The following is a 56,019-nucleotide window of genomic DNA, read 5'->3' as shown; positions in this document are numbered from 1 at the left end:
AGGCTTGCCCGGCTCGAGGAGAGCTTCAGGAAGCTGAAAGAAGAGCTTGGCGAGGATGAGCTGTTCTACGAGCTTGTGGAGAAGTTTGAAATAGGGAAGGGCTGGAGGCTCCCCTAACGCATCTCGTTCCACCCCGGGTTCCCGTACTTTTCTTCTACCAGCTTCTCCGCCAGCTCAAGCTCGTAGTCCGTAAGTTCGCCCTCCTCCATCGGGAACGCGTTGAAGAAGCCCTTTTTGAGAAGCTCGTAGGTCTCCCAGCGGTTGAGCTTTATTCCCTCGCGCTCCAGCGTTGTAACGCGCTCCCATATCGAGGAAACACCCTTGTCCTGGAGCTTGAGCCTGGAAACGCGAAGGACTTTTCCGAGAACCTCAACTCTCGTCGCGTACATGAAGGTGCCGTGCTGTAAAATCACGCCCTTCCTCCTCGTCTGGGCTGAGCCGCTGATCTTCTTTCCGTTCACTGTGATGTCGTTCAAGCCGGAAAATCCCGCATCAAGACCCAGCTCCTTCAGCGCATCGACCAGGGGGCCCGCTAAATAGCGGTAGCTGCTCTCGACGTTCTTGAGCATCGGGTGTAGGTTCTCACCCGCTATAACCGAATAAGTTATCTCGCCGAACTCGTCGTGGAAAACTGAACCTCCACCGGTTATCCTCCTGACAACGGGGATGCCGAGCTTCCTCGCCTCGTCGAGGTTTACGTCGTGGACGACGCTCTGGAAGCGGCCTATGGTTACCGAGCTTGGACTGAAGGCGTATAAGCGAACGGTGTCAGGAACCTTGCCCTCGATCCTCGCGCGCATTATGGCCTCGTCTATCGCCATCTGAACCTCCGGTCGAGCGACTATGAGCGGGATGAAGCGCATCATTCGAACCACCAGGGTTAAAAAGTTCTGCGAGTTTTTAAGCCCAGCGATGATGACGCCCAAGCCCTCCTGAGGGGTGATGAGAGCGGTCACCACTGAGCCCTCAGACTTCCCTCAACATCTCGCTCGAATACACGACGTACCTCGTTCCGTTGAGCTCGGACTCGTAGACCCTCGGGAGCCTCTTGAGCTCCCTATTCGAATAGACCGCGATGTAGTCCGCTATCGGGGGAGTTCGGAGCTCTATCACTACCTCCCTCTTCACGGGTACGCCCCTGCTTTCCAGACTCAGCACCCCGGGTCCCTCGGTCGCCCTGTAATCGCTCCCCAGTACCAGGCGGGCTTTCACAAAACCTACCGCCCTCTCGACATTCCTCCTTCCCGTGAGGCCGGCAAGAACGAGGCCCATCAGGCCAGTTAGAACGGGGAGGATCCATCTGGGCATCAGCGCTGGGGAGAGGATTAGTGCGGCAGAAGCCACTAGGATCACGGTTAGGAAGCCCCCGAACCAGAGCGCCCATTCCAGGGTTGGTCTTACCTTTCTGGTCAGCCTCTCCAGCTGGCCCCCGACCACCGGCAGGAGCACGAAATAAACGCCCACTGGAAGGGGTTCTTGGATCCCGGTGGCCTCGGTCGCTATGTACACGAGGAAAATGCCCCATGATGCCGTCTCGATCCCTGGTAGGAGAGCGATGGGGAGGACGATTAGGAACCACTGAAGGGGCAGGGCGAAGGAAAGAACGACTAGGCCTGGGGTGAGGAGTAGCAGGCGGAGGGCAAGGGAGATCAGGCTCTCATCTGGGCCACCAGCCTGGAGAGAGCCTTTCCTGTGGGTTCTCTCTCCGGATCCCAAGCCAGGACACCTCCTCCGAGCCTTTGACGGAGGGCGAGCCTTCTGAGGCTCAGGAGCCCTCTCAGCCCTTCGTCCACCCCGGAGTACTGGAAGACGTCGAGGATGAGGGGGCTTCTTCCCCCCAGGTATTTCCTGAGCGCCTTCTTCCCTTCCTTTATCTCCCCGAGGTTTCTTTCTGAGACGCTAGTGAAGTAGAGCACGAACGGCGTGTACTGAACGAGTATTCTCCTGCTCCTCCTAACGGCGGTTTCAAAGTCCTCCCTTCTCTCGAAGGTTCTCTCAAAGGAGAGGAGCCTTATGTGGGCCTTGGTCTCGGTCGTGGGAGTTGTGAACCTGCCCGTGCCGACCAGGTAGATGCCGACGCTGAAGTTCTTCCACGTCAGGTACTCGACGAGAGAAGCCGCCAGGGCTATCGAGCTCTCGAGGGCGAAGTCCTCCATGCCGGTGTCTATGTAGATGAAAACGCTCCTCTTACCCTCGCGTTCGAACTCGTTGACGAGGGGCTTTCCCCTCCTGGCGGTCGCCTTCCAGTTGATGAACTTCAGGGGGTCGCCGGGCAGGTACTCCCTGACCTCCGAGAAGTCCGTGGAGCGGGAGCCTATGAGGGAGTAGGTCGTCGGGGGGACCGGGAACTTTGACCTCTCCATCGGTAGCCTTACCCTCCTGCGCTTGACGACACTAGGGAGGCCTTTGATGACCGTCTCGCCCCCCAGAAACGCCAGTGACGCTTTCTCCAGCCCTAAGAGGTGCTCGCTGTAGACCTCCGCTGGCGGGATCCTGTGGAGGCCCCTCTTGAGAACCCTGGTCGTGTACTCGATCTCCGCCCTGAGCTCGCCCCTCCCCTTGAAGAGAACCGCCGAAGTGCTCCCCCCAGTGGGCCTCAGCTCCGGCGGGAGGTTCTCCCTTAGGACGACGAAGCCGACGCCTTTTCTAACCCGGATCCTCAGTCTGACCTTGACCTCGCCTCCAACCCTGACGTCCCTCCTCTCAACCGCCCTCTCGACCGAAACCCCATCCGGCTTCGGGATCAGGATCCCTAGGGCAAGGTAGAGCAGGGGGACGGCGGAGAGGCGCAGGAAGATGGGGTTTTTAGAGACCCCCAGGGTTACGAGGACGAAAGCAGAGAGCACGAGGGCCGTTGCGGGCCTCACTCCCCTCCCCCCAGCAGGTCTATGATCTCCTCCACCAGTCTGGCTCTCCTTCTAACCTCTGCCCTCTCCAGGCCTTTTAGGGGGCTCTTCCTCGGGCAGTAGGAGGTTATTATCCTCAGGGCCTCCTCCGTCCTCTCCCTTCCAGCGCTCTCGGGCCCGTAGGCAACGAGGTACTCTATGAGCGGAACCGGATCACCTGCCTCCACGAACCTGCTGACGGCCTTCTCGACCTCCTCAAGTTCCCCGGTGTCCTTGAGAAGGGGGCCGGCTTTCCCCCCTTCGAGTACTATAGCTGGTGGGCCCAGGGACTGGGCTACCTTTACGGAGTAGGTCGCCGCCAGGACGATCAGGACTACGCCAAGGAGGGGGGATCTGTAGTCGGCGTACAAGACCAGGAGGGCCATCAGCGCCACGAGCCAGGCCTCGTCCCAGGGCAGAAGGAATGCTAGGACCCTGCCCGCGAAGAGGGAGATGCCGAGGTCGAGGAAAAGGCGCGTGCCTGCTAAGGAGGAGGCGGCAAAGGCAGCCAGCAGGATCCCAGCCGAGCTCGCGATGATCCCAGGCTTTCCGCGGCAATCGCTGAAAACGAGGCCAAGGCCGAGCCCGGCGACGAGGAGAGAGGCCATCGGGGAGTACCTGTAAACCAGAGCCGCCGAGAGGATGACGGGCACTGAGTACCTAAGCCTCCCCTCCACCGCACTCCACCCCCAGCTCCTCCAGAAGGCTTAGGAATGTCCTGAAGTCCTCCCCTGAGAACTCCTTTCTGCCGTATTTGGCCGCTTCAAACATCCGTGTGATCTTTTTGAGGGTCTCCCTTCTTCCAGTCACCCGTTCAAGGCCCCTCAATATCTCCTCGGGCGTTGCGTCTTTGACCCTCACACCCATTCTGAGTGCGAAGGGGAGGAGGCAGAGCTCGTAGGCCTTTATTACGGCCTCCCTCGGTGGAAGGACGTGGATCTTCACCTTGTCCCCCGATTCGGTCGAGAGTTCGTGTTCACCCGGGGATGGTCTCAGGGTGAAGGAATCGGAGGTTCCAATAGGCTCCCCGTCCAGGTAGAGCGCGGTCGGCTCAGTAAACCTGATCTTTACCTCCTCCCCAGTCAGAAAGACCCTTCTCCCTATGGGTATCCCACGCCTCCCCTGGGGCGGAGTCTTCTTCCCCCTCCGGAGGGCCTCCAGGGCGAAGAGGGACGACGCGACGATGGCCAGCGCAAGGGCCAGAACCCAGGTTGTGCTCTCCCCCCGCGGGGCTATTCTAACGGAGCTCTCCCCTATGTAATCCCCGGCCCCATCGTACGACACGATCCTAACGGTGTTGCCCTCTCGCAGGAACACGTTGAAGCCCGCCCCGATTGGGACTACGACCTCAACCCCCTCCGGGAGTTTCCCGAGGTCAAGGGTTCCCTTTGCCAGAACCAGCCTTTTCTCCCCGAGCTCAATTCCGTCTACGGCCAGGCTGATCTTTACCCTCCTCTCCCCTCCTGCAGGGAACTCGACGGGAAGCTGGGCGTTGAAGTACCTTCCCTGAACCTTTACCCTCGTTCCTCCTCCGTCCGAGAGCCTTACCTCTATCTCGTCCCCCTCCTGGAGCCCCTCCACTCTTCCGCTCACCACCAGGATATCACCTCCCCTCGGTCTCACGTCCCACTCGGCCGAGACGACCCTCACCGTGGCGGATCCTGAGAGGGGCCCGCTCTCGACCCTGACGCTGTACCTCCCGGGTTTTTCGAGCGTCAGCACCTCCTCAAAGGTTCCGTTCTTCACGCGGGAGCTCCCTGCGTAGTTTCCGTTGATGTAAAACCGAACCTCGGTCAGGTTCTCGCTTCCGGGCCCCTGGATGCTTCCCTTGACTTTCACCGGGCCTGGAGTTGCAACCCTTGGAACATCAAGGGTCATCTTTGGGCCGGCCTTTACGGTGACCCAGCCTTCCAGTTTCCCGTAGAGGTACGGGGAGGAGTACTCGACCTCCAAGAGGTACCGGCCGGGGGGAAGCCCGGCCCTGCATTTTATGGAGAAGTTCTCGGGGACGCTCTCCCTGCAGACCTCGGTTCCGTTTAGGTAGACCTCCAGCTCTCCCGCTTCCTCCACGCTCCCCCTCAGCGTGAACGGAAGGCCCGAGGTTATGCTGCCGGGAAGCGAGAGGCTCACCCGTCCGCGTTCCCTCACTATGACCGGCACCTCAAGAACCGCGCTCGCGGAGCCGTTTTCAGCCTTAAGCCTCACCCAGTACCTGCCGGGGAGGGGCGGGCCGATCACGGTGAGGACGTTCCCCAGGAGCCTGACCGGCAGGTCTGAAGAGATAACGGAGAGGGTGGAGTTCGGAATGAGGTTCAGCACCGGCACCTCGGCCCTCTCCCCGGGATGGATGACCAGTTCCTGCGGGTTGACCGCGAGGCCCTTGCCCCCACCTCCGGCCACAGCGTAGTCGAACCTCTCCCCTATCCACCGCGGGACGTAGGATACCGCGCTTTCACCACCGCCAACGGTCGGGTCAAAGGTCACCCATCCGATTCCCCGGAAGTACACCTCAGCCCATGCGTGGAGCCTGTTCTGCCTCACCTCCTGCTCCCCGGGCTTTGCATCTATCAGGTACCCCACCACAAGCCGCGAGGGGAGGCCGTTGAGTCTGGCCAGGATCACAAAGGCCGTACTGAAGTCGGTGCAGATGCCCTTCTTCGAGACGAAGAGGAAGTAGTAGAGCGGGTCCGAGTCCTCGGGCACCCACTGGGGGTCGAGGGTGTAGAAGTAGTTGGAGCGCAGGTAGGCCTCTATGAGCCTCGCCCTCTCGTAGTCTGAAGACGCCCCGCGGGTTACGTTCTCCGCGAGCTCTTTTATTCGCTCCGGGAGCTCTGGGAGCTGGAGGTAGGCGGAGAATTCCTTTCCCTTTGGAGCCCTGGCCTTTTTTAGCTCTTCCTCCGGAATATTGCAGTGGATCGCTTTGAACGAGAACCCCTCAACTTTCCTGTCCGTCCGGTAGAGGGAGTTGAGGGGGTCGTAGACGGCCGGGACTGAGAGAGCCTTGGAGCGGAGCCACACCGGGAGGTAGCCGCTCGTTGGCTCTGGAAACGTCACCGTTATGTTGTCCACCGTCGTGGGGTATACCTTGCTGCAGTCGTCGAACTGTATCGGCCCCCCTACTTCCCGCGTCCATGTGCCGTTCTCATGGTAGGTGTCGTAGACTCCGATTCGCAGGTACCTCGTGTGGGATGCCCCCGTAACGGTGAAGACGACCTTCGGGTGGAGCGGTGGGGTGAAGTAGTCCTTCCGGAGGTAAGGGGGCGGCTCCAGCCTAGCCCCCGTTTCCTGGGGGAGGGGCTCCCTCACCCTGGGCCCGCTTTGAGGGGCCGAGAGCGCCACAAGCACGGACAGGAGGATCAGGAGAACGGCCACAGTGGGCCTGCCCTTGTCCATGGGGTTCCCATCTCCTCAACAGAATTCGTTGACGAACCCATAAACGTTTCCCAGAAGAGAAGGCTTTCATGACCGCCCCTTTCTGTCCCGCCTCATCTCCTCCACAAAGCTGACGAACTGCTCCCTCTCGGTGGACGCGTTGTAGTGCTCTATTTCGGCGGAGATAAACCTCCGGCTTTCCTCTATCTCCCGCATCAGGTCTTCCGCTAGATCCCTCAGCGGTCCGCGGAGCTTTCTTGACGTGTGCCCGAGGAACTCGATGACTAGGTTCTCAACTTCAAGGATGCCCTTCATGACGGATATGTAGTCAGATCCCCTCGCGGTGAGCTCAACGCCTTCAAAATTCACGCGCTTTCCTGGGAACAGTTCCTGCAGTGTCCTCCTAAACCTGCAGACCTGGGCGTCCTTCTCCTCCAGAAATCGCTTGAGCTTGATTTTCCTGTAGTCATTCGGGAGCTTTTGGACGGCTCCGCTATACGCGGCTATAGCGGCCTCCATGACCTCCAGCGCGAGCCACACGAGGTTCTCCGGCCTCTCCTCGGCTATGACGTCCAGCCTCTCCCTGAGGCTCCTGAGAAGTGGATCTTCCTCAAAGGGGCCTCTGGTAGGGGCCATTGAACCACCTTAATGAATTGCGTTGAATCCCGTAAAAACCTTTTCAAAATGTGGTGGACCGGGCGGGATTTGAACCCGCGGCCTCCGCCTTGCGAGGGCGGCGCTCATACCAGGCTGAGCTACCGGCCCGCACCCGGTATTAGTGAACCCTGCGGAGGTTTAAAAAGTTTTGGTATCGATCGACACCTGCTGAAAAATTGAGAGGAATGTGAGGTTTCCTCACGGCTCCACCTTGACGGGCTCGACTGAGATGGTTCCGTTGGCGGCCATACCGAGCCTCACGTAGTGATAGAAGCCCCCCTCGTCGGGTTTTGCGTAGAGCGGTGCCCCACCGCCGCCCGTTATGAGCATCTGGACACCGTCCTCCTCGCCGTACCAGTAGATGTGGATGTGGCTGAAGATCCCGAAGGCGTTGTAGGCCTTCATCAGGGCCAAAAGCCTTCTTCCGTCCTCTGGGTTCATCGCGTGGTCTCCGTGGGGCCTCGGATCCACCGGCGGGGCGTGTAGAACCAGGATGGGCCTCTCTTCCCTCTCCTTTGCCAGCTTCATCTGATTCTCCAGCCACTTGAAGGTCTCGTCGCTGAGGCCGTAGTTGTCCTCAACGTCGTTGATGATTATGTAGCGGTAGTTTCCGAAGGAGAAGGCGTAGTTGTCCGGGCCGAAGAGCATGTGGAAGACGTTTATCCCTTCCCCGCGGTACTCGTGGTTGCCTGGAGCAACGAAGATAGGCTTGTCCCACTTCCACTCCTTCATCAGGGCCGCCCACTCGTCCACCCTTCCCGTGTAGACCAGGTCGCCGCCGTCGAGTATGAAAACCCCGTTGTCCTCGTTGATCTCATCGCGTATCTTTAGGAACACCTCGGGCGGCTTCGTTCCCCCGTCGGGCCTGTGGTCGCCGAAGGCGAGGATCCTGTAGTTTTTGACCTCCTTCGGGACTAGGTCTACCTCCTTGGAGGAGCTCACCACTTTCACTTTGGTTCCGCCCATGTCGACGGACTTGGTCTTTCCAGCTATCTCGACGTAGCTGGGGTTGATGTTTTCGATGACGTAGGTGAGCTCTTTATTCTTCGGATTCTTCACCCTTATGCTCACGTTGAACCCGAGGGCGTGGATGTAGACGGTTGAGCCGTTTACGAGCCTTATGAAGCCTCCCTTAACGGTGACGTTCTCCCCTTCAACGATGCGCCAGTAGTAGATGAAGGGCTCCATAACCTTGAACGAGGTGAGGTACCAGCTCTCGCCCTCGTCCTGGATTCCGTCCCAGTCGTTGTCGCCTATGACCTTCAGCAGAACCCCCTCGAACTCACCGCTCCTCACGATGTCGTCCGCGTTGACTTTCGCTCCCTCTTTCAGCCTCATCGCGTACTCAAGGGCCGCTCCGGCACCTGCCTTGCTCGTTCCAGTGAAGACTAGGTGGGCTTTTCCTTTGTCGTTGAAGGCAGCCATAACGCCCTTGTCCGGCCCGACAAACTTTATTCCGAGCTTGTAGACGACGTAGCCGAAGTAGTCGCTGACCGTTATGAGTATGGGCTTCCCCCTCAGGATCTTTCTCGCGTCCTTCGGAGAGAGCACGGCTATGCCGCCGTCGTACTGGCTCGCTGGAAGGATTTTGGCGTTCGGGAAGTAGTGCTTGGCGAGGTCTTCGTAGCCCTCGCTGGCGTAGACCTCTGAGGTATTGAGGAGCTTTGCCCAGTTTTCCAGAACCTGCCCTTTCTCGTAGGATCCGAAGTCTATTCCAACGGGCGTCTTGGAGCTGGACGTTGTCCCCGTCCCTGTGCCTCCCCCTATGCACCCCGATGCCACAATAAGAAGTGCCAACAGCAGCGCAACGCCGGCTTTTCTCATTCGGGTCACCTTGGCCCGAGTATCCCTTAGGATTAAAGTACTTTTTGGCCTTCCTTCGTGAACACGTTCGAGTTTATTTTTCCACCAGAACGGTGGGTTTTTAACTGCTGAACGGCAACATATGGCGGTGGTGGTATGAACCCGATCGACTTTCACAGGGACAACTTTCCGGGCAACGGTAAAATCGAGGTCATCCCGAAGGTTCCGCTCACGTGGGAAACCCTCCCCCTGGCTTACACGCCCGGAGTTGCCGAGGTCTCCAGGGAGATAGCCAAAAACCCGGACAAAGCCTTTGAATACACCAACAGGGGCAACACTGTTGCGGTAATCAGCGACGGAACCCGTGTGCTGGGTCTGGGCAACATCGGTCCCCTTGGGGCTCTCCCGGTGATGGAGGGTAAGGCACTGCTCTTCAAGGCCTTCGGTGGCGTTGATGCATTCCCCCTAGTTCTAGCTGAGAAAGACCCGGGCAGGTTCATTGATGTGGTAAAGGCGGTCTCGCCCTCCTTCGGCGGGGTAAACCTTGAGGACATTGCCTCGCCCAAGTGTTTCTACGTCCTTGAGCGTCTCAGGGAAGAGCTTGACATCCCCGTTTTCCACGACGACCAGCAGGGAACTGCGAGCGTCGTTCTGGCGGGCCTGTTAAACGCGCTAAAGGTTGTTGGCAAAAAGCTAAAGGAGGTGAGCATCGCGCTCTTCGGCGCTGGCGCGGCCGGCTTCGCCACGCTCAGACTTCTCGTTAAGGCTGGGGTAAACCCGGAAAACGTCCGCGTCGTCGAGCTCGTGAACGGAGTGCCTAGGGTCCTAACCCCTGACCTGCCCCTCGAAGAGATGTTCCCCTACCGTGGAGAGCTCCTCTCGAAGACGAACGGCGGAGGAATCGAGGGAGGTCCCGAGGAGGCCCTCCGTGGGGCGGACGTTCTCATATCCTTCACGAGACCCGGGCCGGGAGTTATAAAGCCAGAGTGGATACGGAAAATGGCAGATGACGCGGTGGTGTTCCCCCTTGCCAATCCGGTCCCCGAGATACCCCCAGAGGAGGCCAAAAAGGCTGGAGCCAGAATAGTCGCGACCGGGAGGAGCGATTACCCCAACCAGATAAACAACCTGCTCGGCTTTCCGGCCATCTTCCGCGGAGCCCTCGACGTTAGGGCTAAAACGATAACGGACGGCATGATAATAGCGGCTTCAAGAGCCATTGCCTCGGTAATAGAGCCGAGCGAGGATGAAATAATCCCCTCGCCGTTCCATCCTGACGTTCACCCTGCTGTGGCAAAGGCGGTCGCCGAGGAGGCCATAAGGGAGGGCGTTGCGAGGATGAGAGTGAACCCCGAGGCGGTCGCCGAGAAGCTCATGATGTGGCGGGAATTTTACGAGGGAAACATCGCTCCGCTCAACGAGAGAAGGAAGAACTACCTGTAGAGCGAGTTTCCATGGGCGTCTATGGCAACGATAACCGGGAGGTTTTCGACCTCTAAAACCCACAGCGCCTCTGGAACGCCGAGGTCGAGCCAGTGGACGGCTTTAACCCTCTTTATGCTTTCAGCCGCCAGGGAACCGGCCCCTCCGGTGAAGGCGAGGTAGACGGCCCTACCCTTAAAGGGTTCCGGGTTCATTCCGCCCTTCCCGATTATCCCCCTCACGCCGAGGCTTAGAATACCATCGAGGTAGCGGTTCATCCTCGCGCTCGTCGTCGGCCCTGCTGAAACCACCTCCCAGCCGTCGGTCTTTTTCCTAACAACGGGCCCGCAGTGGTATATCATCGCTCCCTCCGGGTCGAAGGGCAGTCCCTCCCTCGGAAGGCTCAGGATTCTCCTGTGGGCAGAGTCCCTAGCCGTAACTATCTCCCCCGAAAGGTGAACGACGTCTCCAGCCTTAAGCTTGAGGACGTCTCTCTTACCCGGGGGCGTTCTCAGCTTCACTGCCAAATCTTCACCCTCCCGTTGGGTTTTAGCCTTAAAAAGGCCCTCCTGTTGGCCCAGCACTGGACTATTAAACCAACGGGAAAGCTCGCCGGATGCCTGTGGGCGACCTCGATTTTAACGTCTAACGCGGTGGTTTTTCCGCCCATCCCCATCGGCCCGATTCCGAGGGCGTTTATTTCCTCCAAGAGCTCATCCTCGATTTCCGCAATCATTTCATCGGAGTTCCTCTCGCCGACCCTTCTGAGGAGGGCCTTCTTGGCCAGCATTAGCGAGTAATCAGCGCCACCACCAACGCCTATTCCAACCACCACGGGAGGACAGGGCTTTCCACCGCAGGCCTTAATCCGCTCGACGACGAAGCGCTTAAGGCCTTCCCAGCCTTCGCCTGGAGTAAGCATCGCCAGGGCCGAGCAGTTCTCGCTTCCACCGCCCTTTGGCAGAACCGCCACCTCTACCTCGTCACCATCGACGAGCTCCCAGTGGATTATCGGAACGCCCTTTCCAGTGTTATCGCCGGAGTTTCTGCCGCTCAAAACGTCCACCGCGTTCGGCCTGAGAGGGACCTCCCTGGTGGCCCTCCTGACGGCCTTGATTATGGCCCTCTCAATTTCTCCCAAAAACGGGCTGTAGATTCCGGCTTTGACGAAGAATGTCATCGTTCCGGTGTCCTGGCAGACAGGTATTGACCTTTCTCTCCCGATTTCGATGGCCTTAAGGATGTTTTCAAGGTTGAAGCGCGCTATTTCTTTCTCTTCTCTTTCGTAGGCCCTTCTAAGGGCCTCAACGGTATCCTTTGGAATCGTCGTCACGGCGAGCCTTACCGCCTCGACGAGAGCTTCAACGGGCAATGACATTCACCTGTTAAAAGTTGGCTCCAGAGTTAAAAAGATTGACGTGGGGGTTTAAAAGTAGAGTGAGAAGTTTTCCACCATACTGCAAAACTTTCGCTCAAATCTTTACCGCTATACTGGTAAAGTTTCGCAGAAAAGCTTGCCACCATACTGGCAAACTTTTGCGCGGAACTTTGCTGGGGAAAGAAAAGCGAAGGAAAAGGCTCAGCCCTTCAAAATCTCGACTATCTGTTCCGCCACCTGAACGCCGGCGCGCATCTGTGCCTCTTCCGTTGAGGCGCCTATGTGGGGGGTGAGAACAACGTTGTCGAACTTCGTGAGCGGGTGGTCCTTCGGAAGGGGCTCCTCCTCGTAGACATCCAATCCAGCACCGTAAATCCAGCCCTCCTTCAGGGCTTTGACGAGGGCCTCGGTGTCAACGACAGCTCCTCTGGCCGCGTTGATGAGTATGGCCGTCGGCTTCATCAGCCTGAGCCTCTCCTCGTTTATGAGGTGGTAGGTAGCGTCTATGAGCGGCACGTGGAGCGTAACGACGTCGCTCTCCTTCAGGAGGTCTTCGAGGGAAGCAAACGTCCCGCCGACTTCTTTGGCCCTCTCCTCGTTTGGATACGGATCGTAGAGGAGGACTTTCATCCCGAAGGCGTTGGCTATCTTGGCGACCTGGTAGCCTATCCTTCCGAAGCCGACGATCCCGATGGTCTTGCCCTCGAGCTCGATCCCCATGGCCTGCTTCTTGGCCCAGACGCCTTCCCTCATCTTCCTGTCCGCGAATGCTATCTTCCTTGCAACTGCGAAGAGCAGGCCGAAGACGAGCTCGGCGACGCTCCTGCTTGAAGCTCCCGGGCTGTTGACGACCTTAATCCCCCTCTCCTTTGCCGCCTCGAGGTCTATGTTGTCGAGGCCAACTCCGGCCCTTCCGATGACCTTGAGCTTTGGAGCCGCCTCGATGACCTTCCGGGTCACCTTGGGCTTGCTCCTGACGATTATAGCGTCGACGTCCCTAGCTAACTCTATCAGCCTCTCTTCGTTGGGGTACTCCTCGTAGAGAACCTCAAAACCCGCTTCCTTCAAAACCCCTATGGCCTTTTCGTGCAGTGGCGCGGCAACAAGCACCTTCATCCTCATCCCCTCCTCTTGACTGACATGAGCAGCACCTGATCCGAGGCGTCCTCGGCGCGGTCGGCTATGTCGCCGATCTTGGTGAGGATCTGGTTCCATATCAGCTTTGCGTAGGTGGTTATCACCTCGCTCTCAAAAACCTTCCTCTTGAGCTCGTACTCGACCCTGTCGGCCTCCTCCTCGGCGTCTTCAACGGCCTTGGCCAGCTCCATCGCCTTGTCAACGTCCGTGTTCAGGGCCCTGACGGCTTCCATTAAAGTCTCGTATGTCTTGATGCCCGAGTCTATGAGTTTCAGGAACTCGTCCTTCAGCTCTTCCGGAACCTTTGGCTTCGCGAGTACTATCGTGTGGGCCGCGCTCTCGGCGGCATCAGCCACCTGGTCGACTAGCTCGCTCAGCCTGACGTAGTCGCCCCTGTTGGCTGGGAGAAAAGCCCCCTCGTAGAGCATCATCTCTATGCTCCTTCTAAGCCTATCTGCCTTAGTCTCGAGTTCGTTCACCTCGTTCTCGAACTTCTCAGCCTCGCTGACCCTTCCGTCAACGTACGCCTCCACCAGTGCCCGAAAGGCCGTTAGAGTTTCCCTTACAACGTTAAGGTGATCTTCCAGCGCTTTAAACACGTCGTTCTCCTTTCCACCGAATATCCCCATCTTCATCCCCTGTCATGTGTTTCACTTGCGGGTTTATCTACCTTACTCTCCTTGGCCCTAACAAGTGCCCATATGAGCTCGTTCCTTGGGGCCTCCAGGCCGACAGACTTGGCGTACTCGGCTATCTTCCCGTTTATGTAGTCGATCTCGGTTTTTCTTCCGCGCATTATGTCCTGGAGGGTGGAGTTGTAGTTCTCCCGCGTCCTCTCAATTGTGTCCCACAAGAGCTCCAGGGGGTGCACCTCGAACTCCACCCCGAGCTGCTGGGCTGTGAGGCAGCCCTCGCGCGCTATGTCGATGGATATGGCCTCGATGTAGGGGTTGTCCTTCAGGAAGCCGTTCTTGACCTCAAGAACTGTCCCCAGGCCGTTTATAACGGAGTTGACTATCGCCTTGGCCCACTTCCAGCCGAGGGCGTTCTCGGTTACGGTGGTTTCAAGCCCCGCTTCCCTGAAAACCTCCGCGACCTCTTCCACGAACTCATGTTTTCCCGTCGGGTACCTCCCGATGACGGTTATGCCCCTCCCTGTCCACCTAACCTTCCCCCACTCTGTGAGCATGGCACCGTTCGTCGTTATCCCGCCGATTACCTTGTCCGTGACCTTGAGTGCAAGATCTTCGTTCCCCAGGCCGTTCTGGAGGCTGAGGATCCAAGTGTCCTCGCCTATGCAGTGCCTGGCGCACTCGAGGGCAGTTTTTGTCGAGTACGACTTCACGGTAAGGAGGAGCAAATCGGGCGGTTCCTCGGGGGCGTAGAGCTCAGCCTTAGGATGGACGGTGAACTCCTCGACCCCCGTTATCTCCAGCCCCCTCTCCCTAACGGCCTTTACGTGCTCCTCCCTCCCTATGAGCGTCACGTCGTGGCCCGCCCTGGTGAGAAGGGCGCCGAAGAGTGAACCTATTGAGCCGGCACCTAGGACGTAGACCTTCACGCTATCACCTCAGCAGCTTCCTAAGGTGGTGGATGGAGTACACCATGAGAGTGACCGAAGCCCCGAGGAATAAGGTCGGGTCCATATCGCTCAAATAAGCCAGGGGGATTACCGTAAGAACAGCGGAACCCGCCAAAATCCCGGCGCTTGAAACACCCCTGTTGCCGGAGAGCATGGCCAGGACAGCCAGTATCCCAGCCGCCTTAAGTTCGTTGTTGGGGCCAACCAGGGACACGTACGCGACTGTTCCGGCGGCGACCGTGTTAGCTACCCTCTCCCACAGCTTCACGGGCTGTTTTTCAACCTTGATAGGCATCACGAGGATCGCTATGCCGATCCCGACCAGCGCTAGGTAGTTTCTGGTTAGGAACCATTCAATGAGGGAACCGCTGAAGAGGGCCGATGCCCCGTAGGGAAAGGTTTTCCTCCTGAGTGCCGCCAGCGTGAGCAAGCCGTAGGGAATGAGGTAGGACAACTTGTCCTGTGGTACCTCCGCGGTTAGGTAGGCCATAACCAGTACCCCCAGTGTGAAGGGCATCAGCTCGGGCCTCTTTCTCATCCTTCCACCAGAAACCATTTAACCCCGCTTCCTTTAATCCTTTCGTATGGATCTAGCGGTGGTTTTGGTGGAACCAGAAGGCCCTGCAAACATCGGGATGATCGCGAGGACGATGAAGAACTTCGGTTTCTCCCGGTTAGTCCTCGTAAACCCGAACATCACGGGGGAGAGCTACAGCTACGCCGTCCACGCCAGGGACGTTTTGGAGAACGCTCTCGTGCTGGAGAAATTCGAGGATGCACTCGGGCTCTTCGACCTGGCTGTTGGAACCACCGGAAAGCCGGGAAAAAGCTACATCCCCAACAGGGCACCGCTGATGCCCTGGGAGCTGAGGGAAACGCTCGAGGGCTATCAAGGAAGGGTCGGCCTCTTCTTCGGGCGGGAGAGCATCGGCCTGAAGAACGAAGAGCTCGCCAAGATGGACTTCACTGTGACAATACCGACGAGCGACTCCTATCCCGTCATGAACCTCGCTCAAGCGGTTGCGGTCATTCTGTACGAACTGGCCAAGAAACGCCCAGAACCAACGGTGGAATCTCCAAAGCCTGCCACTAGGGAGGAGAAGGAACAGCTCGTGAAGACTTGGGCGGGACTCCTCGAGGTTCTGGGCTACCCGAAGGACGCGGAGAGGAGGGAGGTTTTCACTAAAATCTTCAGGCGCTTCGTTGGCAGGGCCGTCCTCTACGGAAGGGAGGTTCACACGCTGATGGGTCCGCTGAGGAGGGCGAAGTTAAAGCTGGAGGAATGCGGAGATGCTGAGCGCTGAGGTCTTTGAGATAGCCGGTAGAAAAGTGTGGATAGCTGTTTTCTGGTGGGAGAAGATCCAGGGGATAACGTTCGCGCTCGATAGGGAGCAGTTCGGAAGGAACGTTGAAAGGCTCTCGGGATTTCTGGTGAAGAGGGGCGTTGACGTCGATCTAAGCCGAGAGAGCTCGGATTATCCAGCCCTCGTCAGGGACGTTATCATTGGAAGGGTGGACAACGCCGACGTTTTGGACGAGCTGTCCTTCGAGGGCGTTACACCCTTCGAGGGGCGTGTTTACGAATGGCTCACGAAAAACGTTAAAAGAGGTAACATTATAACCTACGGTAGCCTTGCGCGGGCCCTCGGCACCTCTCCAAGGGCCATCGGGGGAGCGATGAAGAGAAACCCCTACCCGATAGTGGTTCCCTGTCACAGGGTGGTAGCTAAAGGCGGGATCGGCTACTACACCCCGAGGCTGGACGAAAAGGTCTTCCTGCTGAAAATAGAGGGGGTGGAAGGATGGACAAGCTCAAAGCGTACCTCATAGGTTTTCTGATAGCGGTAATAGCCATAGCGGCAGGTATAGTCTGGTACGGCGGCTGGAAGCTTTTGCTTCAGGTTATCCTCGTCCTCGGGTTCCTCGGCGTCACGCTGATGCTGGGCTTCTTCACGGCCCTGACGCTCTACGCGGAGAGCTGGAAGTACGGGGTCATACTGGCGGTCTTCACGGCCATAAGCGGCTACGGCCTCTACCTGAGCATAGTCTGGCGCGCCCTTAACGTCGTGGCAGGGATAATAGTCTTCTTCATCGCGGTGGTTGCCTTCGGAATCTGGTACATCAGCGAGCCAGACTTGGGCCTCGTTGACCGCTTCAAGAGCGCCGAGAGCCTCGAGAGGGCCGGTAAGTACAAACAGGCCGCCAGAAAGTACGAAAAGAAGGGGGACTACCTGAAGGCCGCCGAGATGTACGAGAAGCTCGGCTGGATGGAGAGCGCGGCATGGGCCTACGAGAAGGCCGAGAAGTACGAGAAAGCCGCTGAAATCTACGAGCAACTGTACGAGAAGGAGAAGGACACCTACTACCTAAAGGAGGCCCACGAGTACTGGAAGAAGGCCGGGAACATGGAGAGAGCAGCGAAAGCCCTTGAGAAGTACGCCGAGGAGGAGCCCTGGTTCTGGGAGGACGTTGCCAAGCTCTATGAGGAACTCGGAAACGAGGAAAAAGCTAGGGAAGCATGGGAGAAGGCCCTTGAGTACTACAAAAAGGAGGCCGAGGAGGAAGGCGTCTTCTGGGAGGACGTTGGGAACATAGCGAGAAAGCTCGGCATGGAGGAGCTCGCAAGGGAGGCCTACCAGAAGTTCCTCGAGTACTGCCTGAAGGAGGCTGAGGAAGATCCGATGTGGTGGAAGCATGTGGCAGAGGCATACGAGTACCTCGGCGAGAAGGAGAAGGCGGAAGAGGCGAGGAAGAAGTACGAGGAGTACAGGCAGAGGATCATGAAGGCCAACGAAGAAACCTCAAAGTTCCCGGAGGACAAGGGTCAGGGCTGAAACTCCCTGTTTTCGTTTATCTTCCTCACCCTCAACCTCTGTGGGCTTTTCTCTTCGGTTATCCAAAGGTGGTAGACGGCTGACGTGAACCCCTCCTCCGGGGACTTGACTATGTAGACCTTCTCCCTTATGCTCTCCTCCAGCTGGACCGATGCGACGATGACGTAGTCGCTTATCCCGGAAACCCACCCTATGAACTTTTTGGAGACTACGTCCCTGTTTATCGGGAGTATCAGTATGGAGTTCGGCATGTCCTTCGAGCGTTCCGCCACGGTCTGGTTCAGGAGTTTCAGCGTTTCCACCTCCCCAAACATGAGCGCTGCACCGTCCAGGGTGTGTATGAGCCTTACTGTTCTTCTCTCGCTGGCCAGGGGCTTTATCCTGTTCAGGTAGATCATGTTGATCTTGGGGTTTATAGTTTCAGGTGAAACGTTGTCTATGTAGAACACGTTTTTCCCCTCGTACCTCGCGCTGTACTTTGACCCGAAGATGTCTATAACGACGAGGTTGTCTCTCTCGAGTTCCTCCTCGATTTCAAGTCCGACCTGCTTGGCAGCCCTGAAAAGGCTCGGCAAAGGGAGGTTGTAGCTTGACAGAACCCCAAAGCTTCCGTTTGAGATCTCCTTTTTCAGGATGGCGAAGCTCATCATCCACGCTGAGGAGTAGCCATCGTGGATTATGCTGACTATGGATCCCTCGGGGAACGGCTCTTTGAATATCTCATCCCCGGATTTCCCCATGCTCACCCCCCATGGCGTAATATATACCTTCCCCAATTAAACCATTCGGTTAGTTTAAACTCAAGTGGGTCCAAACGTAACCCTTCAAAGCTCACCCATCAGGATCTTTTCGGTTTCTTCTTCCACTATCCGGTCCATCTCCTCGGCGGTTAGGTTCTCGCCCTTGAAGATGCCCCAGTACTTATCTATCTTCTTCCTCACTGGAACGAGAACAATCTCTCCGTTTCTCTCTTCGATGTAGAATTCCCTGGAGCGGAGCTTCCTTCTGATACTGGCGGGAAGGTAGAGCCTGCCATTATCATCGAGTCTTACAACTTCCACTGTCATGGTAGATAAGGATTTTTGAAAATAAATAGTTTTTGGAAAACTCCCTCAGTACGCATCGTCTTGGTTCTTGAGCTCCTCGACCCTTCTTCAGCTCTTTTTCCTTTTTCTCGGCGTAGCTCTCCAGGTAAGTGAAAAGGGCCAGCTGAGCAACATCAGCAATCCCACCCCGAGAGCGCCCAGCGCTATCTGGCGATCGGTCGGAATGGCTTGGGGAAAGCGCATTATGATCACCGTTGGGGGCTCTAACGTTGGGAACAAGTCTTTGTTCTCCCAACCTTTTTAAATCTCCGCTCGAATTCTCCCAAGGTGGTAAGGATGATGGGAATGAACCCGAGGCAGATGAGGAAGCTCATGCGCCAGATGGGCATCAAGATGGAGGAGCTCGAGGGGGTCAAGGAGGTAGTAATCAGGATGGAGAACAAGGAGATAATCCTGAGGGATCCTGCGATCACCGTGATAACCGCCCAGAGCGAGAAGAGCTACCAGATAGTTCCAGGCAGTGAGGAGGTTAGGCCCATAATCACGGTTTCCGATGAGGACGTAAGGCTCGTTATGGAGCAGACTGGAGTGGACTACGAGACCGCGAAAAAGGCCCTCATGGATGCCGAAGGTGATCTTGCTGAAGCAATCCTAAAGCTGACGGAAGAATGAGAAAGTGTCAGGAGCTTTCTCCGGATTTCAGTTTTATGAGGTCGTCTATGAGGTCTATGAGCGACGCTATTATGTTGTCGTACTTCCCGCCCTCGTCCCCGTATATTCCCTTCAGCACCTCCTTCAGGTGGACGAGCGTTTCGTAGTCGAGGTCCATGAGGCTCCGGGCCTCTCTGGCTAGGAACCTCAGCGTTATGCCCCTCGATTCCTTCCTCTCGAGCAGGCCCCTCAGAATCTCCATGATGGCCCTGTTGAAGTCGGGGGTTGGCATTTGCCTTTGGAGTGCTTGTATAAGCTCCAGTGCCCCCTCTATGTCCTCTTTCCTGTTGGATTTCAGGAGGACATCGAGCAGCGAGGTGAAGAACTGGGCCGTTCCTGGATAGATAGAGTATATATCGGCCATCGTCTCGGCCGCCGTCTGCCTCGCCCACGGGTTGCGGCTTTTGAGGAACTCCCCGAGAACGGGAAGTATGCTGTACGCGTCCGAGGGTGTTATGCTGTTTGTGAGCCTCGAGACGACCCAGAGCGCGTCCATCCTCCTGGTCGGGTCCTCCGAGCTGAGCATGTCTATTATCATTGACATGACTATCGGGTCCACCTTGGCTAGCTCTGCAACCAAATCTGTTTTTCCGGCATCTAGAAGTCTTTCGACGTCGTCCGGTCCATACTCGCTTATCTCAAGTTTTTTACGGACTCCAGCTTCCGTGAGCTCCTCCTCTTCCATGCCGGATATCTTTTCGAGCTTCTCAAGTATGAGGCCGGCCTTCGATGCAACCCTAACGTTGTTCTTAACCTCCTTGACTTTCTTGAGGGCCTTCATCCTGTTCCTTTGGGTGAGCATGTCGGCCCTTGCCAGCATCCTGTCTATCGCCAGGAGCGCCCTCTCCTGGATGTAAGGATCCACGTGGTCAACGAGATCCGTCATCTTGTCGAATATCTCGTTGAACACCTTCTTGTCCTCCGTCCGGTAGGCCATCTCGGTCAGGGCCGTTATCGCTGCGCTCTGAACCTGCCTGTCCTCGGAGGAGCGGATGAGTGAGAATAGCCACCCTATGAGCTTTTTAGCTATCCTCAGAACTTTCGCTCCCGTCTTTCCAAGGCCCTCCGACGCGTATTCGCTGAGTATAGGCATACCGCGCTTTATTATCTCCATCAGAGCGTCGGTTACCTTCTCGTACTCCTCCTCGCTTATGCCCCCGACGTCAAGCAGGAGGTTGAGAACCTCGAGGGCCTTCAGGGCCACCCTCTCGCTCTTGTCGTTAGTCAGCTCTATCACGTCGTCGAGGATCATCGAGACCTTCCCAGGATCGAGGGAGTTGGACTTTATGAGCTCCTTGATGACCTGGAGGGCGTTGACCCTGACCATGGGGTTCTTGTCGTGGAGTAGTTCCCTCACAATCTGGAACGCTTTGTCATAAGTCGCCGCCAGGTTTGTGACCTCCTTGATATGCCATCCAAGAAGATCCTCCCGAATGCCGGCTTTGTTGACGATTATCTCCTCTCTGCCCATGGCTATCCCTTATTACAACATACGTCCTTCTCCGATTTAAGTTTTGGGTTGTTAGGTCATACTATGCCCCTCAGGGTCTCCCCCTTAAACACCGGCCCGTCCCTGCACACGAGGTACTTACCGAGGTTGCAGCTCCCGCAGACGCCGATGCCGCACTTCATGTACCTCTCCATGGACACCTGAACGTTCCTGTAGTTCGTGACCTCCAGAACCTTCCTGAGCATCGGCTCTGGGCCGCAGGCGTACACCTGATCCGCCTCGCCCGCGACCTTCCCAAGCCCCTCAGTGGGGTAGCCCTTCCTCCCGGCGGAGCCGTCGTCGGTGAAAACGATCACCTCGTCAACGTAGTCTTCGATGTCCATGAGTGCAAGTTCGTCCGCCGTTTTTGCTCCGTAGAGCAGTATCGTCTCTTTGAACTTCCCTCTCCCCGCCTTTGCCAGGGCGTAGATTGGGGGGATCCCTATGCCTCCGGCAACCAGAACAGCCCTCCCCCGAACTATTTCAAACCCCCGCCCGTAGGGCCCCCTGATCCACAGGGGATCTCCCTCTCCCAGTTCGAACAGCCTTGAGGTAAAGGGGCCCACCCTCTTGACGACTAACAGATCCCTATCCGCAAGGCTGAAGGGCTTCTCCCCGACCCCGGGCAGCCATGCCATGACGAACTGACCCGGTTCGAAGTCAAATTCTCTCTCCAGCCTGAACGCCTTTACGTCCCTGGCGACGTCGAAGGTTTCTCTGATGAAGACCCTCTCAAGTGCCGACATTTATCCTAACCCCCTCCGGCTTTCCAACGATCTCGTCCTCCTCCATGACGACCCTTCCCCTGATGATCGTTGCAACGACCTTTCCCCTGAGCTTTCTGCCCTCCCAGGGGCTCCATTTGGCCTTCGTGTAGAACTCCTCAGGTTTTACCTCCCACTCCCTCTTTGGATCCACCACTGTGAAGTCCGCATCCGCCCCAACCCTGAACCCCTTTCCCCTTATTCCGAATATCCTGATCGGGTTGTCGTGCATCTTCTTCACGATGTCTTTCATGGTTAAGAGCCCCCTGTTCACGGCGTCTAAGAGCAGAGCCACCTCTGTCTCCAGGCCGGGAATTCCAGCTGCTCCCGCTTCTTTTTCCCCCAGCGTGTGGGGCGCGTGGTCGCTGGCTATTATCGGAACCCTGTCCAGGTTCTCCCACAGGGCCTTTCTGTGCTTTTCGTCCCTTAGTGGGGGGTAGACTTTGAGTAGCCTGTTCCCCTCGTAGTCTTTTCTTGTCAGGAACAGGTGGTGAGGGGTGACCTCGAAGCTGACCCAAGAGAGGTTCAGATCGGTAATCTCCTCGACGGCCTCCTTTGTGGAGACGTGGCATATGTTGAGGGGCTTCTTGAGTTCTGACGCCATCTTTAAGGCCTTCCTCACGGCCCTAATTTCGGCTTCCACTGGCCTCTCGGGGTTCTCCCTTATTACCTCCGGATCCTCCGCGTGGACGCTGACGGGCCCGGGCGCGCATGAGTAGTCCCTTTCGAAGTCCTCCGAGTATACACCCCCGGTCGATGCACCCATGAAGATCTTGTAGAAGTCTGCCCTAACTTTTGGGGCCTCACTGCAGTTGCCGGCGATCAGAAAGCCGAGCGCGTAGTCAGCGTACGCCCTCCCGCTGAACAGTTCCATCCTCCTCTCGAAGGTTTTGGAGTCCATCACCGGGGGCTTCGTGTTGGGCATGTCGAATACCGTGGTTATGCCCCCGTGCACAGCCGCTTTGGTTCCGCTCTCCACGGTTTCCTTGGTTCTCTCGTTGAAGTCCCTTAGGTGGACGTGGACGTCTACGAGTCCCGGGAGGATCATTAGTCTCTTGTCCAGCTTTAGGATCTCTTCTCCTTTCAAAATGCTGGTGGATATGGCCCTGATTTTTCCGCTGTCGATTCCGACGCTTCCCTCAAACGTTTTCTCCCCTGTAAAAAATCTCCCGGCTATCACAAGCTCGTGCATATGAGCCCGCATTGCGCTTGGATCCCTTTGTTAAAAAAGCTTTTGGGTTCTCGACTAAGATCTTCCTTCTTTTCGTTGATTGACGCCATCTGAGTTTATCCCGTTGGGTGATAGCCTCCTGAGTATCGTAATACTTAAAAGGGATCAGATGTATAAACTAATGCTGCCATAGCCTATAGAAGGCAGACGTGCCAAAACTGAAAGGAGGCAGTGAAATATGAGCAGGAAAGTTTTCAGTTTGTTTATAATAGGTCTGATGGTGTTTAGTGTTTTCTTTGTCCAGCCAGCGGCTGCAGAGGATGACAATGCGTACATTAATGCGGCGCTTCAGGCCTTTGAGACCAAGTACTACAAGACCGCCGAGGATCTCGACGGGATCCTCGACATGACCCTTGACGACTCAGCGTACCTCACCGCGTACTTCACCGCTGAATTCAACAACAAGACCTTTACCGTTACCAACCCGGACCAGTTCTGGGACCTCGCCAAGATCAACATGGGTCTCGGTATCTTTGAGAGCCCGCGTGTCTTCCTCGTTGAGACCTGGACCTTCTTCCCGGCCAACAAGCAGCGCGTCCAGGACATCCTCGCCGACCCGAACGTCGGTCTGGCCACCCGCTGGAGCCCGATGACTGCCAAGACCCCTGACGGGAAGCTCAAGATTGCCCAGTTCGCCTCGACCGGTGCCATGTTCATGAGCCCCTTCAACCCGGTCGGTGGCCTTACCGACGTTTACAGCGTTAGGGTCTCTACCCTTATAACGGACATGGGTGGAGCCACAAACTTCGACGGTATCTACTCCCCGTACAGGTGCACCTGGGAGATTGACAAGACTCCTGGTACCGTACCTGACGACGCCGTCATCTACAACCAGACCAAGGGCTGGTACGTTGCCCACGCCGGTGAGGAGTACAAGGCCAAGGTCACCTACCACTGCGACATCGGCGAGTGGCACAACGGCGTCAAGGGCGACATCAACGACATAAAGAACTATATTGCCTTCTACTACACCTGGGCTTATGAGGACTATCCAGGCGACCCGTACTACGACTCAGGGCTCTCCTCAACCGCCGCCTACTTCAGGAACATCCTCGGCTTTGAGTGGAATGAGGACGGCTTCACCGTCTACGGTAAGTACGTCCACCCGCTCGCCGACGACCAGATAGCTGCTTACTACATGTTCTACCCGAGCGTCCCGTGGGAGCTCTACTGGGCCATGGGCGAGCTCGTTGCCAGGAGCAAGGACTACGGTATTGACAAGACCTACTCCTTCAGCAGTGCCGGTGAGGGAATACTCTGGCTCGACATGATAACCAAGGAGCACGCCGCCGACATAGTCAAGGTCATCCAGGACATCATGAACGGCAACGCCAAGGGCACCTTCCCGGGAATCGACTGGAACTCCGCCAAGGACAGGTTCCAGGCCGACATAAACTTCTTCAACCAGTACAACCACCTCTTCATAAGCAACGGCCCGTACATGCTCGTTGAGTACAACCCGAACGCCCTCTACCTCAAGCTCAAGAAGTTCACCGGCGAGAGGAACGTCCTCGGCAAGGACAGCGGCCTTCCGATCGACGGTGTTCCCGACGAGATCGAGTACGTCGGTGTCCAGGGTCAGGACACCGCTATACTCTCAGTGGCCAAGGGCGACTACGACATCCTCTCCTACGCCTTCCCGGCCGGAAAGTTCCAGGGCCTCGGTGAGGACGTCCTCAACAACCTCAAGCTCTTCAAGAGCGCAAGCTCCTACAACGAGCTCACCATAAACGACTGGCACGACCCGGACAAGGACGCCCCGATAGTTACCGTTGGCGACAAGGTCTACTTCAACCCGTTCGCCATCAGGGAGGTCAGGTACGCCATGAACTGGCTCATCAGCAGGGACTACATCGTCCAGAACATCTACCAGGGTAGCGGTGCCCCGATGCTCGGCTGCATCAGGCCCAGCCACCCGGCCAACAAGTACTTCGAGCCGGTCTACAATGCCCTTGGACTGACCACCAGCGGAGACGAGGACTACGCCCTCTACCTCATCGAGCAGGGTATGGAGAAGGCCAAGGAGCAGGTCGCCAAGTACGGTCACACCCTCGAGAAGAGGAGCGACGGCTACTGGTACTTCGACGGCAAACCGGTTACCGTCAAGTTCCTCATCCGTATCGAGGACGAGAGGAAGGAGATTGGTCTCTACATAGCCAGGCTCCTCGAGACTAAGGCGGGCTTCAAGGTTGAGAAGTACCTCTGGGACAGGAAGAAAGCTGGTAGCGTTGTCTTCGCCGAGGACCCGGCCAACTACAAGTGGAACCTCTACACCGGTGGATGGGGCACCAGCGGTCTCCCGAGCCAGTGGGTTGACGGCTACATGGCATTCTTCTACACCAACTGGTATGGATACACCCCGAACGGCCAGGGTCCGGAGCACGGCCACAAGAACACCGTGACCGTTAGGGAGTTCCTCAAGTTCGTTGGTGAGCTCGTCGGTCCGGCCACAACCGAGACCACTACCACCACTTCACCGGGCGAGACCACGACCACTTCCCCAGGCGAGACTACCACCACCTCACCTGGCGAGACTACCACTTCACCGGGCAAGACCACCACCAGCCAGCCCACGACCACTTCACCGGGCAAGACCACCACCAGCTCTCCGAGCAAGACCACTACCACCAGCGAGAAGGGCGGCGGAGGAATCTGCGGTCCGGCTGCCCTTGTCGGGCTGGCCATAGTGCCGCTCCTCCTCAGGAGGAGGAAGTGATTTCCTTCCTTTCTTTTCCGTTTCTACCTGCACTTCTGGAGTTCCTGATGAACGTTTCTGATCACGATGTTCACTTGTGTTCAGTAAGGTATTTAAAGCCAGTTTTACAAAGCTGAAAAAGATTGCCCAGAGACTCCAATAAATTGGAGGTGACCCAAATGGGATATGCCAAGTACCTCGTGTTCAGGATCCTCAACGCGATTTTGGTTCTGGTGATCGCGACCCTCATTATGTCCGCCCTCTTCGTTAAGGTCGCTAGGGAGGACAACAAGTCCAAACTGTTCGAGGAGTTGAGAGCGTGGGATCAAACGGAAGGTAAAAAGATCAAGCAGTCCCTCGGTGAGGAGGAGTACCAGAGGCAGAGGGCCATTCAGGAGATGAACCTGAAGAAGAAGTACAACCTGGATAAGTCCTTCTGGGGACAGGTTTTGGAGAAGACTAAACTGTCCCTGATGTGGAACTTCGGACAGAGCACGATGACCATAGGTGGAACTAACGACGTTCGCAAAATCATCTTCATGTACATTCCAAGGAGTATAGTGCTTTTCACGACCGCCACGATAATCACGATGATCATAGGTATCTTCCTTGGAGTCAGGGCCGCCAACATGCCGGGAACCCTCTTCGACAGGACTCTCTCGATATTTGCACTCCTCACGTACAGCCTCCCGACATGGTGGACCGGGATGATGTTCATCCTGATATTCGCCTACAAGCTCGGCTGGTTCCCGCTCCAGTCCCAGTTCCTGCCAACCGACACGATCCTCGACAAGATCCACAAGCTAGCGCTTCCGGTTATGACGTTCGTCTTCGTCGCCTTCGGTGGATGGGCATGGACCACCAGGAACATCATGATAGGAACCCTCCAAGAGGACTTCATCATGGCTGCCAGGGCCAAGGGTCTCCCTGAGAGGAAGGTCATATACGGCCACGCCCTCCGCGCAGCCGCTCCGCCCATAGTTACGATGGTCATATTCTCCCTCCTGGGATCCCTCGGTGGTGCCATCATCAGCGAGCAGGTCTTCAGTTACCCCGGAATGGGAATGCTCTACTGGATGGCCCTCAACCAGGGTGAGACCAACATCGTCATAGGCCTGACGTACTTCTCGGTGGTCCTGTACCTCAGCGGTGTAGTGCTTGCGGACATGATCTACGGATTCCTCGACCCGCGTGTCAAGGTCGGTGCCTCAGCCAACATGTGAGGTGGTAGGGAATGAGATGGGTTGACCTGAAAGAGAGCCTCTCCGAGTTCGCTCACGAGTTCAAACGTGAAAAAACTGGAATGCTGGGCCTGATATTGCTCATACTGCTGATAGTGGTCGCTGCCGCTGCGCCAATCATAACCGAGCCAGACTTCCCCGACAAGTGGAGGGACCCGCAGTACTGGGAGAACTACCCCCAGACAGTTCCTCCGACGTGGTACAACATGTTCACCAGCAAGGATCTCGTTCCCCAGCAGGTGTACACTATAAACTCGTCCAACGTTGACGTAAATAAGGAGGGGAGGACTACAACTATCACCATATCGTACGATCTTCCCGAGGGTTACTACTACGGCCCCAAGGGAATAATCCTGCAGGGATTTGAAGTCGTTGGGCCCAAGAATTACCCGATTAAGCCTAAGATCAGCATTACCCTTGAAAGGCCGGACGGTAAGGTTGTCCCACTCGTTCAGAGGAGGTCCTTAAACTCCGGAACGTCCATAGCCATCGGTAGGGACGGTGAGATAAAGAAGGCCACCTACATCTGGCTTTACAAAGAGGTCACCGGAAAGACCATCACCCCGGATCAGGTTCCGACTGAGGTCGTCCTGATCAGGGATATGGTCAAGCCACTCTTCGCGTCCGTTGATCCAAGTGCATATCCCAACGTCGAAGACAGCACGGCTCTCGTTGACGAGATAATATCCAACCCCAAGACCCTCCACGGAACGTACACCCTCAAGGTGACAATAACCGAGTCTCCACGGTTTAAGGTGAACATTGACAACCTCAGAATAACGTTCTTGGGTCGTGTTTACGGGAACATGGGTACCGACAGCCAGGGCAGGGATCTCTGGGCGGCCATCATCTGGGGTAGCAGGGTCTCCCTCGTCATAGGTATCACGGTCTCCATACTCAGTACCATCGTGGGTATCGTCTACGGCGTTACGAGCGCCTACCTCGGTGGCAACGCCGATGAGGTGCTCATGCGTATCAACGAGCTCTTCAGCTCGATACCCTCACTCCCGATACTCATCCTCATAGGCGCCACCATGGGGCACATACAGCTGAGCATGATAGTCCTATTGCTCGTCATCTTCGGATGGATGGGTGTGGCCAGGATCTCGCGCAGTATGGCCCTCCAGATCAAGGAGCAGACGTACGTAGAGGCTGCCAGAGCACTCGGTGCAGGAACTGGAAGGATCATATTCAAGCACATGCTCCCGCAACTCCTCCCGTACGCCTTCGCGGTCATAGCCCTCGGTGTTCCAGTGGCTGTTATCAGCGAGGCGTCCCTTAGCTTCCTCGGTCTCGGTGATCCTACGGCAGTTACGTGGGGACAGATACTCCACGACGCCCAGCTTCAGTCGGCTGCCATCAAAGGGTACTGGTGGTGGGTTCTCCCGCCCGGGCTTGGAATCGCGGTTGTCGGCCTGACTTTCGTCCTGATAGGTACGGCCCTCGATAGGATACTCAACCCGAGGCTCAGGAGGCTGTGAGGTGGTTTGAATGGCGAGAAACGTCCTTGAAGTTAGGAACCTCAAGATGTACTACTTTACCAGCAAGGGTGTCGTCAGGGCCGTCGACGACATAACCTTCGACCTGAAGAAGGGTGAAGTGCTGGGACTTGCCGGAGAGAGCGGTTGCGGCAAGTCCTCCCTCGGCTTTACCCTTTTGGGCATGCCGACCCCACCAGGAAAGATCGTCGATGGCAGCATCAAGATCGACGGCAGGGAGATAGTCGGCCTTCCAGAGGACGTGCTCAGGAAGGAGATACGCTGGCAGAAGATATCGATGATATTCCAGGGTGCCATGAACGCCCTGAACCCCGTTTACACCGTTGGTTACCAGATGATCGAGCCCCTACTGCTTCACAGGGGCATGAGCAAGGAGGAGGCCATAGACAGGGCCCAGAAGTACCTTGAGCTCGTTGGTCTCGACCCTGAGATAGTCTACCGCTACCCGCATGAGCTTTCCGGTGGTATGAAGCAGCGTGTCGTTATTGCAAGCGCCCTCCTCCTCGAGCCCGATGTTGTCATCGCCGACGAGCCGACTACTGCCCTGGACGTCGTCGTCCAGGCCCAGATCATCAACCTGCTCAAGAAGCTCAAGAAGGATCTCGGCCTCTCGATGATATTCATCACCCACGACCTCAGCATCCTCGCGGAGATAAGCGACCGCGTTGCCATTATGTACGCAGGTAAAATCGTCGAGATCGGGGACAGCGAGAAGATCTACTACGAGCCCGCCCACCCGTACACCCAGAAGCTTCTGGCTTCAATCCCGAGGCTCCACGAGGACGTTGAAAGGCTCGAGTTCATCCCCGGTCAGCCGCCTAACCTCATCCACCCGCCCAGCGGTTGCCGCTTCCACCCGAGGTGCCCGTACGCTATGGACGTCTGCAGGGAGCAGGTACCCGAACTGAAGGAGATTGATAAGGATCACTACGCCGCATGCTGGCTGCTGTGAGGTGTGAGAAATGGCCGAGCCGGTACTCAAAGTTGAGAACCTTAAGAAGTACTTCCCGATTAAGAGGACGTTCATGGACACCATCAAGGGCGCCCCCCAGAGGTACGTTAAGGCCGTAGATGGCATAAGCTTCGAGATAGAGAAGCAGCAGGTCTTCGCCCTCGTCGGTGAGAGTGGCTGTGGTAAGTCCACGACCGGAAAGCTCATCGTCAAGCTCCTCGAGCCAACGGACGGTAAGATCTACCTCGAGGGCAAGGACGTCACCGACATAAGGTCAAAGGAAGAGGTTCTGGCTTACAGAAGGAAGGTTCAGATAATCTTCCAGGATCCCTTCAGTTCAATGAACCCGCGCTTCAGGATATTCGACATCCTCGAGGAGCCGCTCCTCATCCACGGCATAGGTGAGACCAGGGCGGAGCGCGAGGAGCTCATCTACAAGGCCCTCGAGATGGTCAAGATAACCCCGCCAGAGGACTACGTCGGCAGGTTCCCGCACATGCTCTCCGGCGGCCAGAGGCAGCGTGTGGCCATCGCTAGGGCACTCATACTGAACCCGACCTTCATCGTCGCAGACGAGCCGGTCTCGATGCTCGACGTCTCGATCCGCGCTGAGGTCCTCGAGCTCATGAAGGAGCTCAAGGAGAAGATGGGCGTCACCTACCTCTACATCACTCACGACATGTCCACCGCGAGGTACTTCGCCGACTGGATGGCCGTCATGTACCTCGGAAGGATCGTCGAGATGGGTCCGGCGAAGCGCGTCATCGACAACCCGCTCCACCCGTACACCAGGGCGCTCTTGGCTGCGGTTCCTGAGCCCAAGCCAGAGCGCAGGAACGTGATCAAGGAGCTGCCTATCAAGGGTGAGGTCCCCAGTGCCGCCAACATACCGCCGGGATGCCGCTTCCACCCGAGGTGCATATACGCCCAGAAGGGCCTCTGCGACGTCGAACACCCCAAGCTGATAGAGTACGAGCACAACCACTTCGCCGAGTGCCACCTCGTCGGCAAGTTCTGACCCCTTCTCAAAATTTTATTTTGGTGGTGGAGATGGTTCTTGAACCGCTCAGGCTGGCTTTTAGGTATTCTCTGATAAAGGCGGGCTTCCTCCTCCTCGTCCTCGCTCTCGTGCTCTCCCTGGCGAGTATGTACGGCGTTGAGAAGAACTACCGCGAGAGCGGCAATTTGACGGCTGGAATCCACGTTCTGGGTGACGATCGTTTCGAGAACTCCTACTACACATACAACAGGACTCTGCTCCTCAGCTCACCAAACGCGAGCGTCGTCGTTAACAACGTTACCTACTCCGTTGATGGTTCCCTCCGCCTCAATCCCTCCTCCCGTCCCCGCGTTGAAGTGCTCTCCGGAAACGTGAGCTACGAGTACCGCTCCACGGCGACCGATTACCCCCTCGCCTACCTCTCCCTGCTGGCCTTCCTCTTCTTCATAGTGGGCCTTGTCCTGGCACTCCAGGGCTACATAAGAATGATCGGGGACATAAGGGCGTCCAGAAAGAGGTGAGCGCATGAAGAGGGGCTACGTTTTCGTCTTCCTCGCCGCGAGCATGTGGGGCACCCTCGGTATCTTCGCTAGGTACCTAGACGGGTTTGGACTTGATACTTTCACGATGGTCTTCTACCGCGTCCTCTTTGCCCTCCTCCTTCTCGCACCCTACCTGCGGCTTACGGGGATCGGTTTCTCCATAAAACCGAGCAGGCTTAAGTTCTACGCCATCTACGGCTTCTTCAGCATCTTCCTCTTCTACTCGCTGTACTTCTACACCGTGACCATATCTTCGGTCTCTTTTGCCGTTCTGCTCCTCTATACTGCCCCCGTTTACTCGATAGTTCTTGGCCGGCTTGTGTTCGGTGAAAGCCTCACTCCCGAGAAGCTCGTCGCTCTGGCGATGGTCATGGGTGGGGTCTACCTGGTCAACGGTTCCAGCGATGGTTTTTCAATGAAGGCCCTAGTATTCGGCCTCCTTACCGGTCTCACCTACGCCCTCTACGGGATCCTTGCCAAATTCGCCGTTAGGGAGGAGGAGCCTGAGAAAGCCCTCTTTTACACCCTCCTCTTTGGCCTTCTCTTCCTGCTTCCCTTCACGGACTTCAGAGTTCCCCCCGCGGCGTTGCCGTATCTCTTCGCCCTGGCGCTCTTCCCGACCTTTCTGGGCTATATCCTCTACAACCACGCCCTGAGGGGGGTTGAGGTCAGCAGGGCCAGCATAATAGCGACCGTTGAGCCGGTCGTTGCGATAACCCTCGCGTTCCTGCTCTTTGGTGAAAAGCTGACCTGGGAACAGCTGGCTGGGGCCGTGCTGATAATCGGGGGATCCGCCGTGGTTCACGCCAGGGAAGAAGAGAAATCCGGCGTGGAGAAAGCCAACTAGACGTGGAAGTATCTCTCCAGCTCCCATTCAGTCACTTTCTTCGTTCCCTCCGGGAGTTTGCGGGACTCAAGGAATTTCAAGTAGTCCTCCCACTCCTTCTCTTTGTACTTGATGAAGTTGTCGTACGCCCCGCCTAGGGCTCCCCTGATCACTCTGTCCTTCCTCAGCTCCTCAAGGGCCTCCCCGAGGCTTGAGGGGAGTGTGTCTATTCCGAGCTCCGTACGTTTCCTCTCGTCCATCTCGTAGACGTTCGTCTCGACGTAGGCATCGGGCTCTCTCTTCCTTCTTATTCCGTCGAGTCCCGCCATGAGTATTGCTGCAAAGGCTAGGTACGGGTTGGCGCTTGGGTCGGGACAGCGGTACTCTATCCTCGCCCCGTTGCCCCAGAAGGCTGGGACCCTTATGAGGGCGCTTCTGTTTCTGTATCCCCAGCTGATGTAGACGGGCGCCTCGTAGCCGGGGACGAGGCGCTTGTAGCTGTTAACCGTTGGGTTGGTCACCGCGGCAAGTGCTTTGGCGTGCCTCAGTATTCCGCCTATGAAGTGGAGCGCCGTTTCGCTCAGGCCGTCCTCGCCGATGAACGCGTTCTCACCTTCCTTCCACAGGCTTATGTGGAGGTGCATGCCGTTGCCCGGGAAGCCGTAGATGGGCTTGGGCATGAACGTGGCGTGCAGGCCGTTCATCTCCGAGACGGCCTTGACGACGTATTTGAAGCTTACTACGTTGTCCGCCGTCCTCATCGCCTCGTCGTACCGGAAGTCTATCTCGTGCTGGCTCTTCCCAACCTCGTGGTGGAGCACCTCCGGAACCAGTCCAAAGGACGGCATGTACAGCGCTATCTCCCTCCTGACGGCCCTTGCCCTGTCTAGCGTAACCAGGTCGAAGTAGCCCCCTCCGTCGGGTATTTCAAGTTTCCACGTTCCGTTCTTTTTGAAAAGGTAGAACTCCGGCTCTGGCCCTATGTAAGCCTTGAAGCCCTCCTCCTCGAGCTTTTTCAGGGCCTCTCTTAGAACTCCTCTAGGGTCGGCTTTGTAGGGCTTTCCGTCCTTGTATATGTGCCCGTACACCCTCCCTATCCCCTCCCAGGGCACCTCTGCGTAGGTTCCTGGATCCGCTTTGAAAACCAGGTCGCTGTCCTCGATGCCCTGAAAGCCAGGTATGGATGACCCATCGAAGGCTATGCCATCGTTTACGGCCTCCTCGTACCTCTCCATGGGGATCTCCATGCCCTTTGAGACCCCGTTGATGTCGACGAAAACCAGCTGGAGGAACCTCGGCATCCTCCCCTCCCCGGCCACTATCTGGCTGCCCGTTTTAACTTCGTTCATTTTTCCATCACCTTTCTGAATGAATGTACATTTTCAAACGGCATTTTTGAAAGATATCTCCTATTTAATGCTTTTGCTTGGATTTTTGTCAGAGTGTCAACGATGTTTCCCGGGCTTCATCGATTGACTTAAATATGCCAAAAATTCTTGAATAGTCCTCATAAATTGACAAAAATCAGTTAACCAACGTTTTTCTGCCGTACTGAGAGGTAGGAACATGCCGAGTGCGGAGGACATACTCAAGAGGGAGATCTTCAGGGTAAACCTCCACCTACCCAGGGAGAGGCTCAGTCTCGCCGATCTGATGAAGATGGAAGAGCCTAGCGTTGTTCTCCGGGACGGGAGCAGGCACCACTTCAGGAGGTCGGAGCTCCAGTACATTGCGTCCCTCTTGGACGAGGGGGAGGAGGGGGGACTAAAGCTGCCCATAGTGCTTGAGATAAGCACCGTTGACAGGGGTTACTTCAGGGTCCGTGGGAGGCTCGCCGTAAAGGTCATGGACAAGATTTTTGAGCAGTTCGATCCCCTGAACGAGAGGGAGGAAGGACGGTACCCCCGCTACCTCCTCCCCAAGGTCAGGCGGCTCCTGCCAACGACCACAACGTACGCATTTATATCGGAGTGATGGGGGATGGACGAGAAGACCAGAATCCTTCGGGACTACTACATGTTCACGATTCCCCACGTCTCGGTGTTCGTGGGGGCGGTCCTTGGGGTGCTCTTCGTACTTAGGATCAAAACCCTCTTGGCCCTGGGAATTTTCTCCGTGCTGTACGGAGTGATGCTGGTTATAATCCACGCCATCGTTTACCCCCAGTTTCGTTCTAATTGGATCTACCGTCTGGGCCTCCTTGGTTCATTTTTGCTGGCCGTTATTGGCTTGTTCTTGATTTACAGTGCTCTCTGACCCTTTTCCATCCGTAAGGGGCTTCTCGAAATATTTTTAAGTTTTGGGACCCTTAATACCATGATTCAGAACGATCCGGTGGTGTCGCGTATGAAGAAGGCTGTAATTTTGATCTCACTGCTCATCATCTCTCTTTTCCCTGTCTCAAGCGTCTCTTCTGCTCCCCAGACCCACGAGCTCAAGACCGAGGACGTGATCATAGTCCTTCCTGGGGAGAACGTTTCCGGCACAATAAGCGCACTGAACCCAACCAACGTTAGCTTCACCGCCGTGGTTTACACGGGGTACTCGGTTGAAGGCCTTCCCCCGGGTTCGATAAACTTCTCGCCTGGCTACGGCATCTTCAAGGACTGGAAGGCTGGGGAGGTTCAGAAAGTGCCCTTCAACGTTTCCGTCTCCCCTGATGTTGCCCCCGGCGTTTACCCCCTTCTCCTCAAGTTCAGGGGGATGGCCGAGGAGGGCTCCATCCACACCCTCATTCTCGAGGTTCCGCTCAGGGTCACCACGAACCCCGTCGTTCTTAAATCCGTTGACCTTCGCGTGCTTGAGAGGCCCGATTTCAAGGGGGTAAACCCCTTCAACGGTGAAACCCTCCTGATCCTGGTCCACCTAAAAAACGTTGGGGTTCATCCTGTGGGTGCTCGGGTGTCCCTGGAGGTCGGTGGAGTGGGGACAAACGGTACTCTCTACGAGAACTCCAGCAACGTCATCGTTCCACCTGAGGGAGCGGAGGTAGAGTTTAGGGTTCCGATTGGATGGGACTGGGATCCGAGTAAGTACAACCTCAGCCTGAGCGTGAGCACCCTTCAAGGCTCTGAGGGCTTCTGGAGGGTGATAGAGGTCTCGACAGGGATCGGTTATCTGAACGTCTCCCTGAGTCACGAGTCCGTTATGCTTGGGGACGACCTCAAAGGCTACGTGATGGTTCTCTCCGAGAGAAGGATAGCCCTCAACCTCTCTGTCTCCGCCGTAAAAGACGGGAGCGTCGTCTGGGGGTACAGCGCGCCCATCTCCCTAACGCCCGGCACGAAGGTTCTTGAGCTCGACCTTCCGACCAACGTCTCGGGAAGGATCACGCTTACGGTGGGGCTCTCCTATGGTGGGAGGATCATCGCTAATTCCTCCGTCCAGTACAGGGTCCTCGATTACCCGAGTTTCGGGGCTATATCGGTTCATCCCGACGGAGACGAACTGAGGGTAAACCTCTCACTCGTCAACCCAAACCCCGTCCCGCTTGGGGCTAGGCTCTACTACAACCTGAGCGCTGGGGGAACCCTCCTGTATTCGGACTCGGAGTCCCTACTGCTTGAGCCGGGGGAATCCAGGAAGGGCCTTGAGTTCAAAGTTCCAAGGAACGTCAGCGTGGATTACACCTTCGTCCTCCTGGAGGATGGTAGGAAGTTTGACGAGGGTTCCGGCTCGGTCTTCGTGCCCCCGGTCTCTCCTACACGTTCGACCACTCCTCCTTCGAACGTCAGCTCCACGAGCAATCGGGGTGGGGGTGGGAGGAACGACTCCTTGATCCTCGCGGTGGGTCTGGCCCTCCTCGTTATTGTGGTTCTGGCTGGCCTATTCCTCGGCTCTCGCGGTGAGGAGGGATACGTGAGCCCGTGGGAGAGGGCGAGGAAGCCCAGGACAAGGCCGAAGCCCAAACGCCGCTCTCCACTGGGTAGGTTCAAGAGGCCGAAGCTTCCGAAGTTCATAGAAAACCGCGAGCTTCCACGGAGGTTTAAGCATAAGAAGGCCTCAAAGCCCCGTAAGAAGCGCTGAGGATACAAACCTTTTTATCCCTCTTTTTTAACTTCTCATTGGCGAGGGGGTCGGGGGCTCTCGGGGCACTCCCGAGGAAGTTCCGCCCACCGCACCGGGGCCGCGGTGCCGCAAGGCACCTCCCGAGAGGGAGGGCAACGGCGCAGAAACGACACGGCCCCTGGGAGATGTGGATGACGCGCGCGAAGGGCCCGGCGACGGGCACCGAGCTAACCCGCAGACAATCCCGGGGGATGCGGTGAAACGGCCGTCCCGCGGGGTGCAAGGCCGAGGATGGGGCGATGAGTTCCCGGTGCGAGCCCCGTGGTAGGCCGCTCAGTCGAATGCCCCCTTGATACAGAAGGCGGGCTACGGCCCCCTCGCCTCATCTTCTCATCACGTCCAAAGCGGAAGCGAGGAGTATCAAAGAACCCCCGATTGCCGTGGTTACTCCGGGAACCTCGCCGAAGACGAGGAAGGCGTAGACGACAGCGCTCATCGGGTCGAGGTAGCTTAGTAGAGCCGCCTCGTTCACCTCCACAGTTTTGAGGCCGTCCATGTAGAGGAAGAGCGCGAGAACGGTGTGAACCACCACGAGAACCAGAACCGCCCACCAAACCGGCTCCCCGGTTCCCTGGACTGTCACGAGGGGAAGGAGAACAAGGGAAGCTATCGCCAGCTGGAGGAGCGTCAGAACCTTTCCGTCTACGTCCCTGAGGAACCGGCCGAAGTTAGGGATGAGCGCGTAGAAGAGGGCCGCTATGAGAGCCAGGAGTATCCCAACGAAGTCCTTGTCCCCGAGGCTGAGCTTCTGGCCGCTTATTATCAGCGCCAGCCCGAGGAAGGCCAGTCCTATCAGACCCCACCTCCACCCGGAAATCCTCTCTCCAAGGAAGCGCCACGAGATCAGCGTTGCCAGTATAGGCGCCGTGTAGTAGACGAGAACCGCGTTGGCTATGGTGGTGTAGTTGAAGGCGGTGAACAGGAACGCCCAGTTGAGGGCTAGAGCGATGCCGAGGCCGAGGAGCGGCTTCCATTTCTCCCTGAGCAGGCCGGGAAGCGCCTCGAGCTTTTCCCTCTCGAGAAGGCCGATCATGGCAACGAGGAGGAGCGCGCCGAGGGAGACCCTGGCGAATGCCACTCCCAGCCCGGAAAGTCCCGAGAACCGCGCGAAGATTCCGACGCTACCCCAGATGAGCATGGCGGTGGCTATCTTGACCCTTCCGTTCATATCTCATCCCCGTGTTCCTCGAGCCACCGCTCGTACTCCTCCCTGACTTCCTCCCGCCTGAAGTTGGGAACCGCGTCCTCGAAGGGGTTGAAGCGCTCCAGCTTTCCTTCGCTGTCGCCGATGTAGGTGGTTATCAAACCGACCTTTGAGTGCAGGCTCGACGGGACGCGGAGGATCCTTTTTACGTCTATGGTCACTTTTCCGTCGAAGTAGGCCTTTGAGAACGTGCTCGACAGGGCAAAGAGCTTTATCAGGGTCTTGTACCCTATCCCTTCGGGGAAGGCCGTGAGCATGGCTTTCCTGACGAAGCCCTCGTATATCTCCTCCCTTCTCTCCATCAGCTTTTCCGCCTGTCCCTTCCTCAGCCCCACGTTCAGGAGGTGGTTCGCGCTTATCCGCTTGATGAAGTACCCAAAGCGGAGACGGAAGACCCTGAAGTAGCCGGACGAGAGCATCACCTTCCTGTTCTGTACGTCCTCGAAGGTTACCTCCTCCGCCGCGCTGATATAAGCCAATATCTTCTCCCTCGCCTTTGAGTCGAGGTCGAGCGCCCAGTCGTCGAGAACCCTTATGTGATAACCCCTTCCCGAATAGACGACGTGGACGTCCTCGAAGCCGAAGTCCTCCTTTAAAACCACCAGGGTGTCCAGGGCGAGCTCTTTGGCGTCTTCAAGGCAGATCGGGCACACCTGCCCGCTCGGATGCTCGTTCTGACATCGTCTGAGGGGCAGATCCTTGGCGTCTATGTCGAAGACTAGTTCTGCCCCCAGCCACCCGCTCATCTCCCCGGGTCTCTCGTAGAGGGCCACGCTTGAGAACATCGCGTAGGGGGCGGTCGCTTTCACGTAGTCCTCCAGATCCCTGACGTCGCTGAACTCGTTCTTCCTGTCGCTGGGTCCCTCCCCGGTGTGGTCAAAGCCGAACTCCCTGTTCTCAAGGGTCTCCACTATGAACTCCGGCAGTTTCCTCGCGCCCCATTCCCCTGTGTAGTACTCCCTCCTCTCCTCCGGCGTCGCCTCCCTGAAGAGCATCAGTCCCCCTCCTCGCTCCGCTTTCCTTTGCGTTCGAGGTAGAGCCTCTTCAAATAGTAGGTTAGCGGGTTCTTTATCCCCCTGCAGAACCTGTCCGGCCTGCAAAGCTCGGGGGCGTTGGCCCTTATCTTGTCGCAGTTCGGCGGGAAGTACCACGTTGAGTTCCCACTGTCCTCCAGGGTTGGCTTGTCAGTGAACCCGAAGCCCAGGTGGTACCAGATGTTCTTTATTTCGTTCGGCTGATCCTCGAAGAGCGGCGGGCTGCAGCGGTTGCCGGCCTCGATTATGACGGGAAGGATCTCCCGCTCAACTACAGCCAGGTCGCTTACGCAGTCCTTCACCCTGACGTTTTTCTTTGGCGGGTTCGGGCATATCCTGGCGTAGCTCAGAAAGCTCGTGAGAAGGACGGTTATGGCGTAATTCCTCATCCCGCTGCCGACCCCGGAGAGGGCCGTTTTGACGCATGGTGGAAAGAGGTCAAAGCGGAGCGGCTGTGCTCCCACAGAGCCCAGGGCCTCTATCCTCTCCTTGAACTGCTCCCTGGCCACCTTGCTCAGTCTTTCGTGAAGTTTGGTGTAGAACTCCGGCAGTTCGTCCCTGATCTCGTAGAGGACGTTAACGGCCCTCTCAATGTTCCTCTCGAAGGCCTTCTTCCAGAGTCTCAGCACGTCGTCCCTCCTGAGGTACGCCCAGCTGTTTCGTATGTACACGTCCTTTAGGCTTCCCTCCCAGAGGGGTAGGAAGTGCCTGAGCCACATCTTGTAGGCGACCCTGAGCTTTTCCCTCTCTTCCTCGCCCAGCTCCCTGTGCCCCAGCTTCTCCAGGATGAGCCTGTCTCTCTTGGGGATCTCGTCCTCCCTTAGGGTTCTCACACGCAGGGAGAGTCCCTCAAGGTCTGAACTTTTCTGAATCCTCCTCAGGTATACCTCGGCGTTCCTGTCCCTGACGAGCTCCATCTCAAACCCGTAGGGTGAGAGCGCGAGGGCCCCGAGGAGGGCGTAGAACGTCATCAGATCCCTCCAGTCCTCCATAGAGAAGAGCTCCTCCGGGGGTTCCCCCTTCCAGCTCACCCTCCTGATGGGCTCGTCTAGATCAATGTATTCCGGGATCTTGAGAAGGAACTCCTCGATTCCACCGAACTCGCTTATTATCTCCCGGGCTCTCCTGCCGAAGGGATCGAGCATTATGGGTTACACCTGGGTTGTGTTGGGAGAACCGGATAAAACCCTTTCGGGGAAAAGCTTAAATATCCATTTCTACCCATCTTTGAGTAAGGGGTGAACAAAAATGATGCTAATCCTCGAGGAGTACTTCAAAAACTACCCCGCCAGGAGGAAGGTCGCCGAATTCCTCTTCGAGAACGGCCTCTCCGTGAAAACCGGGAAGATATACATCCGGGAGGTCGAGGTGCCGATAAGCGAGCTGGCTAGGGTCATAGGCGTCAACCGGAAGATAATCTACCACACCATCGAATACATCGAGAAAACCTACCCGCTCAAGCTCATCTTTGAGAGCCTCAACCCCTTGCCCAGTCTAATCGATGTGGCGCCGCTGATGGGGTGGGAGGTCCTTGAGATCGAGCTCGACAAGGACAAGTACCTCAAGGGCTTCCACAGGGTTCTCCAGCTCCTCCATGAGCACGGCGTTCCCGTTATGGAGGTCTTCAGCAGGAACCTGCGGGAGGAGCCCAGCAAGCTCTACATCGTCATCGACGGCACCTTACCTGTTGAGGCCTTCGTCAGGATAAAGGAGGCCGAGGGCTTTAGGAAGCTGATCATAAGGACGCCCGAAAAGGACAAGAAGAAGTACGTCTGTGAGTACTGCGAGGTGGAATACTGCCCCAAGAGGGTTCTGCTTGAGCGCATCTCCTCTACCCGACGACCCTGAATCCCTCAATTCCCTCCGGTTCTTCCCATTTTATCTCCACCTTCGTCACCCTGGCCATCGGCGGCCCCTGGTGGGCCCAGCCGATTAAAGCCTCAACCCTCTCCTCGTCCCCCTCGATTACGGCCTCGACCGTGCCGTCGGGGAGGTTCCTCACCCAGCCGTTAAGTCCCAGCTTTCTAGCTTCTCTCTGCATGCTCCACCTGAAGCCGACCCCCTGAACGCGCCCGTGTATCCGGAGGTGCGCCCTAACCCTCTCCATGACCCATCCCACCTATAGTTCCCCGCAACCGATTTAAGCTTATCCGTTGATTAACGGTCGGAGGTGAGTCGATGGAGGCGATATTCGTCTACACCACCTTTCCGGACTGGGAGAGCGCCCGGAAGGCTGTTAGGGAGATCCTTGAGCGGAAACTCGCGGTATGCGCCAACATGCGCGAACACGAGGCCATGTACTGGTGGGAGGGGGAGATAAGGGACGAGAAAGAAATCGGCGTCATCCTCAAGACCGAGGTGAGCAAGTGGAAGGAGCTGAGGGAGGCCATAAAGGAGCTCCACCCCTATGAGATCCCCGTTATAGCCAGAATTGACCTGGACAAGCTCAACCGCGAGTACTCCGAATGGATGGCGAGGGTGCTCTTCGGATGATACGGAAGGTCAAGCCTCAGATCCGCGTTCTCGGCTTCGACGACGGCACCTTCTCCTTTTCCTCCAAGCTTGGAAGGGAGAAAACCATCCTCATCGGCGTTGTCATGAAGGGTTCTCGGGGGGTAGTCGGCGTCCTCTCGCGCTGGATAACCATCGACGGAACCGATGCAACCGACGTGATGATAGATGCCGTTCTAAGCTCCCGCTTCAAGGATCTGCGCGTTATCCTCCTGAAAGGGATAACCTACGGGGGCTTCAACGTCGTGGACGTTGAGAGGCTTCACCGTGAGACGGGCCTTCCGGTGATCGTGGTCGTTAGAAAAAAGCCCGACATAGAGGCGATGGAGAACGCCCTTCGGAAGCACTTTCCGGATGCGGAAGATAGGATTAGACTCCTCAGGAAGGCCCCGCCGCTCGTCGAGCTTGTCTCTGGAAAACTCTACCTCCAGGCAGTAGGCGTTGACGAAAGAACTGCCGGGGAGATAGTCAGGGTAACCACCAAAACGGGTCTCATCCCCGAACCTCTTCGCCTTGCCCACATGATAGCCTCCGCCGTGATGACGGGGGAGAGCACGAGGGAGTAGGTTTATAAGCCCGCGGAAAAAGAAAGAAACGACCGATGATGGCAACAGGGTAGCTACCGAATCCTGATGTGGAAGCCGTTCCAGTCTGAGGTCTCATTCGCACGGTACGAGCAGTACCGGCATTTTTGCGTCCCTCATAACCCTCTCCGCGGTTGAGCCTAGGATGAGATCCTTGAGGAAGCTCCGCCCCTTCTTTCCGATCACGATTATGCTGGCCTTCTTTGCCAGTGCCATCCCTATTATGGCCTGACTAGCCGTCCCGACGGTTACCTCCTTCTCCATCGGTTTTGAGAAAGCCCTCGCGGTCTTCTCAAGGTTCGCCTTGGCGACCTCTATGTTGTGCTCCAGCTCCTCTATCTTCCCGTAGTCTACCGAGTGGACCAGTACACCGCTTTCCATTAGCTCCTCGAACTTCTTGGTCACTTGGACGATCTTCAGGGAGCACTTTGAGAAGTCGAGGGCCAGCAGGGGCCTTTTGAAGATGTTTGCGCAGGGCCCAAAGGTGGGCTCGAACGCATCGTCTTTCTCCTCGTACTTGAGGATCAGGACGGGCTTTTTCGACGTCCTAGTGAGGTTCGAGGCGGTGCTGCCCATGAACATCCTCCTCCAGATGTTCTCCCCAGCGCTCGGAATGATTATCAGGTCAATGTTCTCCCTGTTGGCGTACTCGGCGATCTCAACCGATGGTATCCCTATCGGGACGTCGGTGATTATTTTGGTTCCCCCGCTCGTCGCTTTTCTGAGCTCCTCGGCCAGCTCTGAGATCTTCTCCCTGTATATCTCCTGAACCGAGAATGCCTCGAACTCCAGAGTGGTTATGTCTATGACGTGGATGATGTGGAGCTCCTCGATCCCTAGGCGGAGGAAGTCGGGTATGCAGTTCCTCAGGGCGTGGAGCGAGACCTCCGAGAAATCGGTGGGATACAAAACTTTGCCAAACATCCTGTTCACCCCAGTATTTACTTGTGCTTCAATGCTTATTACTGTTGCCCACGCATTGGAAAGGATTATAACGCCCAGATCCAAGTTTGAACGGTGATCGCTGTGGTCAAGAGGGTTCACATCTTCGACTGGCATAAGGAGCACGCGAAGAAGGTTGAGGAGTTCGCGGGCTGGGAGATGCCAATCTGGTACTCCAGCATAAAGGAGGAGCACCTGGCAGTTAGAAACGGCGTGGCCATCTTCGACGTCTCCCACATGGGCGAGTTCATCTTCCGCGGTAAGGACGCCCTGGAGTTCCTCCAGTACGTCACTACCAACGACATAAGCAAGCCGCCCGCGATAAGCGGAACCTATACGCTGGTTCTCAACGAGAGGGGCGCTGTAAAGGACGAGACTTTAGTTTTCAACATGGGTAACGACACCTACATGATGGTCTGCGACAGCGACGCCTTCGAGAAGCTCGAGGCCTGGTTCAACGCGATAAAGCGCGGGATAGAGAAGTTCGGCGAGCTCGACCTTGAGATAGAGAACAAGACCTACGACATGGTCATGTTCTCGATACAGGGGCCGAAGGCGAGGGACCTCGCGAAAGACCTCTTCGGCATCGACATCAACGACCTGTGGTGGTTCCAGGCAAAGGAGGTCGAGCTCGACGGGATAAAGATGCTCCTCTCGAGGAGCGGCTACACCGGCGAGAACGGCTTTGAGGTCTACTTCGAGGACGCCAACCCCTACCACCCGGACGAGGGCAAGCGCGGAAAGCCGGAGAAGGCCCTCCACGTCTGGGAGAAGATACTCGAGGCCGGCGAGGAGTACGGCATAAAGCCGGCCGGACTCGGTGCGAGGGACACCCTTCGCCTTGAGGCAGGCTACACCCTCTACGGCAACGAGACCAAGGAGAAGCAGCTCCTCAGCACCGATATCGATGAAGTTACCCCGCTCCAGGCCAACCTCGACTTCGCCCTCTTCTGGGACAAGGATTTCATAGGCAAAGAGGCCCTCCTCAAGCAGAGGGAGCGCGGACTGCCCAGCAAGATGGTTCACTTCAAGATGGTCGACAAGGGCATTCCGAGGGAGGGCTACAAGGTCTACGCGAACGGCCAACTCATAGGAGAGGTCACCAGCGGAACCCTCTCGCCGCTTCTAGGAATTGGCATTGGAATAGCCTTCGTGAAGCCTGAATACGCGAAGCCAGGCGTCGAGCTGGAGATAGAGATAAGGGGCAAGGCAAAGAAGGCGGTAACCGTTGCTCCGCCCTTCTACGACCCCAAGAAGTATGGAGCCTTCAGGGAGGAGTGATTCCTCCCCTTATTTCCAAATTCTAACCCCTAACCTTTTCCGTACCCCCCAAAGGCTTATAGGTAATGGGGGCGTTACCTGGTAATGGGGGCATTACCTATGCTGTTCGATCCGAGGCCGAAGAGGAGGGTTGATGAGCTTTTTGACAGGAGGGAGGAGTTCAAAGCACTATCGTCAGCTAACGAGCCCCTGACGCTCTTCCTCGGAATCAGACGGGTTGGTAAAAGTTCGCTCCTCAGGGCCACGCTCAATGAAATCGAGAATGGAGTGTACATCGACTCGAGGAAGATGTACTTCGATTCTGGGGGCTGGATAACTGCCGATTCACTGAGGAGAGAGCTTGAGAGGGCACTCAACTCCCTGAGGGGAGATTTCAAGGGCGCACTCCTTGAGGTCATGAAAAGTGTTAGGGGCGTGAGGATCAGCAGACTTGAGCTTCGGTTCGAGAAGTCGGTCCAAATCTCCGATGTCCTCGAGGCCCTGAATGATCTCGGTGCGGTTATCGGGATAGACGAGGCCCAGTACCTCCGCTTCTACGGTTCCCGTGGGGGGAGGGAGTTCCTTGCCCTTCTCGCGTACGCCTACGACAACCTTGAGAACCTGAGGTTTATCCTTACGGGTTCGGAGGTTGACCTCCTCCATGACTTCCTCGGCCTCGACGAGTACGAGAGCCCTCTCTACGGGAGGAGCTATGGGGAAGTACGGTTAATGCCCTTTTCGAGAGGCCTTTCCATCGAGTTCCTCACTCAGGGGTTCGCCGAGGCTGGGGTTGAGGTTCCAAAAGAAGAGCTTGAGAGAGCAGTTGACATCCTCGATGGAATTCCCGGCTGGCTAGTGGACTTCGGGAGGGCCTACCTCCAGAGGAGGGAGCTGGAACCCGCCATTGAGAGTGTTCTGAAGAGGGCGGAGGGCTTTCTCCGCGGGGAGCTTAAGGAACTCGAAAGGAGAAGCCCCCGCTACGTCATGATACTTGAGGGCATCGCAAAGGGCTACAACCGCTGGGAGCTCCTCAGGGAGTATTTAGCCGTAAAGGGGCAGAACGTTCCAAAGGCGAGGCTCGCGGCGCTCTTGGACAGTCTGGAGAAGATGAGCTGGATAGTCAAGGAATCGAAGAATGGCAAGAGGAGGTACCGCATAGTCGACCCCGTTATCGAGAGGGTTCTAAAGGAGCGCGGATAAATTTTTATTCCCTTCGCTCTATTCCCAGCCATGTCCAAAAAGCACGCCGTCCTCTCCGTGCTCCTCTGGTCAACGGTGGCAAGTGCCTTCAAGCTCTCCCTGCGCTACATGAGCTCCCTTCAGCTGCTCTTCTACGCTTCCCTGACCTCGCTCGTCGTGTTTGGCATCCTCTACTCCCGCGAATTCTCGCCAAGGAAAGAAAACCTCCGTTCCGCCTACCTCGGCCTGATAAACCCCCTCTTATACTACACCGTCCTCTTCTCGGCCTACGACCGACTGCCAGCTCAGGAGGCGCAGGCTCTCAACTACACCTGGCCTCTGATGCTCGTTCTCCTCTCGATCCCGCTCCTCGGAAAGAGGCCGGGGACAAGGGCAGTGCTGGGGCTCTCCATTGGCTTCCTTGGAGCATTGATAGTGGCCACGAAAGGGAACATAACCGGCCTGAACTTTTCGGATCCAATCGGGATCGCCCTCGGCCTAGGAAGCGCGGTGATATGGGCCACCTACTGGCTGTTGAACCTGAGGGACGAGAGGCCACTTGTCGAGAAGATGTTCTGGAACTTCCTCTTCGGGTTCTCCTACATCCTAGTGGTTCTCGCGCTATCGGGCGGGCTTGCTGTTCCCCCCGTTGAGGGCCTCGCCGGAGCGGTCTACGTCGGCCTCTTTGAGATGGGCGTTACATTTCTCCTCTGGTATAAGGCGGTCGAGGGCGACATGGCGTTCGCCTCGAATTTGGCCTACCTCGTGCCCTTCCTGAGCCTCTTCTTCATCTCGGTTGTGGTTGGGGAGAGCATAGCGCCAGCGACCGTCCTCGGGCTGGCGATGATAGTCGGCGGTATAATAGTTGGGAAGGGAGGTTGAAGCTTTTTATTATCGGCGCCGAGGGCGTTTTTGGAGAATGAAACACTCACCAAAGGAGCAAGCGAGTAAAAACCCATTATAGGGGTCAAACCTTGTAAACAGGGCACTTCATTTTCCGCCAGCGCTTTCGCCAGAAAGGCTGTTGTGGTGGGCCCGCGGGGCTTCGAACCCCGGACCTCCCGCTTATCAGGCGGGCGCTCTGACCAGGCTGAGCCACGGGCCCGCGAGAAAGGTTCTGGTGCCCCGGCCGGGATTTGAACCCGGGTCGCGGGATCGAGAGTCCCGCATGATTGACCGGGCTACACCACCGGGGCGCGTCCGAAATTAGGGAGCCGGGAGGGTTTAAAAAGTTTTCGGATCTTTTGCCTCGGCCCATATCGCTCCGACCGCGGTCAGGTGGGCGAGCGTCCAGGCGATTCCCACTCCCGTTATCCCGTACGGCCCGAGGAGGAGGTAGCCCAAGGCTAGAAAAACCACTCCCCGGATTGAATTCAGTATCAGGATTATTTTGGGCTTTTTCTCCACAGTAAGCCTCGCCAGCTCTACGTAGGTTGCCCCAACCGGCCCTACTCCCAGTGCCATTGCCTTTAGCAGGCCTAAGGCGCTAGTGTAACCACTTCCGAAGAGCCCGAGTACTTGGGCCCCCAAAGCCCACACACCTGCAGTGGAAATCGCCCAGTAGGCCGTCAGGAGGAGAAAGATCCCCTCGAGCCCCTCACCCCTTCTCCACTCCCGTATCAGGATTGTCCCGAGGGCGGTTAGAGGAACTAAGAGGAGGTTCCCAACTGTGAATCCGATGTAGTAGTAGCCCGTCCACTCCCTCCCGAGCCTGAGGAGTATTATTGTGGGCATTAGGTACATCGGGACGAGGTTCACCACGTTACCTAGGTGGTTGCTCAGGGAAACGCCGATGCTCTCCCGCAGGAAGTCCTGATCGAAGCTGAGTTGGATGTACCTCCTTAGCCGACCTGCTCCGTACAGGAGCCCCAGTATTATCCCAGCGGCAAAAGAGAGGATGAGTCCCTGTGCCCCGAGTTCCCTTATGAAGGGCACTGGAACAACCCTGCTCCCGTACGCCACGCTCATTCCAACGTACGTCCCGGTTTTCCCCGCCGCTATGGCCAGGTATCCGAAAACGTTGTAGGCTGCCCCGAACGCTCCCGTGATGATTATTCCAGCCGCAGTCGACCATCCCCTAACGACCCCCCTGGGATTTAGGGCGGCGTAGGATGCGATAACGAGCACTGAGAGGAGGGTGGTGATTAACAGGGTCGTTCCGGCGCCCCTCTCTCCAAATCTGTCATAGAATCGGATGAGGCCAATGTTCAGGCCGAGGGTCGAGAGGGCAAACGTCAGATTCATGAACGAGATGATGGCTGAAGCCGCCCCGACGTCGGCTGGGGAGTAAAACCTGGAGGCCCCCCACCAGAACAGCAGGCCGGTGAGGGCGTTCATCATGGTGGCGAGGGTCAAATGCAGAGTGGGCCCGAGGAGCCGCCTCAGCTCCACCCGTCAGACCTCCTGAAGACTCCCCTGTCTAGTATGAGGTTCCCCCGCAGGTAGGTGTACCTTATGACCTCTCCCCTGACATCGTTGGGGATCTTGAACTCCTCCAGCCCCGAGACGTTGTACTCCCCGTAGAATACCCTCTTGCCCGAGTCGGTGTACCCGTATACCCTAAGCCTGTCCCCCGTTGCGTTGATGAAGCGCAGAACCAGCCCTCCCGACCTCTCGAGCACAACGTTGGGGTGGACGAGCCTGAATATCTTAACTTTGCCACCGTCGGAGTATACAAGCCTGTAATCCTTGGGATACTCCGTGGTGAACATGAGCTTTGCAAAGGGCGTTGAGAACGTTTTTCCGTCCATGAGAGCGGCATAGCCGTATTTGAGGTTAACGTACAGGTAGGCGTTGCCCGCTTTCTGCCCGCTCACGTTGGCCCTGAACAGGCCGTTGTTGTCCTCTATCCATACCTCCGCGGGGACGAACTGTGATCCCCCCGCCCTAACGAGTACGTCCCAGTCCCCACCTGAACCCTTCCTTATCGCCATCTGGTAGTTTCCGTTGGCGAAGATAAGCGCGTCCCCGTAGACCGTCTGCGGAAAGAGGGGGATGAGAACGTATCCCTCTCCACTATAACCTGCCGTCGATTTCACGGATCCCCACTTGAGCGTCGTGTCAAAGGAGACCGTAACGTAGTCGACCCCCAGCTCAAGAAGTTCTTCCTTTGAGGCGTTCCCGAGGTAGAACCTTGAGACGAGCCGGCTGGGAGTCCCCTGGGCAACCGCGGCCCTGTGCGCGAAGTACGTCACCCAGTGCCCGTGGTCCCACCACGTGAGGACGATATCGTTCTCGTTGGAGACGTTTCTCAGGTAGGTGAGGGCATCGACCCAGTTTTCGTCCACTATCGGTTTAATGTCTCCCGTGGCCTTCACCGTGTGGTAGCCCCCCCAGAGGAGCAGGAAGGAGACTATGAGCGCCCCTGCCTTTCTGGCGTTCATCTTTTCGGTCAGCTCTATGAGTTCCGCGGCCCCTATCCCAGCCGCTATGGCAATTCCGAGGGATCCTATAAAGAGGAAGCGCGTCCAGTAGAGTGCCAGCCCCATCAGCGGGAGTGCGACCCCGAGGGCGAAGGCGTCCCTAACGCTGAAATCCCTGAATGACAGCGGGTAGAAGAGCAGAAAGGCCAGAAACGCGTGGTAGGCCATCTTCATATCCCACCAGCCGGGCCTTGACATCTCCGCGGTGGCCGCTCCTCCAAACGAGCTCAGTCCCGAGGAGAGTATCTCGAGGGTCTCCCCGTACCTCCAGAGGAGCAGGACAAAGATGAAAACGCTTGCGAGAATGACGCCGGCGGTTCCGGCTTTACGTGCCTTCTCGGGGAGTTTTGACTTGATCCCCCAGACCACGCCGATGAGGAGCAGCGTCAGGGGGACCGGAACGAGAACGTGGAGGGCTAGATAAACGTCCTGGAGTATGCCGGGGTTGAGGCCCGTCAGGGACGCCAGCTGTTGCCCCTGCCAGTTTTCACTCCAGAACATCCCGAAGCCAAATACCCTCCCCAGGGCCGAAGCCAACAGGGCCCCCACCCACGTTGAGCCAGCGGTGAGGAGGGCATCCGTGAAGTAGTTCCCGCGGAAGAGGGAGTACGCGGCCAAAGCCGCGGCTGCGAGTAGGGGCAGGGCGAGGACGATGTAGTACGCACTCCAGAACGCGCTTGAGAGTCCTGCTGCTATTCCAGCGGCGAGATAAAAGAGGCTTTTCCTCCGGGTATTCCTTTCGTTCAGTCCGTAGGCCATGAGAACGAGAACCAGGGCGTACCAGAACAGGGCGTAGTTGTCGCCGCGGTAGTAGTTGGACATCGAACGGAAGACGTGGCCAAAGGAGAACGCCAGGATGATGGAGGACAGCGAGGCTACCTTCCTTGAGTAGAGTTCTTTCATTAGGTAGTACAGGAGGATGACGGTGAGAGCCCCGAACAGTGGGGGGGTGAGCTTGAATGCCCCCTCTACGGATAAACCCAGCGGGCTTCCGAGCCTGTAAATGACGTACGGAACTCCCCACATGCCCCTGGGGTGGAAGTGGTTTATGAGGAACCCCCACGGCCCCAGGGCGTAGGGGAAGTAGTTGACCCATCCGTGCTCTGAAACGTACTCTAGGTACGCGAGATGGAAGTAGGGGTCGTAGCCGACGGGGTATTTGAGCCGGTATGGGATGAGTCTCACGGCGAGTGCGGCCAAGAATATGGCGAGGGGGATAAGTTTTACCGCCCGATCAGGGAACAGCGGTAGAGAAACGCTTTTCCCCTTGCTCCCCGCCTTTGTTTCCCCTTTCTTTTTAGCGCCCATCCTTTCACACCCATTCGAGTTGAGTTCACCCCTATTAAATATTATGAAATGGGCAAACGCTTTATACCTTGGGGCCGTTAACATTTTGTTTAAACTGGGGGGTCTACCATGGAGAAGGGTACCAAGGTTTGGCTCGGGATTCTGACGGTTCTGGTGATCCTGCTCCTGCTCGTTGACGTGGGGGCAGTGATGTTCGCGATGAAGCTCAAGGGAACCGCGGCCTCCAGCGTGGACAAGGCCATAAGCTCGCTCCAGGACATGAAGGGAAAGACCTTCGAGGTAAAGGTTCCGGTTCACAGGAAGGTCAAGGTGCCCATCAACACCACGGTCGACGTTAAGGTCTCAAAGGTCTTCCACGTTCACATAAACAAGACCATCCAAGTCTCGGTTGACAAGACGTTTAGGGTGAACCTCAGCGATAGGGTGGAGGTGCCCATAAACCAGGAGGTAAGCTTTGAGGTTCCCATAGATAAGTGGGTCGACGTTCCGATAAACACTGTTACGAGGGTTCATATCGTCCAGGAGGTCAACACCACTGCCTACAACAAGGACATGAACCTCACACTGAACGTTACAGTCCCCATCGATAAGTGGGTGGACGTGCCCATAAACACCACGGTGAGGGTTCACATAACTACCACTGTTCCCGTCACGACTACGGTGAACACAACTGCCGAGGTGCCCATAGACACCACTGTTGAGGTGCCATTCCGCGATACCCTGGACGTCCCCATAGACACGACGGTGGAGGTGCCCTTTGACGACGTCATACAGGTTCCGATAAACGAGGAGCTAGAGGTCCCGATCGACATGGAGTTCACGATGAACCTGACTGCGAGCGACCTCGGACTTGACGAGATGATAGACCAGGCCATCGACATGCTCAAGCAGATAAAGTCGGGCCTCGGGTGAGCTTCCGTTAAACCTAAAAGCCCCTCCCCTATTTTTTTCAAGGTGAGTCGATGGACGTGTCAGTGATTCTGCCCACGATGAACGAGGAAGAGGCCATAAAGGAGGTTCTACCGAGGATAAAGAGGGTACTTGACGGTATGGGCCTGGAATACGAGGTAATCGTCGTTGACAAGAGCACCGACAGAACCGCTGAGATCGCGAGAGAATTCGGTGCGATCGTTGTGAGGCAGAGGGGAAAGGGCTACGGCGACGCCTACCTCGAGGGCTTTAGAAGGGCCAGGGGCAGGTTCGTTCTCATGATGGACCCCGACGGTAGCTACGATCCCGACGATATACCGGTCCTCCTCGAACCCCTCCTCAAAGGGGAGGCCGATCTTGTCATGGGGAACCGCCTGGGGGGTGAGATGGACGACGGTGCCATGCCCTGGCTCCACAGGAGGATAGGCAACCCCCTGCTAACCTGGGTTCTCAACCTCTTCTTCAAGGCTGGAATAAGCGATGCCCACTGCGGCATGAGGGCCATCAGGAGGGACGCCCTTGAAAGGCTCCCCCTGAAGTGCAGGGGGATGGAGTTCGCGAGCGAGATGGTCATAGAGGCAGCGAAGCACGGCCTCAGGATAAGGGAAGTCCCGATAAGGTACCACCGTAGGATAGGGAAGTCAAAGCTGAGCTCCTTCAGGGACGGGTGGAGGCACCTCCGCCTCATGCTCCTGTACTCCCCCACGTACCTCTTCCTCATTCCGGGTCTCTTTCTCCTCTTCCTCGGCCTTCTTCTGCTCGGCTACACCTACCTCTTTGAGCCGATAAGGATACACACGATGATACTCGGCTCGCTCCTCGTCATCTCGGGAACCCAGGTTCTGGGATTTGGTATCTCCGCCAAGGTTTACGCCGTCAAGGAGGGCTTTGAAAGGCCCGACAGGATAACGCGCTTCTTCATGAGGTACTCGATACTGGAGGAGGGTCTGCTCATAGGGGGCATCATGTCCCTAGTGGGTCTCATCCTTGGTGTCAGGCTCTTCCTTCAGTGGAGGGCGACCGGCTACGGGGCCCTCTTCCACATCGGGGACGCGGTTCTCATACTTACGCTCATAACCCTCGGCCTCCAGGCGGTCTTCTTCTCGTTCTTCATAAGCGTCTACATGCTCAAGGAGGGCTGACCTTGAGGATCCTCCTGGTTTCACCGTACTTCCCACCCGAGGGCGGCGGCCTTGAGAGCTACATCCTCTCGATGGCTGAGGATCTCTCAAAAGAGCACGAAATCCGGGTTATCTGTCTCAGCAGGGGGAGATCTTCCGTGGAGGAGATCCCCCTCAGTTCTGGTAAAGTCTTGGTGGAGAGGATCAAGGCGGGTTTAATTCTGTCAAACACTCCGATAAGTGCCCGCTTTGTAATGAGGCTTTTTTCGGTTGTCAAATCATGGAAGCCGGATCTGATGATAGCCCACACCCCTGTTCCCTTTGCCGCCGACGTTGCGTCCCTTGCTTCGATGGTCTTCGACATCCCCCTGATAGTCGTCTATCACACCCTGGGCCTGAGGAAGGGCTCTCCCCTCGATGCCCTCGCGCTGCTCTACTCAAAAACCCTTGAAAAGCTTCTCCTGTCAAGGGCCAAATCCCTCGTCTCCGTTTCCCCTTCCGTCAGAGACTACCTGAGACAGAGGGGATTATTTTCGATCGTAGTTCCCCCGAGGCCGAGGTCAGAGCTCTTCAGACTGGCATCCTCCTCGCTGCCGAAGAAGGAGAAAGCCATACTCTTCGTCGGCCAGCTCTCCAGCTATCACCGCTTTAAGAACTTCGAGCTTCTCCTCAGGGCTTTTGCCGAGGTTTCGCGGGAGCACCCGGACTGGATCCTCTGGGTCGCTGGAGGGGGTGATCTGCTGGAGCACTACCGTGCCTTCTCTAAGGGGCTGGGGATCTCTGATAAGGTGATGTTTTTCGGGCCCGTTGCCGAGCCTGAAAAGCTGGCCGATCTCTATCGGAGGGCCTCTATACTCGTTCTCCCGTCTTCCTTTGAGTCGTTCGGTCTTGTGGTTGTTGAGGGCATGCTTTTCGGGGCGGTTCCGGTTGTTTCACTCGAGGTGGCCGGCAACTTCAGGGGTTCGGGTTTGGAAGCCGAAAAATGCTTCATAACCCTACGGCAAAAATCTGAACTCCCTTCGCTGTTGAACGAACTTCTCTCGGATCCGAAAGCCTTAAAAAAGGTTAGTGGAAGGGCTATTGGGTGTGGAATCCCAAAAGGGCTACCCCCTCGGTCTGAGTGGGCTCGGCTTCTTCGAGACACCAATCTTCTGGAAAAATTCTGAATAGGATGGGTTTTTTCTCACGAAATTAGCTTTTGTGCCTTCAATTATTAAATAATGCTCGGTAATCGGGCGAAAGGTTTATATTTCTTCGCCTGCTTATATGGTATTGGCCTTCCATGAGGCCGGCCTCAAAGAGTGGCAAAAAAGGAAGGTAGGTGAAGTAGTATGAATAAGCGCAGGAAAGCGCAGACCTTTAGTTTGTTGTTGGTATTTTTAATGGTGGCTTCAGTGCTTCCAGGGACGTTCTTTAAGCCAGTGAGCGCAGCGCCTCAAATACAGATTGAGAGCACTGACTTTTACCTGGGAGCATTTGGCACAAACCAGGTTCCGAATCCCTTCGTGGGCTACCCAGCGAACCTCTCCGTGAACGTCAGCGGTGACTACAACTACAACTTCCAGGTCCTTGTTTACTACAACGAGTCAGGTACTCTCGTCCTCCAGACTCAGAGCGGTCTGATAAACCTCGGTGACGACCTCTGGGAGGTTGTCAACCTGACCCTTCCGGAGATCCCGGAGAGCGCTACTGAGGTCGTAATCTCAGCGCAGGTTATCTCAATCATCGGTGGCAATATCTCCGTTGCTTATGAGACCACGGCGAAGATCCCAGTTAAGAGGAGCCCGGTTGAAGACTACGACAACCTTGGCATCGTCAGTACTGTCCCGTACTGGGACGGATCCGCTTGGCAGAACAACGCCGCCTTCAAGAACATACCGTTCAACCTCACCCTGACCGTTGACTTCAACGACACTCTCGTTGCAGGTTACGGTTCCCTCCTCCCGAACGAGACCGAGCTCAAGGCCTACCTCTACGCCGGCTCCGATAAGATAGCGACCGGCGTTGTTGAGGGACCGAGCAGCTCATTCAACGACTACCGCATCAACTTCACTAACGTCGTGAGCCCCAGCATAAGCTACCTCACCCTCGTTCTCAACGACACCAAGCACGGCCTTACCTACACGATACCGCTCAACGAGACCGGAAAGACAGCTCAGGTTCACGACTGGTGGCTCAACGTAACCTCCGCAATAAGCGGAAGCTGGGGCAACTCCCTCGGCAACACTGCGGTTGTCAAGTTCGCCCCGTTCAACGTTACATTCACAATAACTTCAAACAGCAGCCTTGGAAAGCTTGGCCTCAACGCGACCGGTAACTTCGAGCTCCAGGGTGCCTCAGAGGCCACCCCGATGAGCGGCACCTTCAACCTCACCAACGGTGTTAACACCACCACCGTCTACAACGTCTCCGCCGACCCGCTCGTGGTCACCTTCAGCCTGCCTGGATATGGCGTCCAGACGACAGTCACCATAAACGTCTACGACTGGCAGGTCAACGTCGACGCGGAGATATACATCTACGACGACCAGAACGAGCCCTACAACCTGACCTCAAATGAGGCGGGATACGGATTCTACAAGGACATTCCAGCCACGATGCTCGTCAAGTTCAACTACACCAACTCGACCCTTCCAGAAGAGCTCGTCCTCATCAACAGCACTGCCACGGTAGAAGTCTACTACGGCGACGACCTCATATGGAGCGACGACAACGTTACCGTCACCAACGGTGAGGGTCAGGTCTTCGTCAACCTCACCAACGTGAGCTTCATTGCCCACGACGCCACCAAGAAGATAAGGGTCGTCGTCAAGGACAACAACTACGCCAAGTGGGGCGACAAGGACATTAAGGTCTACGACTGGGGAATTGACGCCTACTTCCAGAGCGTCTACACCTTTGGCCAGACAGCCACCGACCACTTCACCAAGAATATACCTGGCAACTTCACGTTCTGGGTTGACTTCGAGTACTACACCGTTACCACCCAGCCGGTTTACGACGACTGTGGATGTGTAATTGGATACGAGAACGTCACCGACTTCGCTGGATACCTCCCGTTCGTTCCGAAGACCCAGCTCAACGTGAGCGTCGTTGGGCCTGGCGTCAACGAGTGGTTCCTCCTCAACGTGACTGACGTGAGCGACTTGTACGCTATCTCAGAGCTCCTCACCTTCACCGATACCGGAAAGGCAACCGTCACCGTCACCGACACCCAGTACGGAAGGAGCGACAGCTTCACCATTGACATCGAGCCGATAACCACTTACCTCTCCGACTGGAACGTCTACCAGTTCGGTACCGGTACTGCCCACTGTGACAGCCCGACGACTAATGCCTTCGTCGACCACGTGCCGGCCAACCTGACCTACGATATAACCGTTGACTTCCCGATCGATGAGGCCTACGTCAACGTCACCTTCTATGGGCCCAACGGCGAGATCTACGGTCCGTTCGAGTACTACGTCAACACCACCAACGGTGGGCTCACGGTAGCTGGCGACACTTCATACGTCCACCTCAACGTCAGCCAGCTCATGCAGTTCAACGAGAGCGGGTACGTCACCCTCGAGTGGAGCATGCTCATCTTCGCCAACGGCAGTACCTACAGCACCACTCTGGCAGGTAGTGGCGACATCTACGTTGAAGACTGGCCGGACATCGATGCGTACGTGACCAATGGCAAGTTCTACGTTGGAGTCATGAGCAACCTCTACCTCAACGGACGTGACAGGTTCCAGTTCCCGGTTAACGCCAACGTCAGCGTCCACATAACCGGCCCGAACTACGACAAGTGGGTTAACAGGACATACACCTACGAGGACGTCTGTGTATACGGACCTTACTTCAACGACCTCTTCAGCGAGGTCCTTGAGGACCTCCAGTTCAACGAGACCGGCACCGTGACCGTCGACTGGAGCATAACCTACTGGGACGACAGCCTTGGCCTCAAGCCGTTCACCTACAGCGGCGTTGAGACGTTCCCTGTTGAGAAGTGGTACGTCCAGTTCGAGGCCGCGCCCGACAGCCTCACCGTCGGCCAGGACGCTCTCCTTGGCATAAACATCGGCGTCTACCCGGACGATTCAAGGCTCAGGTACAGGACCTACAACGTCAGCATCGAGCTCCCGAATGGCCAGACGTTCTGGAAGCTGGCCACTGGAGACTACAGGGAGGACATGGACGTCTACTTTGAGATACCCGGCGAGAACATCACCGTTCCGGGCGTTGCCAAGATAACCGTCAGCGACGTTGAAAGCAACGGCCTCGTCAAGGCCGTCCAGTACATACCGGTCTACCCGAACATCGAGTACAACAAGAAGTACATCGACGTGACCGTTACCCCGGACGAGATCTACAAGTACCAGACCGGCAACTTCACGATCGACCTCCAGTACATGGGCGTCAGCGGCAACGTCATCTACCCGATCGACGCTGACAGCATGGTCAACGTTACCGTCTACGTCGGTGGAGAGATAGCCTACACCCAGATCGTGCCGATGCACAACAACAATGGCCGCGCCACAATAACCGGCATAGCCCTCGACGCAACCGGTCCGATAACCGTTGAGGTCAAGGACCTCACCGACCCGACCATCGCGGGCGTCGCCACCGTCAACGTCGAGCCGTGGAAGGTCGACGTCACCTTCGAGCCGACCAAGGTCTACAAGTACATCCCTGTCAACCTGACCGTTGTTGCACAGCCGAACGTCACCGCCATAAGCCCGGACGACCTCGAGGTATACGTCAACGGCGAGCTCTACACCGGTGAGGCCTTCGAGGTCACCCTCACCGAGGACACCAACTACACCGTCACCGTCTACTACGTCAGCGACCTTGGCAACAAGTACCTCATGTACAACGAGACCTACACCGTTGACGTGCTCGACTGGGGCATCAACGTTGAGACCCACCCACTCTACGTCCACCCGCAGTTCGAGAACAGCCTCGTCTTCCCGTTCACCTACGTTGACGAGAACAACGAGACCGTTCCGTTCACCGGAACTGCCAACGTCACCCTCGTCCTGCCCGACGGCCAGACCTTCACCGGCACCTTCGAGGTCGTCAACGGCGAGGGAACCATCGACTTCGGTAGCGCCGTGATCAACGAGACCGGAACCGCTGTCCTGACCGTTATCCAGTTCATCGGCGCCTACAACGTCACCAAGACCGTCGAGATACCGGTGGACGAGCTCGTCAAGATCGTCAGCGTTGAGCCGTCGGTGGTCTACGCCGGCGTGCCGACCGAGCTCAGGGTCTACGTCCACTCCGGTGCCAACGACTACGAGAACATCGTCGTCACGATCGACGGAACCGAGCTCGAGTACCTTGGCGGTGGAGTCTACGCCGCGAACGTTACCCTCGAAGCTGGCAACTACACCATAACCGTC

At 56.8% G+C, this 56,019-nt stretch carries 52 protein-coding genes, 3 tRNA genes and 1 other RNA gene (2 of these 56 running past the window's edge); 27 read left to right on the top strand and 29 right to left on the bottom strand.

Features of this window, described 5'->3' with window-relative positions; all coding sequences use genetic code 11:
- Positions 1 to 117, top strand: the end of a protein-coding gene (taw3, locus tag ACZ5AM_RS00570) for a tRNA(Phe) 7-((3-amino-3-carboxypropyl)-4-demethylwyosine(37)-N(4))-methyltransferase Taw3 (protein ID WP_464915068.1). It extends 522 nt beyond the left edge of the window; the window shows 117 of its 639 coding nt (coding positions 523-639); its start codon lies off the left edge, out of view; it ends in the stop codon at positions 115 to 117.
- Here taw3 and ACZ5AM_RS00565 read toward each other — a convergent pair.
- The 8 genes from ACZ5AM_RS00565 to ACZ5AM_RS00530 all read right to left on the bottom strand — a co-directional run bounded on the left by ACZ5AM_RS00565 (position 114) and on the right by ACZ5AM_RS00530 (position 8,738).
- Positions 114 to 863: a lipoate--protein ligase family protein gene (locus tag ACZ5AM_RS00565; RefSeq protein ID WP_464915832.1), complete on the bottom strand. Its 750-nt coding sequence runs from the start codon at positions 861 to 863 to the stop codon at positions 114 to 116. The two genes, taw3 and ACZ5AM_RS00565, sit on opposite strands and share 4 nt — an antisense overlap.
- A gap of 103 nt (positions 864 to 966) precedes the next feature.
- Entirely contained in the window at positions 967 to 1,716 is a 750-nt protein-coding gene (locus tag ACZ5AM_RS00560; RefSeq protein WP_464915067.1) for a hypothetical protein, read from the bottom strand.
- A complete protein-coding gene (locus ACZ5AM_RS00555; protein WP_464915066.1) occupies positions 1,650 to 2,867 on the bottom strand; it encodes a DUF58 domain-containing protein in 1,218 nt (405 codons plus the stop codon). Before ACZ5AM_RS00555 ends, ACZ5AM_RS00560 begins: the two co-directional genes overlap by 67 nt.
- Positions 2,864 to 3,562, bottom strand: coding sequence for a hypothetical protein (locus ACZ5AM_RS00550; RefSeq protein ID WP_464915065.1), 699 nt, complete (start codon positions 3,560 to 3,562; stop codon positions 2,864 to 2,866). The genes ACZ5AM_RS00555 and ACZ5AM_RS00550 overlap by 4 nt, the downstream gene beginning before the upstream one ends.
- Positions 3,546 to 6,278, bottom strand: a complete 2,733-nt coding sequence (locus ACZ5AM_RS00545; RefSeq protein WP_464915064.1) for a transglutaminase-like domain-containing protein — start codon at positions 6,276 to 6,278, stop codon at positions 3,546 to 3,548. Before ACZ5AM_RS00545 ends, ACZ5AM_RS00550 begins: the two co-directional genes overlap by 17 nt.
- A gap of 66 nt (positions 6,279 to 6,344) precedes the next feature.
- Positions 6,345 to 6,893 carry a hypothetical protein gene (locus ACZ5AM_RS00540; protein WP_464915063.1) on the bottom strand — a complete coding sequence of 183 codons (549 nt, stop codon included), beginning with the start codon at positions 6,891 to 6,893 and terminating at the stop codon, positions 6,345 to 6,347.
- Positions 6,894 to 6,944: 51 nt separating this feature from the next.
- Positions 6,945 to 7,022: transfer RNA gene (locus ACZ5AM_RS00535), tRNA-Ala, on the bottom strand.
- Positions 7,023 to 7,112: 90 nt separating this feature from the next.
- On the bottom strand, positions 7,113 to 8,738 hold the full coding sequence (locus tag ACZ5AM_RS00530) for a metallophosphoesterase family protein (protein ID WP_464915062.1): 1,626 nt from the start codon (positions 8,736 to 8,738) through the stop codon (positions 7,113 to 7,115).
- A gap of 135 nt (positions 8,739 to 8,873) precedes the next feature.
- Between ACZ5AM_RS00530 and ACZ5AM_RS00525 the strand changes: the two genes are divergently transcribed.
- Positions 8,874 to 10,160: an NAD(P)-dependent malic enzyme gene (locus ACZ5AM_RS00525; protein ID WP_464915061.1), complete on the top strand. Its 1,287-nt coding sequence runs from the start codon at positions 8,874 to 8,876 to the stop codon at positions 10,158 to 10,160.
- On the opposite strand, the gene ACZ5AM_RS00520 is transcribed toward ACZ5AM_RS00525, so the two are convergent.
- From ACZ5AM_RS00520 to ACZ5AM_RS00495, 6 genes are all read right to left on the bottom strand, one after another.
- A complete protein-coding gene (locus tag ACZ5AM_RS00520) occupies positions 10,151 to 10,666 on the bottom strand; it encodes a FumA C-terminus/TtdB family hydratase beta subunit (protein ID WP_464915060.1) in 516 nt (171 codons plus the stop codon). The two genes, ACZ5AM_RS00525 and ACZ5AM_RS00520, sit on opposite strands and share 10 nt — an antisense overlap.
- Positions 10,657 to 11,517, bottom strand: coding sequence for a fumarate hydratase (locus ACZ5AM_RS00515; protein ID WP_464915059.1), 861 nt, complete (start codon positions 11,515 to 11,517; stop codon positions 10,657 to 10,659). Before ACZ5AM_RS00515 ends, ACZ5AM_RS00520 begins: the two co-directional genes overlap by 10 nt.
- Before the next feature lie 201 nt (positions 11,518 to 11,718).
- Entirely contained in the window at positions 11,719 to 12,633 is a 915-nt protein-coding gene (locus ACZ5AM_RS00510; protein ID WP_464915831.1) for a hydroxyacid dehydrogenase, read from the bottom strand.
- Between the two features lie 2 nt (positions 12,634 to 12,635).
- Positions 12,636 to 13,283, bottom strand: coding sequence for a TIGR00153 family protein (locus ACZ5AM_RS00505; RefSeq protein WP_464915830.1), 648 nt, complete (start codon positions 13,281 to 13,283; stop codon positions 12,636 to 12,638).
- Between the two features lie 2 nt (positions 13,284 to 13,285).
- Positions 13,286 to 14,215 (bottom strand): 2-dehydropantoate 2-reductase, encoded by a 930-nt coding sequence (locus ACZ5AM_RS00500; RefSeq protein ID WP_464915058.1) that lies wholly within the window; start codon positions 14,213 to 14,215, stop codon positions 13,286 to 13,288.
- A 4-nt stretch (positions 14,216 to 14,219) separates the two neighbouring features.
- Positions 14,220 to 14,774: a hypothetical protein gene (locus ACZ5AM_RS00495; RefSeq protein WP_464915057.1), complete on the bottom strand. Its 555-nt coding sequence runs from the start codon at positions 14,772 to 14,774 to the stop codon at positions 14,220 to 14,222.
- A 67-nt stretch (positions 14,775 to 14,841) separates the two neighbouring features.
- On the opposite strand from ACZ5AM_RS00495, the gene ACZ5AM_RS00490 reads away from it, so the two are divergent.
- The 3 genes from ACZ5AM_RS00490 to ACZ5AM_RS00480 are packed head-to-tail and all read left to right on the top strand — an operon-like array spanning position 14,842 to position 17,070.
- A complete protein-coding gene (locus tag ACZ5AM_RS00490; protein WP_464915056.1) occupies positions 14,842 to 15,540 on the top strand; it encodes an RNA methyltransferase in 699 nt (232 codons plus the stop codon).
- Positions 15,527 to 16,066 (top strand): methylated-DNA--protein-cysteine methyltransferase, encoded by a 540-nt coding sequence (gene otg / locus ACZ5AM_RS00485; protein ID WP_464915055.1) that lies wholly within the window; start codon positions 15,527 to 15,529, stop codon positions 16,064 to 16,066. The genes ACZ5AM_RS00490 and otg overlap by 14 nt, the downstream gene beginning before the upstream one ends.
- Positions 16,039 to 17,070, top strand: coding sequence for a tetratricopeptide repeat protein (locus tag ACZ5AM_RS00480; RefSeq protein WP_464915054.1), 1,032 nt, complete (start codon positions 16,039 to 16,041; stop codon positions 17,068 to 17,070). The genes otg and ACZ5AM_RS00480 overlap by 28 nt, the downstream gene beginning before the upstream one ends.
- Here the strand turns inward: ACZ5AM_RS00480 and ACZ5AM_RS00475 are convergent.
- Together ACZ5AM_RS00475 and ACZ5AM_RS00470 are read right to left on the bottom strand one after the other, a co-directional pair.
- A complete protein-coding gene (locus ACZ5AM_RS00475; RefSeq protein WP_464915053.1) occupies positions 17,061 to 17,810 on the bottom strand; it encodes a hypothetical protein in 750 nt (249 codons plus the stop codon). The genes ACZ5AM_RS00480 and ACZ5AM_RS00475 overlap by 10 nt on opposite strands.
- A gap of 84 nt (positions 17,811 to 17,894) precedes the next feature.
- Positions 17,895 to 18,137, bottom strand: coding sequence for an AbrB/MazE/SpoVT family DNA-binding domain-containing protein (locus tag ACZ5AM_RS00470; protein ID WP_464915052.1), 243 nt, complete (start codon positions 18,135 to 18,137; stop codon positions 17,895 to 17,897).
- A gap of 315 nt (positions 18,138 to 18,452) precedes the next feature.
- Between ACZ5AM_RS00470 and ACZ5AM_RS00465 the strand changes: the two genes are divergently transcribed.
- Positions 18,453 to 18,788 (top strand): nascent polypeptide-associated complex protein, encoded by a 336-nt coding sequence (locus ACZ5AM_RS00465; RefSeq protein ID WP_464915829.1) that lies wholly within the window; start codon positions 18,453 to 18,455, stop codon positions 18,786 to 18,788.
- 7 nt (positions 18,789 to 18,795) lie between these two features.
- Here the strand turns inward: ACZ5AM_RS00465 and ACZ5AM_RS00460 are convergent, their stop codons facing one another.
- From ACZ5AM_RS00460 to ACZ5AM_RS00450, 3 genes are read right to left on the bottom strand one after another with little or no spacing between them, the layout of a single operon-like run.
- Positions 18,796 to 20,298 (bottom strand): HEAT repeat domain-containing protein, encoded by a 1,503-nt coding sequence (locus ACZ5AM_RS00460; RefSeq protein WP_464915051.1) that lies wholly within the window; start codon positions 20,296 to 20,298, stop codon positions 18,796 to 18,798.
- A 56-nt stretch (positions 20,299 to 20,354) separates the two neighbouring features.
- Positions 20,355 to 21,062: a dihydroorotate dehydrogenase electron transfer subunit gene (locus ACZ5AM_RS00455; protein ID WP_464915050.1), complete on the bottom strand. Its 708-nt coding sequence runs from the start codon at positions 21,060 to 21,062 to the stop codon at positions 20,355 to 20,357.
- Positions 21,049 to 22,272, bottom strand: a complete 1,224-nt coding sequence (locus ACZ5AM_RS00450; RefSeq protein WP_464915828.1) for a dihydroorotase — start codon at positions 22,270 to 22,272, stop codon at positions 21,049 to 21,051. The genes ACZ5AM_RS00455 and ACZ5AM_RS00450 overlap by 14 nt, the downstream gene beginning before the upstream one ends.
- Positions 22,273 to 22,528: 256 nt before the next feature.
- Between ACZ5AM_RS00450 and ACZ5AM_RS00445 the strand changes: the two genes are divergently transcribed.
- The 7 genes from ACZ5AM_RS00445 (at position 22,529) to ACZ5AM_RS00415 (ending at position 31,087) form a co-directional block, all read left to right on the top strand.
- Positions 22,529 to 25,027: an ABC transporter substrate-binding protein gene (locus tag ACZ5AM_RS00445; protein ID WP_464915049.1), complete on the top strand. Its 2,499-nt coding sequence runs from the start codon at positions 22,529 to 22,531 to the stop codon at positions 25,025 to 25,027.
- Between the two features lie 158 nt (positions 25,028 to 25,185).
- Positions 25,186 to 26,229 carry an ABC transporter permease gene (locus ACZ5AM_RS00440; RefSeq protein ID WP_464915048.1) on the top strand — a complete coding sequence of 348 codons (1,044 nt, stop codon included), beginning with the start codon at positions 25,186 to 25,188 and terminating at the stop codon, positions 26,227 to 26,229.
- Between the two features lie 11 nt (positions 26,230 to 26,240).
- A complete protein-coding gene (locus ACZ5AM_RS00435) occupies positions 26,241 to 27,728 on the top strand; it encodes an ABC transporter permease subunit (RefSeq protein ID WP_464915047.1) in 1,488 nt (495 codons plus the stop codon).
- A 10-nt stretch (positions 27,729 to 27,738) separates the two neighbouring features.
- Positions 27,739 to 28,698, top strand: coding sequence for an ABC transporter ATP-binding protein (locus tag ACZ5AM_RS00430; RefSeq protein WP_464915046.1), 960 nt, complete (start codon positions 27,739 to 27,741; stop codon positions 28,696 to 28,698).
- Positions 28,699 to 28,708: 10 nt separating this feature from the next.
- Complete coding sequence (locus tag ACZ5AM_RS00425) at positions 28,709 to 29,716, top strand: ABC transporter ATP-binding protein (protein ID WP_464915045.1); 1,008 nt, start codon at positions 28,709 to 28,711, stop codon at positions 29,714 to 29,716.
- 32 nt (positions 29,717 to 29,748) lie between these two features.
- A complete protein-coding gene (locus ACZ5AM_RS00420) occupies positions 29,749 to 30,219 on the top strand; it encodes a hypothetical protein (protein ID WP_464915827.1) in 471 nt (156 codons plus the stop codon).
- A gap of 4 nt (positions 30,220 to 30,223) precedes the next feature.
- Positions 30,224 to 31,087 carry an EamA family transporter gene (locus tag ACZ5AM_RS00415; RefSeq protein WP_464915044.1) on the top strand — a complete coding sequence of 288 codons (864 nt, stop codon included), beginning with the start codon at positions 30,224 to 30,226 and terminating at the stop codon, positions 31,085 to 31,087.
- Here the strand turns inward: ACZ5AM_RS00415 and glnA are convergent.
- Positions 31,084 to 32,415: a type I glutamate--ammonia ligase gene (glnA, locus tag ACZ5AM_RS00410; protein WP_464915043.1), complete on the bottom strand. Its 1,332-nt coding sequence runs from the start codon at positions 32,413 to 32,415 to the stop codon at positions 31,084 to 31,086. The genes ACZ5AM_RS00415 and glnA overlap by 4 nt on opposite strands.
- A gap of 217 nt (positions 32,416 to 32,632) precedes the next feature.
- On the opposite strand from glnA, the gene ACZ5AM_RS00405 reads away from it, so the two are divergent.
- The 4 genes from ACZ5AM_RS00405 (at position 32,633) to rnpB (ending at position 35,455) form a co-directional block, all read left to right on the top strand.
- Positions 32,633 to 33,040: a DUF61 family protein gene (locus tag ACZ5AM_RS00405; protein ID WP_464915042.1), complete on the top strand. Its 408-nt coding sequence runs from the start codon at positions 32,633 to 32,635 to the stop codon at positions 33,038 to 33,040.
- 6 nt (positions 33,041 to 33,046) lie between these two features.
- Positions 33,047 to 33,322, top strand: a complete 276-nt coding sequence (locus tag ACZ5AM_RS00400; RefSeq protein ID WP_464915041.1) for a hypothetical protein — start codon at positions 33,047 to 33,049, stop codon at positions 33,320 to 33,322.
- Positions 33,323 to 33,412: 90 nt separating this feature from the next.
- Positions 33,413 to 35,092 carry a COG1470 family protein gene (locus ACZ5AM_RS00395; protein ID WP_464915040.1) on the top strand — a complete coding sequence of 560 codons (1,680 nt, stop codon included), beginning with the start codon at positions 33,413 to 33,415 and terminating at the stop codon, positions 35,090 to 35,092.
- Positions 35,093 to 35,133: 41 nt separating this feature from the next.
- Positions 35,134 to 35,455: RNase P RNA component (rnpB, locus tag ACZ5AM_RS00390), an RNA gene on the top strand.
- Position 35,456: 1 nt separating this feature from the next.
- Here the strand turns inward: rnpB and ACZ5AM_RS00385 are convergent.
- The 3 genes from ACZ5AM_RS00385 to priL are packed head-to-tail and all read right to left on the bottom strand — an operon-like array spanning position 35,457 to position 38,517.
- Positions 35,457 to 36,302, bottom strand: a complete 846-nt coding sequence (locus ACZ5AM_RS00385; RefSeq protein ID WP_464915039.1) for a DMT family transporter — start codon at positions 36,300 to 36,302, stop codon at positions 35,457 to 35,459.
- On the bottom strand, positions 36,299 to 37,333 hold the full coding sequence (gene priS, locus ACZ5AM_RS00380) for a DNA primase catalytic subunit PriS (protein ID WP_464915038.1): 1,035 nt from the start codon (positions 37,331 to 37,333) through the stop codon (positions 36,299 to 36,301). Before priS ends, ACZ5AM_RS00385 begins: the two co-directional genes overlap by 4 nt.
- Positions 37,333 to 38,517, bottom strand: a complete 1,185-nt coding sequence (priL, locus tag ACZ5AM_RS00375) for a DNA primase large subunit PriL (RefSeq protein WP_464915037.1) — start codon at positions 38,515 to 38,517, stop codon at positions 37,333 to 37,335. Before priL ends, priS begins: the two co-directional genes overlap by 1 nt.
- A 103-nt stretch (positions 38,518 to 38,620) precedes the next feature.
- Here priL and ACZ5AM_RS00370 point away from each other — a divergent pair, with 103 nt between their 5' ends.
- Complete coding sequence (locus ACZ5AM_RS00370) at positions 38,621 to 39,220, top strand: regulator of amino acid metabolism, contains ACT domain protein (protein ID WP_464915036.1); 600 nt, start codon at positions 38,621 to 38,623, stop codon at positions 39,218 to 39,220.
- Here ACZ5AM_RS00370 and ACZ5AM_RS00365 read toward each other — a convergent pair.
- Positions 39,204 to 39,479, bottom strand: a complete 276-nt coding sequence (locus ACZ5AM_RS00365; RefSeq protein ID WP_464916177.1) for an acylphosphatase — start codon at positions 39,477 to 39,479, stop codon at positions 39,204 to 39,206. The two genes, ACZ5AM_RS00370 and ACZ5AM_RS00365, sit on opposite strands and share 17 nt — an antisense overlap.
- 71 nt (positions 39,480 to 39,550) lie before the next feature.
- On the opposite strand from ACZ5AM_RS00365, the gene cutA reads away from it, so the two are divergent.
- Positions 39,551 to 39,865 carry a divalent-cation tolerance protein CutA gene (gene cutA, locus ACZ5AM_RS00360; protein WP_464915035.1) on the top strand — a complete coding sequence of 105 codons (315 nt, stop codon included), beginning with the start codon at positions 39,551 to 39,553 and terminating at the stop codon, positions 39,863 to 39,865.
- Positions 39,862 to 40,449: an endonuclease dU gene (locus ACZ5AM_RS00355; RefSeq protein ID WP_464915034.1), complete on the top strand. Its 588-nt coding sequence runs from the start codon at positions 39,862 to 39,864 to the stop codon at positions 40,447 to 40,449. Before cutA ends, ACZ5AM_RS00355 begins: the two co-directional genes overlap by 4 nt.
- A gap of 93 nt (positions 40,450 to 40,542) precedes the next feature.
- Here ACZ5AM_RS00355 and ACZ5AM_RS00350 read toward each other — a convergent pair whose 3' ends face one another.
- On the bottom strand, positions 40,543 to 41,391 hold the full coding sequence (locus tag ACZ5AM_RS00350; protein ID WP_464915033.1) for a universal stress protein: 849 nt from the start codon (positions 41,389 to 41,391) through the stop codon (positions 40,543 to 40,545).
- Between the two features lie 102 nt (positions 41,392 to 41,493).
- Between ACZ5AM_RS00350 and gcvT the strand changes: the two genes are divergently transcribed.
- The 3 genes from gcvT (at position 41,494) to ACZ5AM_RS00335 (ending at position 44,730) form a co-directional block, all read left to right on the top strand.
- Positions 41,494 to 42,690: a glycine cleavage system aminomethyltransferase GcvT gene (gene gcvT / locus ACZ5AM_RS00345; protein ID WP_464916176.1), complete on the top strand. Its 1,197-nt coding sequence runs from the start codon at positions 41,494 to 41,496 to the stop codon at positions 42,688 to 42,690.
- An 84-nt stretch (positions 42,691 to 42,774) separates the two neighbouring features.
- Complete coding sequence (locus tag ACZ5AM_RS00340) at positions 42,775 to 43,869, top strand: AAA family ATPase (protein ID WP_464915032.1); 1,095 nt, start codon at positions 42,775 to 42,777, stop codon at positions 43,867 to 43,869.
- Positions 43,870 to 43,899: 30 nt separating this feature from the next.
- Positions 43,900 to 44,730, top strand: coding sequence for a DMT family transporter (locus ACZ5AM_RS00335; RefSeq protein WP_464915031.1), 831 nt, complete (start codon positions 43,900 to 43,902; stop codon positions 44,728 to 44,730).
- Between the two features lie 145 nt (positions 44,731 to 44,875).
- Here ACZ5AM_RS00335 and ACZ5AM_RS00330 read toward each other — a convergent pair.
- From ACZ5AM_RS00330 to ACZ5AM_RS00315, 4 genes are all read right to left on the bottom strand, one after another.
- Positions 44,876 to 44,953 (bottom strand) — tRNA-Ile (locus ACZ5AM_RS00330).
- A 13-nt stretch (positions 44,954 to 44,966) separates the two neighbouring features.
- Positions 44,967 to 45,044, bottom strand: a tRNA-Glu gene (locus tag ACZ5AM_RS00325).
- Between the two features lie 28 nt (positions 45,045 to 45,072).
- Positions 45,073 to 46,239 carry a lipopolysaccharide biosynthesis protein gene (locus ACZ5AM_RS00320; protein ID WP_464915030.1) on the bottom strand — a complete coding sequence of 389 codons (1,167 nt, stop codon included), beginning with the start codon at positions 46,237 to 46,239 and terminating at the stop codon, positions 45,073 to 45,075.
- The gene (locus tag ACZ5AM_RS00315; RefSeq protein ID WP_464915029.1) at positions 46,230 to 48,578 is read right to left on the bottom strand and encodes an STT3 domain-containing protein; all 2,349 of its coding nucleotides are present in this window, start codon (positions 48,576 to 48,578) and stop codon (positions 46,230 to 46,232) included. Before ACZ5AM_RS00315 ends, ACZ5AM_RS00320 begins: the two co-directional genes overlap by 10 nt.
- A 108-nt stretch (positions 48,579 to 48,686) precedes the next feature.
- Between ACZ5AM_RS00315 and ACZ5AM_RS00310 the strand changes: the two genes are divergently transcribed.
- The 4 genes from ACZ5AM_RS00310 to ACZ5AM_RS00295 all read left to right on the top strand — a co-directional run.
- Positions 48,687 to 49,490 (top strand): hypothetical protein, encoded by an 804-nt coding sequence (locus tag ACZ5AM_RS00310; RefSeq protein ID WP_464915028.1) that lies wholly within the window; start codon positions 48,687 to 48,689, stop codon positions 49,488 to 49,490.
- A gap of 50 nt (positions 49,491 to 49,540) precedes the next feature.
- Entirely contained in the window at positions 49,541 to 50,650 is a 1,110-nt protein-coding gene (locus ACZ5AM_RS00305; protein WP_464915027.1) for a glycosyltransferase family 2 protein, read from the top strand.
- Positions 50,651 to 50,652: 2 nt separating this feature from the next.
- A complete protein-coding gene (locus ACZ5AM_RS00300) occupies positions 50,653 to 51,795 on the top strand; it encodes a glycosyltransferase family 4 protein (RefSeq protein ID WP_464915026.1) in 1,143 nt (380 codons plus the stop codon).
- A 216-nt stretch (positions 51,796 to 52,011) separates the two neighbouring features.
- Positions 52,012 to 56,019: the 5' portion of a carboxypeptidase-like regulatory domain-containing protein gene (locus ACZ5AM_RS00295; protein ID WP_464915025.1), read on the top strand. It continues 2,265 nt past the right edge of the window; only the first 4,008 of its 6,273 coding nucleotides appear in the window; the start codon lies at positions 52,012 to 52,014; the stop codon falls past the right edge of the window.

It is taken from the genome of Thermococcus fumicolans (genome assembly GCF_055386755.1).
Note: the sequence above shows the minus strand (reverse complement) of the source record. Positions and strands in the feature narration are given on the sequence as shown.

Bases quoted from the DNA above. Each gene is read 5' to 3' on its own strand.
- ACZ5AM_RS00565 (WP_464915832.1), bottom strand. From the start codon at position 863: ATGCGCTTCATCCCGCTCATAGTCGCTCGACCGGAGGTTCAGATGGCG.
- ACZ5AM_RS00545 (WP_464915064.1), bottom strand. From the start codon at position 6,278: ATGGACAAGGGCAGGCCCACTGTGGCCGTTCTCCTGATCCTCCTGTCC.
- ACZ5AM_RS00540 (WP_464915063.1), bottom strand. From the start codon at position 6,893: ATGGCCCCTACCAGAGGCCCCTTTGAGGAAGATCCACTTCTCAGGAGC.
- ACZ5AM_RS00530 (WP_464915062.1), bottom strand. From the start codon at position 8,738: ATGAGAAAAGCCGGCGTTGCGCTGCTGTTGGCACTTCTTATTGTGGCA.
- ACZ5AM_RS00525 (WP_464915061.1), top strand. From the start codon at position 8,874: ATGAACCCGATCGACTTTCACAGGGACAACTTTCCGGGCAACGGTAAA.
- ACZ5AM_RS00515 (WP_464915059.1), bottom strand. From the start codon at position 11,517: ATGTCATTGCCCGTTGAAGCTCTCGTCGAGGCGGTAAGGCTCGCCGTG.
- ACZ5AM_RS00510 (WP_464915831.1), bottom strand. From the start codon at position 12,633: ATGAAGGTGCTTGTTGCCGCGCCACTGCACGAAAAGGCCATAGGGGTT.
- ACZ5AM_RS00505 (WP_464915830.1), bottom strand. From the start codon at position 13,283: ATGGGGATATTCGGTGGAAAGGAGAACGACGTGTTTAAAGCGCTGGAA.
- ACZ5AM_RS00495 (WP_464915057.1), bottom strand. From the start codon at position 14,774: ATGAGAAAGAGGCCCGAGCTGATGCCCTTCACACTGGGGGTACTGGTT.
- otg (WP_464915055.1), top strand. From the start codon at position 15,527: ATGCTGAGCGCTGAGGTCTTTGAGATAGCCGGTAGAAAAGTGTGGATA.
- ACZ5AM_RS00480 (WP_464915054.1), top strand. From the start codon at position 16,039: ATGGACAAGCTCAAAGCGTACCTCATAGGTTTTCTGATAGCGGTAATA.
- ACZ5AM_RS00475 (WP_464915053.1), bottom strand. From the start codon at position 17,810: ATGGGGAAATCCGGGGATGAGATATTCAAAGAGCCGTTCCCCGAGGGA.
- ACZ5AM_RS00470 (WP_464915052.1), bottom strand. From the start codon at position 18,137: ATGACAGTGGAAGTTGTAAGACTCGATGATAATGGCAGGCTCTACCTT.
- ACZ5AM_RS00465 (WP_464915829.1), top strand. From the start codon at position 18,453: ATGATGGGAATGAACCCGAGGCAGATGAGGAAGCTCATGCGCCAGATG.
- ACZ5AM_RS00460 (WP_464915051.1), bottom strand. From the start codon at position 20,298: ATGGGCAGAGAGGAGATAATCGTCAACAAAGCCGGCATTCGGGAGGAT.
- ACZ5AM_RS00455 (WP_464915050.1), bottom strand. From the start codon at position 21,062: ATGTCGGCACTTGAGAGGGTCTTCATCAGAGAAACCTTCGACGTCGCC.
- ACZ5AM_RS00450 (WP_464915828.1), bottom strand. From the start codon at position 22,272: ATGCACGAGCTTGTGATAGCCGGGAGATTTTTTACAGGGGAGAAAACG.
- ACZ5AM_RS00445 (WP_464915049.1), top strand. From the start codon at position 22,529: ATGGTGTTTAGTGTTTTCTTTGTCCAGCCAGCGGCTGCAGAGGATGAC.
- ACZ5AM_RS00440 (WP_464915048.1), top strand. From the start codon at position 25,186: ATGGGATATGCCAAGTACCTCGTGTTCAGGATCCTCAACGCGATTTTG.
- ACZ5AM_RS00435 (WP_464915047.1), top strand. From the start codon at position 26,241: ATGAGATGGGTTGACCTGAAAGAGAGCCTCTCCGAGTTCGCTCACGAG.
- ACZ5AM_RS00430 (WP_464915046.1), top strand. From the start codon at position 27,739: ATGGCGAGAAACGTCCTTGAAGTTAGGAACCTCAAGATGTACTACTTT.
- ACZ5AM_RS00425 (WP_464915045.1), top strand. From the start codon at position 28,709: ATGGCCGAGCCGGTACTCAAAGTTGAGAACCTTAAGAAGTACTTCCCG.
- ACZ5AM_RS00420 (WP_464915827.1), top strand. From the start codon at position 29,749: ATGGTTCTTGAACCGCTCAGGCTGGCTTTTAGGTATTCTCTGATAAAG.
- ACZ5AM_RS00415 (WP_464915044.1), top strand. From the start codon at position 30,224: ATGAAGAGGGGCTACGTTTTCGTCTTCCTCGCCGCGAGCATGTGGGGC.
- glnA (WP_464915043.1), bottom strand. From the start codon at position 32,415: ATGAACGAAGTTAAAACGGGCAGCCAGATAGTGGCCGGGGAGGGGAGG.
- ACZ5AM_RS00405 (WP_464915042.1), top strand. From the start codon at position 32,633: ATGCCGAGTGCGGAGGACATACTCAAGAGGGAGATCTTCAGGGTAAAC.
- ACZ5AM_RS00400 (WP_464915041.1), top strand. From the start codon at position 33,047: ATGGACGAGAAGACCAGAATCCTTCGGGACTACTACATGTTCACGATT.
- ACZ5AM_RS00395 (WP_464915040.1), top strand. From the start codon at position 33,413: ATGAAGAAGGCTGTAATTTTGATCTCACTGCTCATCATCTCTCTTTTC.
- ACZ5AM_RS00385 (WP_464915039.1), bottom strand. From the start codon at position 36,302: ATGAACGGAAGGGTCAAGATAGCCACCGCCATGCTCATCTGGGGTAGC.
- priS (WP_464915038.1), bottom strand. From the start codon at position 37,333: ATGCTCTTCAGGGAGGCGACGCCGGAGGAGAGGAGGGAGTACTACACA.
- priL (WP_464915037.1), bottom strand. From the start codon at position 38,517: ATGCTCGATCCCTTCGGCAGGAGAGCCCGGGAGATAATAAGCGAGTTC.
- ACZ5AM_RS00370 (WP_464915036.1), top strand. From the start codon at position 38,621: ATGATGCTAATCCTCGAGGAGTACTTCAAAAACTACCCCGCCAGGAGG.
- ACZ5AM_RS00365 (WP_464916177.1), bottom strand. From the start codon at position 39,479: ATGGAGAGGGTTAGGGCGCACCTCCGGATACACGGGCGCGTTCAGGGG.
- cutA (WP_464915035.1), top strand. From the start codon at position 39,551: ATGGAGGCGATATTCGTCTACACCACCTTTCCGGACTGGGAGAGCGCC.
- ACZ5AM_RS00355 (WP_464915034.1), top strand. From the start codon at position 39,862: ATGATACGGAAGGTCAAGCCTCAGATCCGCGTTCTCGGCTTCGACGAC.
- ACZ5AM_RS00350 (WP_464915033.1), bottom strand. From the start codon at position 41,391: ATGTTTGGCAAAGTTTTGTATCCCACCGATTTCTCGGAGGTCTCGCTC.
- ACZ5AM_RS00340 (WP_464915032.1), top strand. From the start codon at position 42,775: ATGGGGGCATTACCTATGCTGTTCGATCCGAGGCCGAAGAGGAGGGTT.
- ACZ5AM_RS00335 (WP_464915031.1), top strand. From the start codon at position 43,900: ATGTCCAAAAAGCACGCCGTCCTCTCCGTGCTCCTCTGGTCAACGGTG.
- ACZ5AM_RS00315 (WP_464915029.1), bottom strand. From the start codon at position 48,578: ATGGGCGCTAAAAAGAAAGGGGAAACAAAGGCGGGGAGCAAGGGGAAA.
- ACZ5AM_RS00310 (WP_464915028.1), top strand. From the start codon at position 48,687: ATGGAGAAGGGTACCAAGGTTTGGCTCGGGATTCTGACGGTTCTGGTG.
- ACZ5AM_RS00305 (WP_464915027.1), top strand. From the start codon at position 49,541: ATGGACGTGTCAGTGATTCTGCCCACGATGAACGAGGAAGAGGCCATA.